The sequence below is a fragment of the Myxococcales bacterium genome (assembly GCA_016720545.1).
Taxonomy (GTDB): Bacteria; Myxococcota_A; Polyangia; order Polyangiales; family Polyangiaceae; genus JAAFHV01.
This window is the reverse complement of the sequence record JADKKK010000011.1, coordinates 1-56782: the sequence shown is the minus strand read 5'-3', so window position 1 is coordinate 56782 and position 56782 is coordinate 1. Positions and strand designations below refer to the sequence as shown.

Below are 56782 nucleotides of genomic sequence, written 5' to 3'. Positions count from 1 at the left end.
TTCTTCGAGCGCATGCACCTGCTCCGCGAGGTCGAGGAGATCGTCGAGCACCTCTACGCCGACTTCCTCGCGCTGCGCCTCGGCCCTGCGTACGCCGCGTTCGTCGCGCCCGCGCTGCGCGCCTGGGCCTTGGGCGAGGCGCCCGACGCCGACGCGTACGAGGCGAAGAAGAAGGTGGCCCTCGGGCGCGGGAAGCGGTCGTCAGGCTAGGGTCTTCGTCGATGGTGCACGATCTCGACCCCGCCGCGGCGCCCGCACACACCCACGCCGAGCGCTGCCGCGCCCTCGTCGCGGCCGCACGCACGGCCACGCTCTCCACCCTGGCCCGCGAGCCGGAGGGCTTCCCCTTCGGCTCCCTCGTGACCGTCGCGTTCGATGCCGCAGGGAGGCCGCTCCTCCTGCTCTCCGAGCTCGCCGCGCACACGCAGAACCTCCTCGCCTGCTCGAGCGCGTCGCTGCTCGTCGTCGCGCCCGGCGCCGAGGGCGCCGATCTCTCGGTCGAGCGACTCACCTTGGTCGGCGTGTGCGAGCGCCTCTCCGGCGCTGCGGCGGAGGCGGCCAGCGGGATCTTCCTAGCGGCGCACCCCGCGGCTGCCGCGTACGTCGCCTTCAAGGACTTCGCGTTCTACGGCCTCCGGCCCGTGGGGCTCCGGTACGTCGGGGGCTTCGGCCGCATGTCGTGGGTCGATCTCACGGAGTACGAGCGGGCGGGGCTCGGCGGCTGAGCTCCGCGCGAGGGGCGGCGCGTGGTGGCCGGTTGCGCTTCCCCCGCTCGCCGTTCGCGGCGAACATGCCGGGCATGACGACGCAACGGCTCCTGCTCGACCCCAAGCACCTCACGCGCCCGTACCCCGACGAGCGCTCGCGCGACATCATGCGCCGCACCGTCGAGTTCTTCGAGGCCAAGGGGAAGGCGCGCCTCCGCAAGGACGACCTCGCCCGCACCTGGTACGACGACTTCCTCGGCTTCGTGAAAGAGCAGGGCATCTTCGCCACGTTGCTCACCCCCGAGTCCGAGGCGAGCCGGGGCGAAGGCGCGCGGTGGGACACCTGGCGCAACTGCGAGTTCAACGAAATCCTGGGCTTCTACGGGCTCTGCTATTGGTACACGTGGCAAGTCTCCATCCTCGGGCTCGGCCCTATCTGGATGAGCCCCAACGCGGCGCTGAAGGCGAAGGCCCGCGACGCGCTCGAGCAGGGCGGCATCTTCGGCTTCGGGCTCTCCGAGCGCACGCACGGCGCCGACATCTACTCCACCGACATGATCCTCACTCCGCAGGACGGCGGGGGCTACCTGGCGAGCGGTGAGAAGTACTACATCGGCAATGGCAACAAGGCCGCCATCCTCTCGACGTTCGGCAAGATCGCGGGCACCGACGAGTACGTGTTCTTCGCCGTCGACACGCAGCACCCGCGCTACCGGCTCGTGAAGAACGTCGTGGCCAGTCAGTCGTACGTGTCCGAGTACGCGCTGGCGGAGTATCCCGTCGCCGAGAGCGACATCCTCTCTCGCGGAAAAGAGGCCTGGAGCGCGGCCCTCAACACCGTGAACATTGGCAAATACAACCTGGGGTGGGCGTCCATCGGCATGTGCACGCACGCCTTCTACGAGGCCATCAACCACGCCGCGAACCGCCGCCTCTACAACATGTACGTGACGGATTTTCCGCACGTAAAGCAGATGTTCACCGACGCGTACGCGCGCCTCGTGGCGATGAAGCTCTTCGCGCTCCGCGCCGCCGACTACCTCCGCGCGGCCTCGGCCGAGGACCGGCGGTATCTCCTCTACAACCCGGTCATGAAGATGAAGGTCACCACCCAGGGCGAGGAGGTCATCAACCTCTTGTGGGACGTGATCGCCGCGAAGGGGTTCGAGAAGGACACCTACTTCGACATGGCGGCGCGCGACATCCGCGCGCTGCCGAAGCTCGAGGGGACCGTGCACGTGAACATCGCGCTCATCGTGAAGTTCATGCCGAACTACTTCTTCGCGCCGGCCGAGTACGCGCCGGTGCCGCGCATGGACGCCCCGAAGAACGACGATTTTCTGTTCGACCAGGGCTCCGCGAGCGGCCTCGGCAAGATCCGCTTCCACGACTACGCGGCCGCCTTCGAGGCCTATCCGCTGCCGAACGTGGCCCGCTTCCAAGAGCAGGTGGCGGTGCTGCGCGAGCTGCTCGCGACGGCCACGCCCGACGAGGCCCAGCGCAAGGACCTCGATTTCCTCATGACCCTGGGCGAGATGTTCACGCTCGTGGTGTATGCCCAGCTCGTGGCCGAGAACGCGAAAATCTACGGGGTCGAGGACGACCTGGTCGACCAGATCTTCGACTGCTTCGTGCGCGACTTCGCGAAGTTCGCCCAGCAGCTCCACGCGAAACCGAGCAGCACCGAAGCGCAGATGGCCTGTTGCCTCAGGCTCATTCGAAAGCCGGTGTTCGACCAGCGGCGCTACGAGCACATCTGGAAGGACCACGTCCACGCCCTGAAGGGCGCCTACGAGATGAGCCCATGAGCTGCGCGGGCGCGAGCGCGCCGCGCGACGCCAAGCAGGCCGGTCCGCGCGCCGGCGTGTAGTGGCTGCGCGGCGCGTCGAGCTCGACGGTTTCGGGCTGCACGGGGGGGCTCGCGCCCGCCTCGTCGTGTCGGCGCGGCCTGGCCCCCTCGTGTTCCTCTCCGGAGGGCGCGTCACGCCGCTCTCCGCGCTCCGCGCCTCCGGCGATCGCCGCTCGACCGAGCTCTCCGGCGACGGGGTCACAGCGCGCACCGTGGAGCACCTCTTCGCCGCGCTCGCGGCGCTCGGCCTCCACGAGGGGGTCGCCCTCGAGCTCACGGGCGACGAGTGCCCGCTCCTCGACGGCGGGGCGCGCACGTACTTTAATGCACTATGCACGCTCTCCCTGCCGCCGGTCGCGCCGCGCCTCGCGATCGTGGCCGACGGCGAGGTGCGGGTGGGCGCGAGCGTCTACAGGTTCTCGAGGCCGCCTCCGGGAGCCTCGCCTCGGCCGCGCGTCTCGGTCGAGGTCGACTTCGACGACGCGCGCCTCGCGCCGCGCGCGGCCTGGGACGGCGACGCGGCGGACTTCGCGCGGCGGATCGCCCCGGCGCGCACGTTCGGCTTCGCGCGCGAGCTCGGGGAGCTCGCCGAGCGGGGCCTCGCCTCGCGCGTCGACCGCGAGAGCGTGGTGCTCGTCACCGACGCCGCGGTGCTCTCCGCGGGCCCGCCCTTCCTGCCGGACGAGCCGGCGCGGCACAAGCTCCTCGACCTGATGGGCGATCTCTTCGTGTGGGGCGGTCCGCCGCTCGGCCACGCCCACGCGGAGCGGCCCGGCCACGCGGCCACCCACGCCGCCGTGGCCGAGGGGCTCGCGCGGGGCCTGCTAGCCCAGCCTCGGGGGGGCGAGCCCACAAGAACCTGAAGGTGAGCCCCGGAGGGCGAACGAAGGTCGATGGTGGCGCCGCGCCGAAGGCTGGGGCGCACATGAACGTTGACCCCCGCCGCTCCCGCTGGTTCCTTGCCACCGTGACCGAACCCGCGCACACCGAGGCCACCGAGGCCACCGAGGCCAAGCGCGCGCCGCCCCGCGCGCTCACCCGCAACGTGGTGCTCACGGTGGTCGTCGCGGCGCTCGGCTACTTTGTCGACATCTACGACCTCATCTTGTTCAGCATCGTGCGCGTGCCGAGCCTGAAGTCGTTCGGTCTCACCGGCGCCGAGCTCACCGACGTGGGCGTGCGCCTCATCAACTGGCAAATGGGCGGCATGCTCCTCGGGGGCATTCTGTGGGGCGTGCTGGGCGACAAGCGCGGTCGCCTCACGGTGCTCTTCGGCTCGATCCTCACCTACTCGCTCGCCAACATCGCGAACGGGCTCGCGCAGTCGATCTTCCAGTACGAGGTGCTCCGGTTCATCGCGGGCGTCGGGCTCGCCGGCGAGCTCGGCGCCGGCATCACCCTCGTGAGCGAGCTCATGCCGAAGGAGTCGCGCGGATATGGCACGACGCTGGTGGCCGGAGTGGGCATTCTGGGCGCCGTCGTCGCCGCGCTCGTGGGCGACGCCTTCTCGTGGCGCACGGCGTACTTCGTAGGCGGCGGCCTCGGCCTCTCCCTGCTCCTCGTGCGCGTGGGCCTCCGCGAGAGCCGCATGTTCGACGGCGCGAAGGCGAGCGGCGCCAAGCACGGCGACTTCTTCGCGCTCTTTCGGAGCGCCTCGCGCCTCCGCCGGTACGCGGCGATCATCCTCGTCGCCGTGCCGGTCTGGTACGCCGTGGGAATCCTCGTGACGTTCTCGCCGGAGATCGCCCGGGCCATGGGCCTCGCGGAGGCGCCCAAGCCGTCCACCGCCGTGATGGTGATGTACGTCGGGCTCGCGATCGGCGACTTCGGGAGCGGCCTCCTGAGCCAGCTCCTGAAGAGCCGCAAGAAGGTCCTCCTCGGCTTCCTCACGCTCGCGGTGGCCGCGACCGTCGCCTACTTCACGGTGGGTCGCAGCTCGCTCACGGTCTTCTATGCGACGGTGTTCGTGCTGGGCATCGCCTCGGGCTATTGGGCCGTGTTCGTGACCGTGGCCTCGGAGCAGTTCGGCACGAACCTCCGCTCCACGGCGACCACCACGGCGCCCAACTTCGTGCGAGGCGCGGTGGTGCTGGTCACCTCGAGCTTCCAGGTGATGAAGGGCGGGCTCGGCGTGGTGGGCAGCGCGGTCGTCGTGGGCGTGGTCGTGTTCGCGCTGGCGTTCGTCTCTCTGCTCGGGCTCGAGGAGACGCACGGGAAAGACCTCGACTTTCTCGAGGAGTAACAAGCCGTTACGCGTTCATCGTCGACTCACCGAGTCGTGCAGCTCGTCCACGAGCTGGCGGGCGCCTCCGGCGCGTTTTCCCAGCGGATCTCCACCTTGTGGCAGGCGAGCCGCGGAGCGGACGACGAGGCGCCGAACGCCGCGCTGTTCACGCACCATAGCGTGAGCAGGCCGCCGCTCACGAGGCCGGTGACCACCACGCTCACGCGGCGCCTCCGCTGCACGGCCTCCGCGGCGAGCGCGGCGAGCTCGAGGACCAGGCGGGGATCTTCCGGGGCGTCTTGGGGGAGCGATCGATACGGCACCCGAGCCTGACACGCGACCGGCGAAGTTCTTTGGAAGAAAGGCTCAGCGCACCTCGATGCGCCTGTGGGCGATCATCTTGTCGCTCCAGCGAAACTCCACCGAGTGGGGGCCGGGCTCGCGCGCGGTGAGCGTGACCCCTTTTCCGCCCGCGCTCTTGCCGGGCACCGTCGCGCGATCGATCTCCGCGCCCCCGCGCAGCAGCACGAACTCGCACAGCTCGTCGGTGTCGTCCATATAGTCGATCGTGGCGGCGAAGGGCTCCCCGGCCGCGGGGGAGACGGTCGACAGCGAGAACTTCACGCGCGAGTGGTAGCTGCGGAGCTCACGGCAAGCCGCGAGGCCCGCGGTCGCGAGCCCCGCCAAGAGCCCCAGCGCGGAGCGACGGGTCATCGCCCCTACTTCGTGGACGGGAAGCTGAACATGGCGCCCTCCCGCACACCGGCCGAGGGCCAGCGCTGCGTGATGGTCTTGCGCTTCGTGTAGAAGCGCACCGAGTCGGGGCCGTAGGCGTGCAGATCCCCGAAGAGCGAGCGCTTCCAGCCGCCGAACGAGTGGTACGCGACCGGCACCGGCAGCGGCACGTTCACGCCCACCATGCCCACGAGGATGTGGTCGCTGAAGTAGCGGGCCGCCTCGCCGTCGCGCGTGAAGATGCAGGTGCCGTTGCCGTATTCGTGCGCGTTGATGAGGTCCATCGCCTCCTGGAGCGACTTCACGCGCACCACGCCGAGCACCGGCCCGAAGATCTCTTCGTTGTAGGTGACCATGCCCGGCTTCACGTTGTCGAAGAGGCACGCGCCGAGGAAGTAGCCCCCCTCGTGTCCGGGCACCTTGGCGTTGCGGCCGTCCACCACCAGCGTGGCGCCCTCCTTCACGCCCTGGTCGACGTAGCCCTTCACCTTCTCGAAGTGGGCCTTCGTGACCAGCGGCCCCATGTCGTTGCTCGCGTCGGTGCCGGGGCCCACCTTCATTTTCGCGATCTCGGTCTTCAGGCCCGCGATGACGGCGTCGGCCGTGGCGTCGCCCACGGCGACCACGATCGGGATCGCCATGCAGCGCTCGCCGCACGAGCCGTACGCCGCGCCCATGAGCGCCGCGACCGCGTTGTCGATGTCGGCGTCGGGCATGACCACCGCGTGGTTCTTCGCGCCGCCGAGCGCCTGCACGCGCTTGCCGTTCGAGCACCCCTTCGAATAGATGTATTCTGCAATAGGGGTCGAGCCCACGAAGCTGAGGGCCTGCACGCGCGGGTCGTCGAGCAGGGTGTCGACGGCCTCTTTGTCGCCGTTGACGACGTTGAGCACGCCGGGGGGGAGGCCCGCCTCCAGGGCGAGCTGCGCCACCAGCAGCGCGCTCGAGGGATCGCGCTCGGAGGGCTTGAGCACGAAGGTGTTGCCGCACACGACGGCCATGGGCCACATCCACAGCGGCACCATCACGGGGAAATTGAAGGGCGTGATGCCCGCGGTGACGCCGAGCGGCTGGAACTCGCTCCACGAGTCGATGCCGGGGCCCACGTTGCGGTTGTGCTCGCCCTTCAGGAGCTCGGTCGCGTACGAGGCGTACTCGACGTTCTCGATGCCGCGCTGCAGCTCGCCCATCGCGTCGCCCGCGACCTTGCCGTGCTCGGCGGTGAGGAGCGCCGTGATCTTCTCGGCGTGCATCTCGAGCAGGTTCTTCAGCTTGCTCATCACGCGCGCGCGCTTCAGCGGCGGCGTCGCGCGCCACGCGGGGTAGGCCTTCTCGGCTGACGCGATCGCCGCGGAGACGGTCTCCTTGTCGGCGAGCAGCAAGCGCTTCTCGGCCGCGCCGGTGGCCGGGTTCCACACCTCCTGGGAGCGGTGGCCGCCGAGGACGTCTCGGCCGTCAATCCAGTGACCAATCGTGGGGAGCGCTTGCGACATGAGGGGTTCTCGCGGGGTGTGGGGGAGTCGGGGCAGGGCGGGGCGGGAGCGGGCGGAAAGCGCGCGGATTGTCCCACATCGCGCCGCGGCTGTCGAAGGGCGCTCGCCGCGTCAGAACGCGAAGGCGATGATCGGCCCGATCGAGACACCCCTGAACGAGGTGCCGGTGATCGTCTGGTAGGTGACCTCGGCTCCCAGCGCGAACGACCGCGTGAAGTGCAGCATGAACCCGCCCCCTACGGAGAGCGCGGCGCCCGTCTTCGCGCCGCTGCCGCCCACGTGCCCTACGCCCGCGCCGCCCTCGACGAACGGCGCGAAGCGGTTCAGCGGCATCACCACGCGGAGCACCGGCATCCCAAGGACCACCGTTGGATCGAGGAAATAGGCGCTCCCGTGCACACCCGGGACCAGGATCACGCTGCCCGTGTCGAAGCCGTAGCCCACGCGGGCGCCGAGCACGAAGCCCGCCTTGCCGCCCGAGAAGGCGACGCCCGGCGAGATGCCCCACTGGAAGCCCGAGTTCCAGTCGGACACGATCCGGCGGCCCTCGCTCATCTCCTCGTGGGGCTCCTCCGGCGCCGGCGGGGGCGGCTCGCCCAGCGGCGGCGCGAAGGTCGGCGTGGCGGCAGGCTCCACCGGCGCGGTCGCGGGCGGAGGCGGCGGAGGCGCGGGGATCGGCGCGGGCGCGCTCGTGGGAGCAGGGATCGGCGCGGGCGCGGGGGCCGGCGCGGCCGTGGGAGGTGTCGTGGGCGCGGGGGCGGGGGCCGTCGCGGGGGCCGTCGCGGGCGGAGGCAGAGGCGCGGGGAGCGGCGCGGGCGGCTCGTCCTGCGCGGCGGCGACGCGCGGCGCCGTGGTGGCGGTGGCGGCGGCGATCGCGAGCAGCGCGAGCGCCTGCGCCCGTCCGCGCGTGCGGTCGCGGCGGGCGCGCGGGTGGAGCGTGTTCATGGCGACACCTCGCCTTCGGCTCGGGCTCGCCATCGACCTTCGTTCGCCCCTCCGGGCCTCACTTCCAGGTTCATGGGCGGCAGCCTACGTGGTTTCTGCGCGTCGCGCAGGGTTCGGGGATCGCGCGGCCTGGCCGATTCACCCCTCTGGCTTGTCCGCGCCGCGACTCTTCACGCGTCGATTGCATTCTCGCCGCTCGGTTGTAAGGGTTCGCGGCCATGCTCGCCCGCCCCGCCCGTGCCTCGCTCGCCCGCTGGTTCTCTCCCGCCGCCGCGCTGCTGCTCGCGTGCGGCGGCGATCCCGCGGGGGGCACGCCCGAGGGGGACGCGGGCGCCTCGCCGGACGCGGCGCCTACGGCGCTCCCCGACGGCGCGCCCCCGCCCGGTGATGGCGGCGACGGCGGCGGCCCACCGCCGATCGTCACCTGCCACGCCACACCGCGACCCGACGGCCCGCGAAAGATGCTCGTCACGCGGCCTCGCTCCAAGGAGGCCGCCGGGGGCTACAGCACGAACGCCAAGCTCCTCGAGGTGCTCGACGTGTCCGCGGCCGGCGCGCTCTCGCGGCCCGGGAAGGTGCTCGACATGGCCGGCCCCACCCAGGGCGCTCCGGTCTTCACGCCCGACGGGGCGATCGCGATCGTGCCGATGGGCGGCAAGGCGGGCCTCGCCTCGATCGTGTTCGACGCGGCCGGCAACCCCACGGTCGTCGAGACCTCGTTCGCCCCCGAGGGGAGGCTCAGCAACACGACCGTGGTGATCGACGCGACCGGCTCGCGCGCCTTCGCCCTCGACTCGAACACCGTCGCGAACGGCGGCGGAGTGTACGAGGTGCGCATCGCCTGCGACGGGCGCCTCACGCTGATCGGCAAGTCGCTGCCGTCGGAGAAGTCTCAGCAGCTCGCGCTCCTCGACGCGAACCGGGGTCTCTACTCGGGCGCGGTGGTCGGCGGGAAGGGCGACCTCCATCTCTTCGATCTCGTTACGAAATTTCCCACCGCGAGCGTCGCGGCGTTTGGCGACGACGACGCGAGCGCGTCGAGCGTGGCGGTCACTCCCGACGGCAAGTTCGCGGTCGTGACCGACACGGGCTTCCTCGCGGGCAACCGCCTGGCCGTCGTCGACCTCGCGACGATGACCACGAAGCAGAAGGTCGCCGTCGACGGACCGGAGGCGTTCCTCGTGTCGCCCTTCGGCAACGCGATGATGCTCGTGCAGAGCGATACGGCCGACGCGTACGTGCCCGTCACCTACTCGCCCACCGCCGCCGCGCCCCTCACGCTCGGCACGAAGATCGCGGCGACGAGGAAAGTGGAGCTGCCCAGCGGCCCCGTGCTGATGAAGAACGGCGCGCTGAAGGGCACGGTGTACGTGGTCGAGGTGTCGGGCATCCGCGCCGTGCGCTGGGACGCGGCCGGGCGGCTCGCCGACGTGGGACTCTTCTCGATGGACGTCGACAAGGACCTCTTCAACGCGCCCTTCGCCCTGGGCGTGCAACCCTGAGGGCGGCGGCGCACCCTCTTCGCGCGCCGCCGCGCGTTCCGCGTGACGTTGCCCCCGTTTTTGGGCGACGAGAGAGGCGTGCTCTCCGGCCTCCGACTCCGTTCGTCCAGCCCGTCGTATCCCTCAGCCTCGAAGCGCGCGAGCCACTTGTAGCCCGTCTCGCGCGTGATCCCGTACTCGCGGCACAGCGCAGCCATGTTGCGATCGGGGGCCTTCGCTCGCTCCACAAACAATTCCCGCCCCGCCACGTGCTGAGGAAAGCGGGAAAGCACGAATCACGCTTGCCGTGGACTTAGGGGGGCGAGCCCAATGTGCCTCCCGCCATCGCGTGGCCCGCGCACCGGTGGGCGCCGACATCCGTCGCCCGGTGGTCGCGCGGCCAGGTCCCAGCTTCGGCCTCGGCGTGCAGCCCAGCGGGCAGCGGCGGGGCGCGGCGCCTCTTCGCGCGCCGCCGCGCGCGTTCCGCGTGACGCAGGCCCGGTTTTGGGCGAGAAGCGGTCCGGATGGAAGCCGCTAGCCCCCCGCAGAACGCCACGCCCGCCGCGCCCGCCGCGCCCGCCCCGCCCGCGCTCGTGTTCGCCGAGTCGAGCCCCCTCGGCCTGCTCGGGCTCGCCGTGGGGTGCTGCGCGCTCCTGCCGATCGCGTTCGGTCAGGCGCTCACCCCGGACGCCTTCCGCACCGCCGCCATGTTCTGCCTGCTCTTCGGCGGCGGCTGCCAGATGCTCGCGGGGCTCATGGCGCTGGCGAACAAGAACCTGCTCGGAGGCACGCTCTTCACCACGTTCGCGTTCAACTGGGGGATGAACGCGTGGACCCTCTTCAACATCGCCGAGGGCAAGCTGCCGAACCCGCACATCGTGTTCGCGGTGGACGCGTGCTTCCTGGTCGTGTTCGTGGTGCTGATGTTCGCGTTCGGCTACTTCAGCAAGCTGCTCTTCGCGTTCCTGCTCGACATCGTCGTGCTCTTCGCGTTCCGCATCGCCAATGAGCTGCTCCACACGCGAGCGTTCGCCCTGCCGATCGCGCTCTGCACCGTGGCGCTGGCCGGCATCGCGCTGTGGCTCGCGCTCGCCGTGCTGCTGAACTCGGCGGCCGGGCGCACGGTGATGGCCATCCCCGGTCCGCTGTTCACGCCAGGCCCCGGGGCGCCGCCGGCCGGGCACTGAGCGGCTCGCGCTTCCTCGCCTCATTCGCGCTCGGCGCGCACCGAGGCGAGCGACAGGTCGCGCGGCCGCGGCTCGCCGGGCAGGCTGAGGCGGGACACGGGGACGAGCAGCGCCTCACTCGCGCCGAGCTCGCGGCAGAGGACACGCACGAGCTCGAGGCGCGAGAGGCGCGCGGGGCCCGGCGCGTGGACGATCCCCGAGAGGGCCGAGCCCGCGAGCGAGACGAGGCGCCGCGCCGCCGCGCCCACCTCGAGCGGCGTGCGAAACTCGTCGTCGAAGAGGCGCACCTCCCGCCCCGCGAGCAGGGCCGCCCGCGTGGCGGTGGTGAACGAGACCCGCTCGGTGAGCCCCTCGCCGTGGAGCGTGGGCACGCGCACGACGAGCGCGCCGGGGCAGGCCGAGAGCACGCGCCGCTCGCCCTCGAGCTTCGAGCGCCCGTAGGCCGTGGTCGGCCGCGCCGCGTCGCGCTCCGTGTAGGGTGCATGTTCTCCGTCGAACACCATGTCGGTCGACACCTGGACGAAGCGCGCGCCCCGCGCGTGGGCGAGGGTCGCGAGGCGCTCGGGCACGGCGGCGTTCAGCGCGCGCGCTCTCTCCGGATCGGCCGCGCAGGGCCCGAGGCTCGCCTCGGCGGCGCAGTGGATCACGCACGAGGGCGCGACGCGGTCGAACGCGGCGCGAGTGGCCTCTTCATCAAGCAGATTTACCGAGTCGAACGCGGTGCCGGATGGCCCCCCGCGGGCGCCCCGCCACCCCGCGTGTGGCACGCCGCGCGTCGAGAGCGCGCGCGCGACCCACGCGCCAAGAAACCCGCTCGCGCCGGTCACGAGGATCATGTCGCCGCATCGCACCCGGTCTCGCGCGTGTCAAGGCGCCGCGGCGCGCGCGCTCCGTGCCCGCGCTCCATGGTACGGTCGAGGGAGGTCGAGGCCGGTCCCCTCGACACGCAGCCGCCGGCGCCTCGCGCGCCCCATCTTCCGAGCAAGCACCGAAATGCACTGGGCAAAAGCCGCGTTCCTCGGGGTCGTCGAGGGCCTCACCGAGTACCTCCCCCGTCTCGTCCACTGGCCACCTCATCCTCGTGCCGCACCTCAGCGAGGTGGCCGCGCGCCACTTCCCGGGCCTCGAGATCTTCGCCAAGTCGAGCCCGGCGGAGGACGCGTTCGACGTGGTCATCCAGTTCGGCGCGATCTTGGCTGTGCTCGTGCACTACCGCACGCTCCTGTGGGAGCGGTTCTCGGGCCTCTTCTCGCGCAAGAGAGAGAGCTTCGCGCTGCTCTACGCGCTGGCCCTAGGCTTCATCCCCACCGCGATCCTGGGGCTCCTCCTGCACAAGAAAATCAAGGCGCTGCTCTTCGGTCCGCTGCCCGTCGCCGCGGCCCTCGTCGTGGGCGGCGTGGTGATGATCGTGGTCGAGCGCGTGCGGAAGGCGAAGAAGGTCGAGGGGCTCGTCGGCCTCGAGCACGTGACGCCGAAGCGCGCGCTGCTCATCGGCCTCGGCCAGTGCGTCTCGATGTGGCCCGGCTCGTCACGCTCGATGTGCACCATCCTCACCGGGCAAGCCGTCGGGCTCTCGACGGCGACGGCGGCGGAGTTCTCGTTTTTGCTCGGCCTGCCCACGCTCGGTGCCGCGTGCGTGTACGAGGGGCTGAAGTCGCGGCACGTGCTCGCCTCGGGCATCGGCCTGCCGAGCTTCGTCGTCGGGCTCGTCGTGAGCTTCCTCGTCGCGTGGGCGGTGATCGCCGTCTTCATCAAGTACCTGCAGAAGAACGGCCTCGAGCCGTTCGGCTACTACCGCATCGTGCTCGGGGGGGTGGTCTTCCTGCTCATGCGCGGGTGACGGCGGAGGCCGCCCGGGGTAGGCTCGACGGTCCGATGCCCCAGCAGCGCCTCCCCCGCGGGCTCCCTCGCGCCGCGACCGTGGCGCTCGCCGTCCACCTGGCCAGGCGGCCCCTGGTGGTGCGGCTGGGGACCGGCTTCGCGGCGCTCGTGACCCTGGCGGCGGTCGCAGCCGCGGCGCTCCTCGGGCGCCGCGGCGACAACGCGGCGCTCCCTGCGGTGGTGCTCGTGGCCTCGAGCGCCCTCGCGTACGGCTCGGGCATCCTGGTCGCGTTCGGCGGCGCCACGCAGGCCCTCCGTCGCGACCGCGAAGAGGGCATCCGCGCGCTGCTCCACGCACGCGGCGTCACGACCGGCGAGTACCTGGTGGCGCGCGCCTTCGGGCTCGCGCTCGTGGTCGGCGCGAGCACGGTCGGGGGCACCCTCGCGACCGCGATCGCCGCGACCGTCGCCGCGGGCCGGCTCTCGGCCGCTGCGGCCACGCTCCGCGCGTCGGGCGTGGCGGTCGCGGCGGCCGCGATCACCTCGCTCCTCCTCGCGCTCGTCGCGCTCGCCGCGCTGGGCGCGCGATCCCGCGCCGGCGGCTACGTGGTGCTCGTAGGCCTCTTCGTCGTCCCCGAGCTGCTCGCGCCGTGGACCTCGCAGCTCGTGCCCACCGCATGGGCACGCCTCGTCTCGCTGCCGGGGGCGCTCGCGGCGTTCCGCGAGGGGCTCTCCGCCGCCACGTTCGAGCCGGGGCTCTCGCTTCGCGCGGCCGCGACGCTGCTCGTGTGCGCGCTCGGGCTCGTCGGCCTCGTACGCGCCGAGCTCGCGCGCCTCGAGCACGAGGGCGCCCGATGATCCGCTTCGCGGGAGTGCGCGCCAAGGCGCTCGCGCGGGGTACCCAAAACGGTGCAATCTACACCGACTTGTCGTTCGCGCTCGCGCCCGGCTGCCACGCGGTCGTCGGCGCCTCCCCCGCGGAGGGTCGGCTGCTGCTCGACCTCGCCGCCGGCCAGGCGCGCGCTCGACGAGGGCGCGTGCAGGCGCTCGACGGGGCGCCGGGCGACCCCAAGGTGGCCGCGCGCACGGCGTTCGTGCCGCTCGACGTGGTCCTCCCCGACGGGCTGACGGTGCTCGAAATCGCGGCCCTCGAGGCCCGCGTGCGAGGCCTCGGCGCGCCCAGTCCCGCGGCCAGGCTCGCGCGGCTCGACGCCGGGTGGCTCGGCGGGCGGCGCGCACACTCGCTCTCGGCCGTGGAGCGGCGCGCCGTCGCGCTCGCGCTCGCGCTGACCTCCGGGGCCGCGCTCGTCCTCCTGGAGGAGCCGCTGAGCCATGTCGACGGACGCGCGGCGCCTCTCGTCGCGCCTGCGCTGCGCGCGCTGGTCGCGCAGGGCGGCGTGTGCGTCGTGCTCACCACCGCGTCCCGACGCGACGCAGACCTCGCGGGTGCGACCACCTGGGCGCTGCGCGGTGAGCGGCTCGTCCCAGAGGACGGCGGCGCGGCAGGCAAGGTCACCCTCCAGATCGTCGTGGACGACCCCATGCGTCTCGCCGCCGCCCTCGCCGCCGCAGGTGCGGCCGTCACCTTGCACGCCGACCGCTCCTCGGTGCTCATCGAGACCGCCGACCTCGACGCCGCCGCCGAGACCGTGGCCCGCGTCTCCGTCGCGGAGGGCTTGTCCATCGTGGCGATGTTTCGACGCGGCGAGGAGTCGTCGCATGTCTCGCAGGTCTCCCGCGTGCTCGCCGAGGCCGCGCAGAGGCTCCCCTCGCTCGCGCCGCCGCCCGCGGCCGCCGAGCCTCCCGGTGACGCGCCGCCGGCCCCTGCGGAGAGCGCGCCGTGAGCCTGACTCTGCTCCGCCATCCGCTCGCGAGACTTCGCTCCGCGAGGCTGCGGCTTCTCCCCTGGCTCGGGTGGGCGCTCCTCGCCGTGGGCGGCGCGGTGGCGACGCGGCTGCAGGGAGGCTCGAGCCACGCCGTCGACCACGCGGTGAGGGGCACCTTCGGGCCGCTCATCCTGCCGCTCCTCGCCCTCGCGTGCGTCGGCCTGCTCTGCCCCGAGGGGACGCTCGACGAGGCCGCGCGGCCGCTCGTGCTCTTGGGCGCGCCGCGCCGCCGCGCCGCGCTGACCCATGGCCTCGCCGTGATCACGCTGGCCGCCGCAAGCGCCGGCGTGCTCGGGGCGCTGATCGTGGCCGTCGCGCACGGACCGACGGACGCCCCGCTGCTCGTCGACCTGCCATCCACCGCGGGCGTGGCCGCCCTCGGCGCGGCGGGTTACGCGAGCTATTTCATGATGGGTTCCGCGTTCTTGGGCCGCGCGGGCGGGGGCGTCCTCTTCGTGATCGACTTCCTCGCGGGGGGCTTCGGGGCGGGCGCGCTGCTCACTCCGCGTGGCCACCTCCGCGCGCTGATGGGTGGCCCCCTCGCGGCGCAGCTCTCGCCCCGGGTGAGCTCGGTGGCGCTCGTCGTCATGGCCGTCGTGTTTCTCGCCCTCGCGAGCTCACGCCGGGCTCGCTGAGGCCCGGGCGCAAGCGGATCGAGGGCGTTCCAGCGTCTCTCGCACGCCGGCTCGCCGGGGCTCAGCGGGCGCAATCGCTCCGGTACAGCGGCGCGCCTTTTCCCTCACCGACGGTGAAGAGCGCGCGGCCGTCCGCGGCGTAGGTGACCGCCTCGCCCTGCGCCTCGCGGCCGGCGGCGATGACCCTCGGCGGGCCTTCGAACAGCGTCTCGAGGCCGCCCGTGAAGCGGTACTCGAGCATCACGGTGTAGGTGCGCAGCACGACCCGCTTCTCGCACGGGTGGAAGGACCCGCCCGTGATGAGGCCGCCCCCTACGGGAGGAACGACGACCTCACCCACCTTGCGGAGCACAGCGCGGCCCGGCACCGCGCGGCCCGGCACGGTGTACACGCCGCTCCGCCCCGTAGGCGTCTTGGTGACGATCACGAGGTCCCCCGACTCGGGTGAGACGAGGAGCGTCTCGGCGTTGTGGGGGCCGTCGGGGTACGTGAGCGTGAGCACCTCCGGCGCGAGCCGCCCGTCCGCCAACTCGGGCTCGGAGACGCGGTAGATCTGCACCGCCGCGCGGACCTCGCCGTTGTCTCCGACGTCGCCGAGGAACACACACGACCCGGCCGGGCACGGGCCCACCGCGACGTCCTCGACGTCGGTCGCGGTCACTCCGTCGAGCTCGTAGGTCGCGCGGAGGGCGGCGCGGGCGTCGAGGGCGAAGAAGCGCGCGCGATCGCCCGAGTCGTTGTGCGTGTATAGTGCACCTTTGTGCCGCGCGCTCGCCGCGAGGCCCGACAGCTCGACGAGGTCCGCGGAGGCGAGCGAGCCGACGGTCTCGGCGTCCGCGTGCTCCGCGCAGGCCCCGCAAGCCCCGGTCGGCGAGGGGGCTTCCTTCGACGTGCAGGCGGCGAGGACGACGAGCGCGACGCGCGGGGCGTGCCTCACGGACCCGCGGCCGCGAGCACGCGATCGATGACCTCGGGCCGGACCGTGCCCGCGCGGAGCCGCGTGCGCGACGCGCGCGCGAGCGTGTCCCACTCGGCGCGCTCCGCCGGCGTGAGATCGACGACCTTCCTCTCGCCACGGAGGGTCGCGAGCGCCCGCGCGTCGGCGGAGCGCACCCGCTGGGCGAGCAGGGCGGTCGTGCCTTCGGCGGTGCGCCGCAGGATGGCCCGGGCTTCGGGAGGGAGCCCCTCGAACCGGGCGGCGCTGAGCACGATGCCGCCGATGCCGTACGCGGTGAGCTCGGGAGTGACGTGATCCAGCAGGTCGGCCCAGCGGAGCTCCGTGACCACCAGCGCCGACGCGAACAGCACGTCGACGCGCCGCGGGACGCCCGCGTCCGGCGAGGCCGAGCCCGGGAGCAGCGCGGCGAAGACCTCCGCCACCGTGAGCGACGGCGGGCGAAGGCCCGCGGCCGCGAAGAGCTCGCGACCGACCACGTCGTCGGAGCGAACGAACGGGTGGAGCGCCGCCAGGTCGCGCGGGGTGCGCACGGGCGCGCCGCGAGAGAACACCCGAACGACGCCCGTCTCGGCCTCGGCGAGCAGGCGCACGCCTGCCTTGGCGAAGCTCTCGGCGAGCAGAGGTCGCACGGCGTTCCGCGCGCGATCGAGCTTGGGCCAACCGTCGAACACGAGCGGCAGCTCCAGCGCGGCGACGTCGGGAGCGAACGCCGCGAGGCCCGCCCCACCGAGGGCGGCGCCGTCGAGGGTGTGGTCCTTGACCTTGGTCGCGAGCTCCCCCTCGTCGCCCTGGGAGCCCCCGTAGTAGAGGCTCACCTTGAGCTGTCCGCCGCTCTCCTGCTGGACAGCCGCGCTCCACGCCCCGAGCGTGCGGCCCCACACCGACGCGCGGGGAGCGAGCGTGCCGACGCGCAGCTCTTCGGCGGCGTCCGCGCGCCGCGAGAGCGAAAAGGAGAGGAGCGCCGCGGCCGTCGCGAGCGTCGCGACGAGCGCGACGCCGCGGGACCGAGGTCGTGCGGGGCGCACCATGCCGCAAGTGTAGCCGCGAACCGTCGCTCCGGTAAGCGCGGCTGGGGACGACGCCTCGCTGAGGCTGCCGCGCCGTCTCGCGAGGCGACGCGGGAGCGCCGCCGTCATGGGGCTGGGCAGCGGCGGTCGGGGGCCCGCGCGAGGGCGCGCCGCGCGCGCCGCTTCGCGAACGCGTTGGCGAGGCGGTCGTCGACGCCGGGATCTGTCGCCGCGAGCACCTCGGTGAGCAGCCGCTCGGTGAGCGGAGCGTCGGGGCGACGGCAGGCAGGTCCGAGCGCGTACTCGACGAGGACGGTCAGCGCGCGACGGCCCGTGCGCTCGAGGACGAGGTCGAGGTTGCGACGCGCCTCGTCGACGCCGCTTGGCGACTCGCCGAGCGCGAGGGACAGCTCGCGCAGCGCGCCGTAGCGGGCGTAGCCGGGGGCGAGCCTGTGCGAGCGCTCGAGGAGGACCTGGCCCGCGAACGGCCCGAGGCGCCTCGCGTCGGGATCGCCGGCGACGAGGCGACCGCGCGCGGCGAACGCGTGGCCCACCCAAAACGCAAGCTCCGCGTCCGAGGGCCGGGTGAGACGCTCGGCCGCCCACGCCGCGAGCGTCTCGCGCGTCCGCCTCGAGCCCTCGAGATCGCCGCCGCGACGGCCGAGCGCGTGGACCCCGAAGCCGATCGCCCGCTCGAGCGCGTGGAGCTCCCGGAACCTGAGGGCGCGCACCGCCGCGAGATCCCCCGCGTCGGCCGCCTCTTCGCGCGCGTCGGCGAGGAAGGTCGCGCCGTAGACCGTCCACCCACGCACCAACGCGAAGAGCGCGTCGTCGCTCCCGGGCGCGACGCGATGAAGCCCCTCGAGCTCGGCGAGCTGCGCCTCGAAGCCCGCCCTCGCCACGTCGATATCTGCAATGGTTTCAAGCGCTTCCGCGCTAGCTTTGGCCTCGGCGACCCGCGCGTCGAGCGCGGCGCCCGACAAGCACCCCACCTCGCACAGGCCGAGGCAGACGATCGCGGCCATCGCGCTCGTCGCGCTCGTCGCGGCCGACGCTCGCGGCCTCATCGGGGCGCCGCGAGGACGAGGCACGCCGCGCGCGCGCGGAGCTCGGCGTCAGGGTCGGTGAGCAGCGGCGCGGCTCTCGCGACCCTCCCGAGCGCGGCGAGGCCCGCCACGGCGCGGAGGCGGAGTCCCGCGTCGCGACCCGCCGCCTGCTCCTCGAGCCACAGCTGCACGGGCAGGTACTTCGCGCCCGCGAGGAGACCGCGCGCGCGGGGCGCGAGCGTGAGATCGTCCTTCTTGCCCGCCGCGCGGACGAGCTCGGTGCGGGCACGGTCGGCCTCGGCCGGCACGCGCAGCAGCCGCCCGAGGGCGCTCAGCGCGACCTCGCGATCGGCGTCGCGGGACGCCGCACGCAGCGCCTCGACGCCCTCGGCGTCGGGCGCCACGAGGGCCACGGCGAACATGCGCTCGAGCGACGAGCCTTCGCGCAGCGCGCCGACCGCGGAGCGCGCGGCCGCCCGCCGAAGGTGCTGGTCTTCGGCCTCGACGCGCGAGGCCGCGCCTCGAAGGATCGCGCTCGCGAGGAGCAGGCGATCGGGGCCACCCTCCGCGAGGCGGTTGCGCAGCGCCTCACGCCCACCGAGCTCGTAGAGCGGAGTGACGGCGAACCCCGACGCGACGTCGTCACGGAGGCCTCTCTCTGCGACGGTCCACGCGTCGCGGAGCCGGTCGAGCGCCTGCTTCGCCGCCTCTGTCGCGGCACGCTCGGTCGCGCTCGCGCCGGCCTCGCGCCCGTCGAGCGCGAGGCGATGGCGGCGAGCGACGGTGTCCATGGCGGCGCGCAGGGCCAAGTGGCGGACCGACGGCACGGGATCGACCCGCGCCGCCTCGAAGAGCGAGTCGAGCTCGGCGAGCACCGCGCCTTCGCCGGCCGCGAGCGCCGCGAGCTCCCGTGTCACCGCTGCGGGCGCGAGGAGCGCCGCTTGGCGCGCGGCCGCGTCGTCTTCGTCGACGAGCGCGCGCGACGCGAGGGCGCGATAGGCGGGCTCAGGAGCGCTGGCGAAGGCGCCGGCGGCGCCGGGGCTCATGAGGCCCGCCTCGAGCAACAAGCGGGCGGCGGCGGCCCCCACGTCATCGCGGCGCGCAGCGCGACGCTCGAGCGGACCTGCGAGCTCGCTCGCGCACATGCGGAGGCTCTCGACCTTCCCGACGCCCGCGGGGGGCGCGAGGCCCTCGACCTCTCGGGCGAGGAGCGCCTTCGCGACGTCGCGGGCCTCGCCGTTCGTGAGGGCGCCTCGCCGGTGCTTGTCCGCAAGCTCGGCCCGCAGCGCGCCTAGGTCTCCCGCCTCGGCGTGGCGCACGGAGACCGGCGCGCAGCCGAGCGAGGCGAGCGCCATGGCGAGCGCCGCGGTCCAAGCGACGACCACGGACGAGAGGGGGCGATGCACGGCCGGGGAGCATAGCCTGCTGACACGGCGCGTAGAAGGGGACGCACTCGGGACTCGCGCGCCTCGCCTCACGCGCGCGCCGGGAGGTTCCGCGAGCGCACCGGTCGTGGTAGCTGGGAGGGCTTGCTTCGTCCGCTCGTCGTCATCGCCAACCGGAACGCCCTCCACCTGCGCGAGAAGGGCCCGCTCCTCGAGACGCTGCGCGGGGCGCGGAGCCGCACGGTCGACCTCCACGAGACCCACTCGCTCGACGAGCTCCGTGATGTGGTCGCGCGCATTCCCTCACTCCGGCCGCGCGGCGTCGTGCTCGCGGGCGGCGACGGCACGCTCACGGCAGGGCTGACAGCGCTCGCGCGCGTGTACGGCACGAGGCCCCTCCCCGACATCGCGGTGGCGCCGGGCGGTACGGTCTGCACGGTCGGGCGGAACTTCGGGGTGCGGGGAACTCGTGCATCCTACACACATCACCTGCTCCAGCGGCTCGCGCACGGCACGGCGCTGCGCCACGTGACGCGGGTCCTCTCGGTCCTCGAGCCAGGCGAGGGTGAGGCACCCCGTGAGCCACGGCTCGGGTTCATCTTCGGCTTCGGCCTCGTGTCGAGCTTCTTCGACCGCTACTACGCGTCAGGCCCCCGCGAGCGGCTTGGGCTTGGCGCGGCCGCCCGCATCGTCGGGCGCGTCTTCGCCGAGTCGTTCTTCGGCGGGCCCCTCGCTCGCCAAGTGCTGTCGCCCCAGGCCGCCGAGGTGACGACCGACGGCGAGACCGCCCCCTACTCCGGCTACAGCCTCTTCGTGGCGAGCGTGCTCCCCGACCTCGGGCTGCACATGCACCTCACTTACCAGGCGCAGACACGGCACGATCGGTTTCACGTGGTGGCGAGCGCCCTCGGCCCGACCGCCCTCGGGCCCCAGCTGCCGCGGGTGCTCGCCGGCCGAGCGCTCGCGGGCGATGGCCTCAACACCCTCGCCGAGCGGGTGGTCGTGCGCTTCCGCGCGCCCTCCACGGCGAGCGGAGGGCGGGCGTACATCCTCGACGGTGAGCTCTTCGACGCCGAGCGGGTCGAGGTGTCCATGGGCCCGGAGATCACGCTGCGGGGGGTCTGACCGGCGGGCGTCTCGGCCAGCGGTGCCTGGCGGCGTTCACTGTCCGGCGGGCGGCCCGAAATCGGCCGCGCCCCTTGCTTTCTCGCGAGCGGACGCCGAGCCCGTGGATACCCTCTCTGGGATGGGCCTGTTCGACGATCTCAAGAAGCGCATCTCCGACAAGGTCGCGGAGCGCGCGGCGGAGATGGCCGCCGAGCGCAGCAAGGCGGCGGCCGCGGCCTTCGCCAAGCAAAGCGTGGCCTCCGCCAAGGGCCTCGGGCGAAGGCTCGAGGAGGAGCTCTTCGGCCCCCGCGATCCGGAGGAGGACGCCGAGGACACCGCGGCGGACGCTCCCGCCTCGAAGAGGGCCAGGGCCGCCAAGGCCGCGCGTGAGCGCGAGACCGGCGAGCAACTGCGGGCGGCGGCGACGAGCAACGCCGAGCGCGAAGAGGCCGCGCGTCGCGAGCGCGCCGAGCGCGAGGACCGCGCGAGGCGAGTCGAGCGTGAGGTCGACGCCGAGCTCGCGGCGCTGAAGGCCCGGATCAAGAAGTAGTCGCAGAGGGAATCGCGCCGCCTGGCCGCCCCCTGCATGCTTCAGCCGAGCTCGATGACCTCGTCGCACACCGCAAGCGCCTCGCGCCGGTGCGTGACGAGCACCACCGTGCGACTCCCTCGGAGCGCAGCGATCGCCTCGAGGACGCGCGCCTGGCTCGCTGCGTCGAGCCCGCTCGTCGGCTCGTCGAGCAGGAGCACCGGGCGACCCGCCTCCAGCGCCCTCGCGAGCGCGACCCACTGCCGCTCTCCGCCCGACAAGGTGCGCCCGCCGGCGCCGAGCGCGTCGCCCTGGAGCGCGTCGTGGAGCTCCTCCGCGCCGAGCGCTCGCAGGGCGCGGCGCGGGTCGATCCCCGCCGCACCGAGCCCCACGTTCTCCTCGAGCGTCCCCGCGATGAGGGGCGCGTCCTGGGGCACCCACGCGAACGGTCGGCGCCCAGGCCCGATGCGGGGCCCGAGCTCGACTCCCCCGTACCGCACCGAGCCGGCCAGCGGCGGTTCGAGGCCGAGCAGCACACGAAGCAGCGTCGTCTTCCCTTTCCCCGTAGGCGCCACCAGCCCGAGCGAGCGCCCCGGCGCGACGGCGAAGCGCAGCGGCGCCACGAGCCCGCCCCGCCGGAGGCGCAGCCCGTCGACCTCGAGGAGCCCCGGGCCCGCGAGGGCGGCGTCGGTCGCGCTCGGTGAGCGGGGGCTCGCCACCTCAGCGTCGGGGGGTGGAGCCTCGGTCGGCAGGGCGAGCCGCTCGAGCGCGGCCTCCCCCTTCGCCCACGCGAGGCGCGCGTCGCCGAGGTCTCGAAGAGGCTTGTACGCGAGGAAGAACGCGACCGCGAAGGGCACCACGGTCGCGCGGTCCGCGAGCGCCCAGCGCGACGCCCCGGCGACGACCAGCACGAGCGCCAGCGCCGCGAGCACCTCGTTGGCGCTCGAGAGAGCCTGCGCGCGGGCCGCCAGGGAGCTCGACAGCGCGGTCAGTCGCGCTCCAAGGCCGACGACCCTCGAGCGCGCGAGGTCCTCCGCGCGGTAGACGCGGAAGAGGTCGGCATGACGGAGGGCGTCGTCGGCCACGGAGAAGAGCGCCTCGGCTTCATGCATGGCCTTCCGCTGCCGCCGCTTCCACGCGCGGCGCAGACGCCCGAGGGCCCACGCGAACGGAGTCAGCACGAGCGACGCCGCGACGGCCAGGCGGGCGTCCACGACGAAGAGCACCACGACGATCGGCGCGAGCTCGGCGAGGGCACGCACCGACTGGAGCAGGCCCGCCGCGAGCGCGTGCTCGATGTCGCGAATGGAGGTGGTGAGAGATGCGACGCCACTCCCCACGTCGGCCTGGCTCGCACCTGTCAGGTCCGTCACGCCGGGAGCGCGTCGTCCGGGTGTCAACTTCGGTGCGGGGGCATGATCGCCATGCCCCGCCTGGCACTCGCCGCCCAAAGGACCTTGGAGGCGGACCGAGAGGGCGCGCATCCGCAGGCGCTCGCCGGCCGCCCCCACGAGCCTCGCCTGCGCACCCGCGGCGGCGACCGCCGCGGCCCCCTTGAACGTGGCAGCGACGGCCCCGGCGAGGGCGAGCGCGGGGGCAGATCCCCCGGCGAAGAGCCCGGTGGATCTTCCGTCCATCAGAGTCAGCCCGCCGGCGAGGCCACGCACGAGCGCCCCCGCAAAGAGCGCGAGCGCCCCATGCGCTACTCCGTGCGCAGCGGTGCAAAAAAGGAAGAGCGCCGCGCTCCGAACGTCGCGACGGGCCGCCTCGCGCACCGGCGCGTAGAGCGAAGGGGAGGTGGTCGAAGGCGACAGTGGCACGGCGTTGGGGGAGCGAGTGCGGCGGCGCGGCGCGCGCGAAGCACCGCTTGGCGGAGGTGGACTCTCTCACGGCCGGCGGGAAGCGGGGACGAGCCTTTCCGCCTTGAACGGAACAGAACGGCGGGAACGCACTTTGCAAGAGAGAAATGACATCGAAGCGGGTGCCCGACCCACGGGTCGCCGCGCGTCGATGGAACGCTTCTTGAGCCTTCGTGGGCCAACATCGGTGGCGGCCCCACGCCACAGCCTGAGGTTCTGCGCGCCCTCACCGCCTCGCCTCGTCCCGCCTCGTCTCGCCTCGTCCCGCCTCGTCCCGCCTCGTTCTCATTTCTCTGACCTCCGACTCGAACCTTGTCAAAGCGAACTTTCGCGTCCCCCGGCGCATCCAAGGTCTGGGCCCCCCGCGTTCATCGCGCGCTCCGATGGGCCTCGCTCTGACGCCCGACCGCTCGCAGCCAAAGAAGGAAACCTCATGAGCAAGCGCAAGAGCACCGCCGCCGCACACGCCCCCGCCAAGGCGCCCGCGCCGCTCGCTGCGCTGGCTGACGACGAGCGCGACGAACGCGACGAACGCGACGAACGCGACGAACGCGAGGAAGAGGAGATCGCTTCGCCCGAGGGCGCCGCCGCGGAAGACGAATACGAGGTCGAGACCGAGGCCGAGCCCGCCGGCATCGAGCTGGACGGCGACGTGGATACGAACCGCTCCCCGCCGCCGAAGGAGAAGGCCGAGGAGGGCGGCGGCGACTCCATGCTCGCGCGCTACTTCCGGGAAATGGCGACGCACAACGTCATGGGCCCCGACGACGAGCTCCAGACCGCCATCGAGGTCGAGCAGGCCGAGGTCGACCACTGGGTGGCCATCTTCGCGCACCTGCCGTCGGCGACGCTCGCCCTCGACTCGCTCGAGGCGGACCTCCCCACGGGCGAGGAGGCGCTCGAGCTCCCGCAGCTCACCGAGCTCCGCAAGCTCCTCAAGCTCTTTCAGAAGTCGGGGAAGCTGTCGAAGGATAGCGAGAAGAAGTGGGCCAGCAAGTCGGCGGCGCTGGCACGCGCCATCCGCCTCGCCGACAGCGATCGCCTCTGGATCCTGAACGCCGAGACCGTCGTTCGAGGCGCGGGGGAGGCCCCCGCCGAGCGCGAAGAGGATCGCGAGGAGGAAGGCGTGGCCGTCGTGCCCGACTCCCAGGTCTCGCTCGCCGCGAGGGTGCCGGCATCTCCCCAGTACAAGAAGGCGCTCGCGCTGATCTCGGCGGCCAGCGCGCACTCGAAGACGGTGAAGAACAAGTTCGTGAAGGCGAACCTGCGCCTCGTCGTCTCGATCGCGCGCCGCTACAACCGCGGACGCCTGCCGCTCATCGACCTCATCCAGGAGGGCAACATTGGCCTCATGAAGGCGGTCGAGCGCTTCGATCACACGCGCGGCTACCGCTTCTCTACCTACGCCTCGTGGTGGATTCGGCACGCGATCAGCCGCGCGCTGGCCGACAAGGGGCGCGCCGTGCGAATCCCCGTCCACATGCTGGACACCCACAACCGGGTGGCGCGCGCCACGCAGGCCATCATCGCCCGGGTGGGGCGAGAGCCCACCCTCGCCGAGCTCGAGCGCGAGACGGGCATTCCGCAGGAGAAGCTCGACAAGGTGAAGGGATCCTGGGCCGAGACCCCGTTCTCACTCGACCGCCCAGTCGGCGACGAAGACGGCCGGAAGTTCATCGATTTCCTGCAGGACGAGAACATGATCTCGCCCTACGAGAACCTCGTGTCCCAGAAGTGGAGCGAGGAGGTGCGGCGCCTGCTCTCCACGCTCACGCCGATCGAGTCGCGCATCATCCGGTGGCGCTTCGGTCTCGACGACGAGGACGAGCTCACGCTGAAGGAGATCGGGGACAAGTACAACCTCTCGAGAGAGCGCATCCGGCAGCTGCAGGAGCAGGCCCTCGGGAAGATCCGCAAGCACATGCGCGACTGACTTGGGTCGCGGCGCCGGCGCGCGACGAGCCGACGGGCAGCCCCAGGGAGGCGCCGCAAGCGACGCTCATTGGGTCGCGTGCTCCTCCGCGGTTCAGTGGCCCCAGAGCCGGTCGTGGAGCTGCTCGACGAGCTCGTCTGCTGCCGACCGCGCCGCCCCGCCGCGCCCGGAGACCTTGTTGAACATGATCGAGAACGCGAGCGGGTTCTTGCCGGGGGGGGCGAGCACGTAGCCGGAGAGCGCGATGACGTCGTCGAGCGTGCCGGTCTTGGCGCGGATCGCGTGGTGCTTCTGGCGCGTGCGGAAGCGCTTGTGGAGGGTGCCGTCGACCCCGCCCACCGAGAGCTGCGCGACGAACTCCGCGCGTCGCGAGGGGTCTTGCCAGGCGTCGCGGAGCACGAGCGCCACGCCGTGCGCGGTGACCCGGTTCGCGTCGAAGAGGCCGGAGCCGTTCTTGATGACCGTGCCGGGCTCGAGCATTTGCCCTTGTTCGAGCCACTTCGTGACCACCGCGGCCGCGTCGGCGCTCTTCGCGGGGCGCCCCTTGCGTTCGCCGCCGAGGGTCTTGAAGACCATCTCGGCGTAGAAATTGTCGCTCTGCTTGCCGAGCGCGTAGAGCAGCGTCGACAGCGGCGCCGACTCGTGGCGCGCGAGCACGGTGGCTTTGGGCGACCCGCTGCCGAGCTTCACCTCGCCCGTGACCTTCACGCCGCGCTCCTCGAGGAGCGCCTTCAGCGCGTAGCCGGCCAGGAGCGTCGGGTCCTCGACGCGGCGCACGTACCGTACGAGGCGCGCGTTCTCGGCGACCGCGCCGGACAGCTTGGCGGAGAGGCGCTTGCCGCTGCCGGCGAGGGCGAGGCCGACGGTGTCCGCCCCTGAGCCGCGGGTCTTGATGGCGCCCTCGGAGTCGACGAACCCCGGGGGGTCGAAGGTGGCGATGGCGTTTTGTCCGTCGGACGTGGGGCGCACCGAGAGCGTGACGGTGTTCTCGTTCACCGCGACCGCGCTCACCGGCGCGCGGAAGTACGCCCACTCGTTCGGCTGTTGCTCGAACGCGGGCGGCGTCGTCTCGCCGTCGAAGAAGCGCTGATCGACCACGATGTCGCCGTCGACGCGGCGCGCGCCATGCGCGACGAGCTGGCGGACGAGGCCGTAGAGGTCCTCGGTGGTGAGCGACGGATCGCCGTTGCCACGGAGAACGAGCGGGCCGTCCACCGCGGCGCCTTTCAGCGCCCCGGTCAGCGTGGTGTGGTAGCGAAACGATCCGTGCAAGAGCGAGAGCGCCGCGGCCGCCGTGAAGACCTTCGCGTTCGACGCGGGGTTCAGCGCGACGTGCTCCCCGTAGGAGGCGAGCACCGCGCCCGTGCCGAGGTCCATCACCTCGACGCCGATCTTCGCGTCGCGGAGGGTGCGGTCCTTCACGAGGGCGTGGACCGCGGCCACCATCTCGGGGGCAGCGCCCTTGACGGCGAGCGACGCCACGGCGGGCTCCGGGGCAGCCGCCGGGGGGTCCGACGAGGCGTCTCTCGCGACGAGGGCCACGATGGCCAAGACTCCAAAGGCGACGCGGCGCATGACGGGTCGTTTACGCCGCCTCGCCCCGCTTGGAAAGCCGCAACGCGCGCCCTCGGCCTGGCTGGCCTGCTCGGAGTCATTGCAGGATGCACGCGTCCGAGTGACGACCCGGGCAGACCCCTCGAGGTCCTGACGACCACCGCCGCCGAGACGCTCGATCCTCGGTACTCGACCGACGCGGTGGGCCTGAGGGCCACCCGCCTCGTGCACGCGGGCCTGTTCGGCATCGATCGAACCACGCTCGCGCCCTACCCGCTCGTGGCCAAGAGCTACCGCTTCGAGGGCCCGAGAGAGCTCCACGTGACGCTCCGCTCGGGCGTGACGTTCCACGGCGGCAAGGCGCTCGACTCGACCGACGTGGTCGCCACGCTCGCCGCCTTCGCGGATCTCAAAGTGGGCTCGCGCCACGCACGCGTGGTGAGCGCGATCGCCCGCGCCGAGCCCGAGGGCCCGCTGGGGGTGAAGATCGTCCTTTCGCGGCCCCACGCCACGCTGCTCACCGACCTGGAACTGCCCATATTGCGCGCCGACCAGGCCGCGGCGCCGCCGGCGCCGGACGGAACACTCGACGGCCTCGGGCCGTTCGAGATCACGAGGGCCGCCGGGGGCGTGATCGATCTCTCCCCTCGCGCGACCGGCGTGTTCCCCGCGCCGAAGCACGCCCTGACGCTGCGCGCCGTGCGCGACGAGAACGCGCGGGCGCTGCGGCTCCACGCCGGGCGCGCGGACCTCGTGCAGAACGGGTTCTCGCCCACGCTGCTGCCTAGCTTCGACCGCGCGGGGCTCCAGGTCGTCGCCCGCCCGAGCGCGAGCCTCACGTACCTCGTGCCGCGCTGCGATCGGGGAATCATGCAAGATGCACGCGTTCGGCGCGCCGTCTCGCTCGCGGTCGATCGGTCGATGCTCGCGCGGACGCTCTTCGCGGGACACGCCACGCCCGCGTCCACGCTCCTCCCGCCGGGTCACTGGGCGCGGCCGCACGTGCCGGAGGCCGGGCCGCGCGACGTGGAGGGGGCGCGCCAGCTCGTGCGCGAGGCGGGGGCCATGGGGGCCCGCGTGTCGCTGCTCGTGTCGACCGACCGCGCGCGCAAGCTCATGGCGCGGATCCTCGCGGCGGCGCTGGAGGAGGTGGGCCTCCTCGTCGAGACGACCTCGCTCGAGCTCGGCACGATGCTCGGGCGGCTCGGGAGCGGAGACTTCGAGCTGGCGATGCTCCAGCTGCCCGAGGTGATCGAGCCGAACGTGCTGCGCGTGTTCCTGCACGGCGACTTCGTGCCGCCGGCGGGCTCGAACCGCGGCCGCGTGCGGAGCGCGCGGCTCGACGCGCTCCTCGACGCGGGCGACGCGCAGCGCGACGACGACGCCCGCCGAGCGCTCTACGCCGAGGTGGAGACGCTCGTGCGGGAAGAGGCGCTGTGGATCCCGCTCGTGCACGAGGATCACGTCGCCGTGGTCTCGCCGCGCGCGAGCGCCTACGCGCCCGACCGCGACGGCCGCTGGGGCGGGCTGTTCGACCTGCCGTGACGGTGGCCCAACCTCAAGGCATCCAAATTCCAGGAGGATCGGGATCCCAGAGCGTGGCTCCTGGGCCCGCGTACACGACCAGGTCGAAGCCGGCGCGCCGGGCGTCCTCGCGGGCGGCGAGCGCTTCGGCCCGGCCGGGCAAGACGAGGCCGATCCGCGTCAGGGTGAGAGCGCCTGGCAGACGACGTGAGGCGGCCGCCTCGCGCGGTCGCTCCCACCCAGCCTGCTCTGGACGGTGCGGCCCATTTCATCGGCCTCGGGGCACCCGGACTAGGGCGCCCAACCGCTTGATGACCGAGGAGTCTCGCCGCGTCGCGGGCCGTGCGAGGCGCGACGACGAGTCCTACGGCTACTAGGCGAGGCGGAGCCACGACGCACGGCGACGTAAATCGGCGAAAAACCGACCGAATCGAGCGGTTCGGCGCTCTAGCTCGACGCGAGCTTCTGCTCGCGCTCGATGCTCTCGAAGAGCGCGCGGAAGTTGCCGTAGCCGAAGCCCTCGTCGCCAGCGCGCTGGATGATCTCGTAGAAGAACGGGCCCGCGCGGTTCTCGTCGTACATGGCCGCGGCCTCACGCATGAAGATCTGCAGCATGTACTTGTCGTGCGCGCCGTCGACGAGGATCTGAAGGCGCTCGAGCTCGGCGAGCTCCGCCGCGACGTTCGTGATGCCAAGCTTGGCGAGACGCTCGGGCAAATGCGTGTAGTATGCAGGGTGGGTCGGCATGAACTCGACCTCGCGGCGCTTGAGCTCCTCGACCGACCAGAGAATGTTGGTGACGGCGAACGCGATGTGCTGCACCCCGTTTCCGCCGTTGTCCTCGACGAACTTCGCGATCTGCGAGGCGCGAAAGAACGGGCGCAGAGGCTCGTTGGTGGCGAACTTCACGCCGCTCCCGGGGTCCCACATGACGATCGACTTCAGGCCCGAGCCCGACGCGCGCTCGGACGCCACGTCCTTGGTGTGGAAGCTCACGTCCCAGAACGGCTCGAAGCCGAGCACCTCGCGGTACCAGGCGATGATGGGCTGCATCGTGAGCCCGTTGGAGGTCACGTGGTCGATGCCGCGGATGCCGTACATGTTGGCGGGCTCGCTCGCGTTGCCGGCGCCCACGTCCACGAACCCGGGCGCGAACCCGGCGTACCCGTCCCGCTGAACGAAGCGGAAGGCGACGTCCCCCAGAGGCGTCGCGATCTCCACCGAGCGGTACCGACCGCCCGACGCGTCGGTCGCCTCCACGGGATCGGCCAGGAAGGTGCCGCCGACCTCGTCGAGCGTGGCCATGGTGCGATCGAGGTCCTTCACGCGGAAGCTGAGGCTCATGACCCCGGCCGGGTGTCGCTTCAAGAAGCGCGCGGCCTTCGAGCTCTGCGAGAGCGGGGTCGAGACACACACACGCGCGCCGCCGGCGCCGAACACCACCGACTGCTGCCCGCTGCGCGAGACGAGCTCGTCGCCCGCCCGCGCGACCTCCTTGAAGTCGAGGCGATCGGCGTAAAATTGGCGCGAGCGCTCCATGTTCTCCACGACGAAGTGGAAGGAGTCGTACCCGATGATCCCAAGGCGGCTGGGCCGCGGCTCCGCGCTCGTTTCCATGGCGGCGACCATGCCACAACGGCCGCGCGAGCGCAGCAGCGCTCGCAGCTCGCGCCACGGGAGTGACCCTGGATGGCGCGGGGCTCGCGCGGGGGTTCCGCCGCTCCACGAGCCTCGCGACATGGGCGCCCAGACCTTGGCTGCGGGACTAGCACTACTGCGAGAGGTTCCCTCTCGCTACGCAGTTCGCTGCGCGAACGGCAGTCGTGCTAGCCCTGTCCCGTAGGGGGCGCGGCGCCCCCTCTCGGCCACAAAGCTGGCCGCTTCACCCCTCCGGCTTGTCCGCTCCCGCGGCCAACTACCACCCCTGCGAGAATGAAGTCTCGCAGGTGTGCTAGAGCGCCGAACCGCTTGATGACCGAGGATTTCGCCGAGTTGCGAGCCGTGCGAGGCGCGACGACGAGTCCTACTGCTGCCAGGCGAGGAGGAGCAACGAAGTACGGCGACGTAAATCGGCGAAAAGCCGACCGAATCATGCGGTTCGGCGCTCTAGTTGCGGACCTGGCAGCGCTCGATGCAGCTCGCGAGCGAGGAGCACCCGGCGTTGCCCGCGCAGGCCTGGGCCTGGGCGCAGCACGAGCGGGACAGGCAGCGATCGCGCTCGACCAGCCCGTAGGTGATCTGCCCCGCTCCCGAGCCGACGGCGCCGCAGCTCTTCGTCGTCGTGTCGTCGTCGGCCTCGTCGCCGTAGCACTGCTCGACGTTGCAGTCGTCGAGGTCTTGAAGGAGCTGCGCGGCCGGCCCGGTCGAACCGAAGTCGACCGCGCACTGCGAGGCGCACACCTCGTCGGCGTTGTAAGGCGCCTGCTCCTCGGGGGAGATCGGTGTCACCGACTCGCCCTCGTTCAGGACCGTCGAGGTGGGCGCGGTGGTCGGCGCTGGGCCGCCGCCCACGACTCCGCCGCCACCGGAGGGGTCGGAGGAGCACGCGAACGCCGCGGCGGCGAGCGCGGCGGCGAGCGCGACGGCGATCAAGGTGCGCTTGCTCTTCATGAGGCTCGAGGCTCGCTGGTTCATCGGCATTGCGGCACCGCCCCCTGCAGGGTCGCCTGGCGGCTCTGCCCGGAGAACACACACTTCTTCCCGGTCGCACATTGGTAGCCGCCCGAGATGTTCTGGTCGCGGCAGCTGAAGGCGCTAAAGTCTTTGATTTCGCTGCAGTACCAGCCGTCGGCGCGGCCCGCGCAGCTGTCCTTGGAGCAGCCCGACCCCGGCTCGGAGCCGGCCCGCACGGGGATGAACACGTCGGGGATGCCGCACTTCCGCGAGGTCTTCACGCGGCCGCAGAAGTCGCTGCACGCGCGGCCGCCGTCGTCGATCACCACCTCGATGTGGCCGTGCGACTTGCTGTAGCCGCACTCGCCGCGACCCCACACGATGATGGAGCCCTTGGGCGGGGCCTCGCCCGCCTTGAGCTTCACCTCGGCGAAGCCGAGCCGGCGCAGCGCGGCGGGGTTCTTCCGGGCCCAGGTGGTGAACATGTAGGCGCTGCCCGCGTAGCGCCCGCCGGAGGCGACCTCGCCGGGCACGTCGTAGCCCGCGCTCGTGAGGTGCTTCTTCACGTACGAGTAGCACCGCTTCTGCGAGCGCTGCCCGTCGCGCTTGGCGCCGGCCGCGGCCATGCGCCCGGCCGCCGTGGGGTCGTAGCCCTCGCAGGCGAGCTCGGCGGGCGAGAGGTCGGACGAGACCTCACCGACGCCGGAGATGTCGGGCGCGTCGGGCGCGGCGGCGCAAGCGACGAGCGTGGCGGCCACCATCAGCGGCGCGAAGACGCCGGCGGGGCGGAGAGGAACGTCTCGCATATCGACATAGAAACGCTTGGCTTTCGGGCGCGCAAGCGCCATCGCTCGCGCGCCGGCGGATCGGTGCGCGGATGTGCGTTGCCGCGAGCACACGCTCGCTCGCGCCGCGCGGTCCTCGTTCTACGCAACGATTGCGCGCGGAGCGAGGCGCTGTTTTGGCTACTTGAAGCTAGGAACGCTGCGGTAACCTGCTCGCCATGGATCAGCTCCTTCGTCGTTGGTCGGTCTGCTCGCTCTTGGCTGGTGCGGTCGCGCTCGGCGCGTCGACCGCCCACGCACAGAACTCGGACCGGGGGCCAGGCTTCGTGCAAGGCAACGTCTTGGGCTTCGCGACGTCGCTCTCTGGTGGCGTCGGAACCGCCTACCCGATGGAGTTCTCCGGGGGCTACCACCTCGGCACGAACGCCCACGAGGGCGGGGTCATCGGCGGCGCGCAGAAGCTCTTCTTCGCGGGCGGCGGCGTGCTCGCGGCGACCGTGTTCCGCGGCGGGTACGACATCGCCGTCCCGATTCAGGAGATGGAGCTCACGATCGCGCCCTACGGGTATGCCGGCGTCGCCTATGGCGGCGGCTTCACCGGCGCGCACTTCGGGTTCGGCGGCGAGGGGCGGTTCTTCCCGCTGAAGCAGGGTCCCGGGAAGGGGTTCTTCGCCGTCGGGCGCCCGTTCGAGATCGGCTTCATCGCCGCAGGTAGCGGGGTCGCTGTAATCTACACGTTCTCGCTCGGCGCCGGCTTCGCGTTCTGACGCGGGCGCGAGGTTCCTCGCAACACCGGCCCGGGTATGGTATCCGGCCCTTCCGAAGGACGTCGGCCGCGCGCGCGCGCTTTCGGCCTGGGCCCCGGCGAGGACCCCTGGCCCGCGCCCCGCGCGGCCGCCCACGAAGTACGTGTTCGTCACCGGGGGGGTCGTGTCCTCGATCGGGAAGGGCCTCGCGTCGGCCTCCGTGGGCGCGCTGCTCGAGGCCCGCGGCCTTCGGGTGACCCACGTGAAGCTCGACCCGTACATCAACGTCGACCCGGGCACGATGAGCCCCACGCAGCACGGCGAGGTGTTCGTCACCGACGACGGCGCCGAGACCGATCTCGACCTCGGTCACTACGAGCGGTTCACCACCGCGCGCATGACCCGGAAGAACAACTTCACCACCGGGCGCATTTACGAGGCGGTCATCCAGAAGGAGCGCCGCGGCGAGTACCTCGGCGGGACGGTGCAGGTCATCCCGCACATCACCGACGAGATCAAGGCCCGGGTCCGGGAGGCCACCGAAGGCGTCGACATCGCCATCGTCGAGATCGGCGGCACCGTGGGCGACATCGAGTCGCTCCCGTTCCTCGAGGCCGTCCGGCAGCTCAAGCTCGAGGCCGGCCCACAGAACGCGCTGAGCCTCCACGTCACGCTGCTGCCGTACATCGAGACCGCCGGCGAAATCAAGACGAAGCCCACGCAGCACTCCGTGAAGGAGATGCGAGAGATCGGCATCCAGCCCGACATCCTCCTGTGCCGCACCAAGACGCCCATCTCCCGCTCCACGCGCGAGAAGATCGCGCTCTTCACGAACGTGCCGGTGCAGGCGGTCATCACCGGAATCGATGTAAGCTGCATCTATGAGCTCCCCCTCGCGCTGCACGCCGAGGGCCTCGACGAGCTCGTGGTCGAGCGGCTCAACATCTGGACACGCCAGCCGGACGTGAGCCCGTGGCGCCGCATCGTCGAGCGCTTCATCCGCCCGACCCGCGGCCTCGTCCGCGTGGGTGTGGTGGGCAAGTACGTGAACCTCCGCGACGCCTACAAGTCGCTCCACGAGGCGCTGGTGCACGCCGGCCTCGAGAACGACTGCAAGCTCGACCTCGAGTACATCGACTCCGAGGAGATCGAGCGCGAGGGCACGACGGGGCGGCTCGACCACCTCGACGCGGTGCTCGTCCCCGGCGGCTTCGGCGATCGCGGGATCGAGGGAAAAATCCAGGCGATCCGCTACGCGCGCGAGACCAAGATCCCCTTCTTCGGCATCTGCCTCGGCATGCAGCTCGCCGTGGTGGAGTACGCGCGCAACGTCGCCGATCTCCAAGGCGCGAACTCGAGCGAGTTCGACCAAGGCTGCGCGCACGCGGTGGTCGACCTCATGCCCGACCAGCGCGACAAACGCGACAAGGGCGCCACCATGCGGCTGGGCGCGTTCCCCTGCAAGCTCACCGCGGGGTCGGTCGCCGCGCAGGCCTACGGCGCGACCGAGATCTCCGAGCGCCACCGGCACCGCTACGAGTTCGCGAACGAGTACCGCGACCACCTCGTCGCCGCCGGGCTCATTCTCTCGGGCACCTCGCCCGACGGGAAGCTCGTCGAGGTCGTCGAGCTGAAGGACCACCCACACTTCCTCGGCTGCCAGTTCCACCCCGAGTTCAAGAGCCGCCCGACCGCGGCTCACCCGCTCTTCGCGCGGTTCGTGCGCGCGGCGCTCCAGCGCAAAGAGGCGCGGGCCCGGGGCGAGCTCCGGCCGAGCGAAGTGCGCCTGCCCACGGTCAACTGACTGCGAGACTTCGTTCTCGCAGTGGTAGTTCTCGCGGACGGGTAACCCGCCGGTGGGTGTCCTCACCGACCTGCAGTGCACCCAGTAGTTCGTGGGCCAACGGCTCTGGCCGACCAAGCTCGTCCACCTGGGTCAGCCGAATAGAGCGCGCGGTGCTCACGTTCAACTTGCCCAGGCATGTCGTCCACGAGGACGGCGACCTGCCGCTCAACGGCGACCCCGCGGCGTGTCTCCCCTCACAGCGGGGATCCCCTCGTCGCGGTCGTAGGCTCGGCCGACAGGTCGATGCCTGCGACCTCGGCGAGCGGCCGGCCGACGCGCTGCGACCGCTGCAGCTGAGCGTAACGCCAGTACGTGTACACTACAGGGATGAGCTCGAGCGTGAGGAACGCGCTCGAGAGGAGGCCCCCGACCATGGGCGCCGCGATGCGCTTCATCACGTCGGCCCCGCTTCCAGTGGCCCAGAGGAGCGGCACGAGGCCGATGAGCATGGTCGCGACGGTCATCACCTTCGGGCGCACCCTCAGCACGGTGCCCTCGGTGTGGGCGTGGATGATGTCCTCGAGGTCGCGGATCTTGCCTGCGCGGAGGCGCCGTACGAACGCGTGATCGATGTACACGATCATCACCACGCCGGTCTGCGCGGCGAGGCCGACGAGCGCGATGACCCCCACGAGCACCGCGGTCGAGACGCGGTAGTCGAGCAGGTAGAGTAGCCACACGCTGCCGACGAGCGCGAAGGGGATCGAGAGAAAGACGATGAACACCTCCGTGAGGTTCTTGAACTGGAGATACAGCAGCACGGCCACGGCGAGCAGCGACAGCGGGATGAGAAAGGTCATCCGCTCGCGCATCTGCTCCATGAGCTCGTATTCGCCCGTCCAGCGAAGGTAGGTGCCCGGCGCGAGTCGCACGGCGCCCTTGGCCTGCGCGGCGGCGACGGCGGCCTTCGCGTCGGCCACGTAGCCGCCGAGATCCCGCGACGGCTCCACGTCGACGTACACATACCCCACGAGCAGGCCGGCCTCGTCACGGAGCATGGGAGGGCCCTCGGTGACCACGACGTCGGCGACCTCGCCGAGCGCCACCGAGCGACCGGCCTCGCCCGCCGCCTGCGCCAGCGGAACCAGCGGCACCAGCACCTGCCGGAGCTTGTCGGGAGTGCTGCGAAAGTCCTCCTGATACCGCACGTTCACCGAGAACCGACGCCGCCCCTCGACCGTGGTGCTCACCGCCTCGCCGCCTATCGCGCTCGAGACGATGTCGTTCAGGTCGGCGACTCGAAGCCCGTAGCGCGCGAGCGCCTCGCGCTTTGGCACCACGTCGACGTAGACCCCCCCGAGCGAGCGCTCGTAGAGCACGCTCCGGCTCCCGCGCACCCCACGCAGCACCGCCTCGAGGTCGGCCCCTGCGCGCTCGATCGACGCGAGATCGTGGCCAAATACCTTCACGCCCACGGGCGTGCGCACGCCGGTCGTCAGCATGTCGACGCGGGTCTTGATGGGCATGGTGAACGCGTTCGTGAACCCGGGCATTCGGAGGGCGGCGTTCATCTTGGCGATGAGCTCGTCCCAGGTCTCGGGGCGCTCCTCGGGCCAGATCGCGCGCAGCGGGCCCCCCAAGGCGGCGGGCGCGCGCCCCGTGTGCCACCGCCGCTCGCGCACCCTCGGCCACTCTCCCTGGGGGCGGAGCTGCACGACGGTCTCCACCATGGAGAGCGGCGCGGGGTCGGTGGGAGACTCGGCCCGCCCGGCCTTGCCGAACACCGACTTGACCTCGGGGAACGCCGCGAGCACGCGGTCTTGCCGCTGGAGCTGCCGCTTGGCCTCCTCGATCGAGAGGCCCGGCAGGGTGGTGGGCATGTACAGCACGTCCCCCTCGTTCAGCGCCGGCATGAACTCGGTGCCGAGGCGGAGGAGCGGCGGCACGGCGGAGACCACGGCGAAGAGGCCTATCGCGAGGGTGGTCTTCGGGCGGCGCAGCGCGACGTACACGAACGGCCGATACACGGCCATGATCGCGCGCGACACGGGGTGGCGCTCCTCGCGCGGGATCTCGCCGCGCACCAGGAGATCGCGGAGCGCCGGGGCCAGCGTGATGCTCACGAGGGCGGCGGCGAGCATGACGAACGTCTTTGTGTACGCGAGCGGCTTGAAGAGGCGACCGGCCTGGCCGTTCAGGCCGAAGACGGGGATGAACGAGAGCGCGATGATGACGAGGGAGAAGAAGATGGCGGGCGTCACCTCCTTCGCGGCCTGGTTGAGCAGGGCCCTGCGGCCCGCCTCGTCGAGGCCGGGCGGCGCCCCCTCGAGCTTCTTGTGGCACGCCTCGATCATCACGATCTCGGCGTCCACCGTGGCGCCGATCGCGATGGCGATCCCGCCGAGGCTCATGATGGTGGCCGGTATGCCCAGCGCGCGCATGGGGATGAACGCCAGCAGCACGGCGATAGGCAAGCTGATGATCGGGAGGAGCGCGCTGCGGAAGTGGAGGAGGAAGAGCACGATCACGAGGCTCACGGTGACCGCCTCCTCGAGCAGCGCGGTCTTCAGGGTCTTGATGGCCCGCTCGATGAGCGACGAGCGATCGTAGACCGGCACCACCTCGACGCCGGCCGGCAGGGCCGACCCGAGCTCGACTGTGCGGGTCTTCACACGCTCGATGACCTGGAGGGCGTTCTCGCCGTGCCGCGCCATCACGATCGCGCCCACGGTCTCGCCCTTCCCGTCGAGGTCGGCCACGCCGCGCCGGAGATCGGCGCCGAAGCGCACCTCCCCGACGTCGCCCACGCGCACGGGCGCGCCGCCCGGCCCGCTGCGAATCGCGATCTCCGAGAGCTGGGCGAGGTTCTCCAGATAGCCACGTCCGCGCACGAAGTACTCGCGGCCGCTCATCTCGAGGAGCCTGCCCCCCACCTCGCCGTTCGATCGGCGCACCGCGTCGGCGACGTCGCCCACGCCGAGGCCGTAGGCGCGCAGCTTCTCCGGGTCGAGGGTGACCTGGTATTGCCGCTCGTACCCGCCGACGGTCGCCACCTGCGCGACGCCGGGCACGCTCTCGAGGGCGTAACGGAGCGTGTAGTCCTGCAACGTGCGCAGCTCGGCGAGGTCGTGCTTGCCCGTTTTGTCGACCAGCGCGTACTCGTACACCCAGCCGATGCCGGTGGCGTCCGGGCCGAGCACGGGCGCCACCTCGGCGGGGAGCTTCGCCTGAATGCCGCTCATGGTTTCGAGCACCCGCGAGCGCGCCCAGTACACGTCAGTGCCCTCCTCGAAGAGCACATGGACAAACGACATGCCGAACATCGAGTAGCCGCGCACCGCCGTCACGCGGGGCGCCGCGAGCAGCGAGCTCGAGATGGGGTAGGTGATCTGGTCCTCGACGAGGGTGGGCGAGCGCCCCTTCCACTCGGTGAAGACGATGACCTGCGGATCGGAGAGATCCGGGATGGCGTCGAGCTCCACGCCCTTCGCGGAGGCGTACGCGAGGGTCACGACCGCGACGTAGAGCGTGAGCACGAACCAGCGATACTTCGCGGAGAGCTCGATGATTCGGCCGATCATCGGGTATCCCCACGTGCGGGCCCCGCGTCGCCGGCGGCCGCGGCGGCGCGAGGAGGCCCGGTTAGCGCGGCGCGGAGGCGGCTCTCCGAGTCGATGAGGAACGTCGCGCCCGACACGACCCGCTCACCCGCGACCACCCCCGACGCGAGGATGACGCGGTCGCCCTCGGAGCCCGCCACGACGACCGCGCGCGGCGTGAAGCGCCCTTCGGGCTCGGTCACGAAGACGTACGTGGCGCCCCCCGTGTCGACGATCGCGTCGCGCGGCGCCGTGAGCGCGCGGCGCGGCGGCGCGCTGATCTCGAGCGTGCCGTATTCGCCCGGTACGTAGACCCGGCCGCCCTTGTTGGGTATCTGCATGCGCACTCGGCGCGTGCGGGCGTCGGCGTTGACCAGAGGATAGAGCAGATCAATCTTCCCGGCGACGGCGTCGGCCCGGTGGCCCGTGGGTACGAAGCGCGCCGCGGCGCCGACGGGGACGCGCTGGAGATCGTGCGAGAGCACCTCGCCGAGCACGTACACACGAGAGAGGTCCTGGATCTCGAAGAGGGCTGCGCTCGGCGTCACGTACGAGCCGAGGACGACCCCCTTCTTGGCCACGAAGCCGGCGCGAGGCGCGACCACGACGACCGCGCGCATGGCCTCGCCCTTCTGGAGCACGCGCTCGATGTCGGCGCGGGTCATCCCCAAGAGCTCGAGCTTCACGCGGGCCGCGCTCGGGGTCGACGCGTCGGGGCCAGCGCCAGCCCACGCGCGGGCGGCGAGGAGCTCCTGCTGTGCCTGGAGCAGCTCGGGGCTGTAGACCGAGGCGAGGGGCTGCCCCGCGGCGACCATGACACCGGTCTCGGAGACGTGCAGGGCCTCCACGAAGCCGGCCGTGCGCACGTGCACCTCCGAGGCTCCCTGGTCGGGCGCCTCGACGGTCGCGGTCACGCGCAGCGCCCCGGTGAGCTCGCGCTCCTCCACGAGCGAAGTTCGGACTCCGATGGATTGGATACGATCGAGCGAGAGCTTCAGGGCGGCCGTGCCCGGCGGCGGGAGGGCCGACTCGGCGCCAGCGGCGGGCGACGGGGCGACCGCCTCAGGAGGAATGGGCTCGAGCTTCATCTTGCAGAGCGGGCAGCGACCCTGCGTCGCCGAGCGCACCTCGTGGTCCATCGGGCACCAGTAGGCGAGGGGCCCGCCGTCATCGAGGACCACGAGGGCCTTGCCTGGCGCGGCCGCGTGCACGTGGAAGGTGGCGGCGTCGCTCACTGTGCGCTCCTCGGAGATGCGCTCGAGGTCCATATGGCAAATGGGGCACTCGCCCGGCTCGGCGGAGACGATCTCGGGGTGCATCGGGCACTGGTACTTCGGCGCCTCGGCGACGGCCGCGCGCGGCGAGAGCCGGTCGGCCCCGAAGGACGCCCACGTCGTGACGGCGAGCGCGGCGCTGAAGAGCACGAGCGCCCACCGAAGAATGCCTATCGCGCGGGCAAACCTGGGAGGAGGCTCGGGCCCCTCGGGCAGCTCGCCGTCGGACTCGCGCAGGGCGGGCTCAGCGGACATGGCTGGCTCCTCCGTCGCCGGAGTCGGCTGGAGCGCCAACGAGGCGCCGGCGCGGCACCGCGGCGCCTACCGCGGCGTCGAGCTCGGCGAGCGCGTGGTCGAGCGTCGCGCGCGCCTCCACGAGCGAGGTCTCGACATCCACCACGACGCGCTCCGCGTAAAGCATCGCGAGGGCGTCGGCTCGCCCGGCCTCGTAGCCGGCCCGAGCGACGTCGAGCGCCCGACGGCTGGCCGGGACGGCGCGTTCCCGCAGCGCCACGAGCCGCAGCGCGGCCGCGCGTACGGTCGCCTCGGCGGTGGCGACTTCAGCCTCGACGGGGCGAATCGCACCCGCGACCTCGCGCTCGCCGGCCCGCGCGGCCTCGCGCGCGGCGTCGCGCCGAGCGCTCGCCTCACCCCACAGCCACGGGAGCGACATGCCCGCGTTGAACCCGTAGCCGTGGCGCCCCTCGCCCACCGGCGCGAAGTAGAGCGCCGCCACCTTGAACGACGGCACGGTCGCCTCGATCTTCGCGGCGCGCGCGTCCTCCGCGAGGGCGGCGCGCTGGGCGGCGGTGGCGCGGAGCACCGGGCGGTACGCTTTGGCCTTCTCGAGCGCGGTCTTCGCGTCCCACGCGGACGTCTCGGCCTCCACGATGAGCGGCGGGCCGAGCGGGCCGAGCGTAGGCCGGCCGAGCAGGGCGTTGATCCGACCGCGCCCCGCGGCGACTCGGGTGCCGTCCGTCACGACGTCTGCCAGCATCCGCGCGAGCTCGACCTCGGCCTGCGCGACGTCCACGAGCGAGCCTCCGCCGGCGTGGCGCGCGCGGGCGAGCGCCAACGTCCGCTCCGCGAGCGCTCGGTGCTCCCCGTGGACGCGGTGCCGCGAGGTCGACTCCACGTAGTCGGCGAAGGCGTGGTCGAGCTCGCGCCGGCGCTGCCGCGCGACCTCCGCGCCGTTCGCGCGCTCTCCCGTCGAGCGCAAGGTCGCGGCCCGCTCCTTGGCGCCGAGCGAGCCGGGCGCCGGGAACCCCTGCTCGACGCCGAGCATGAGCATGTTCGCGTCGCCGAGCGCGTAGGGCCTCGCGAGCGGGACCGACCACAGCTGCGCCATCACGGCGGGGGCCGGGAGGCTCCCTTGAGCCTGGGCGCCGCGCTCGAGTGCGACGGCGCGCTGCTCCGCGGCCTGCACCTCGGGGTGGGAGCGGGCGAGCTCTGCGAGGAGCCCTTCGCGCGTGACTGGCGCGAGGCCGCCCTCCGCCCATGCGGGCGGCGCGGTGAACGTGAGCACGAACGTGGCGACCAGCGCCGCGCAGACGCGGCGGGGGGACGTGGGATCCATAGGCTCCTTCGAGGCGGCGAGATCAAGCGACGCGCCGGCGGCGCGTGACGTGCTTCGTCGTGAGGGCGCGGGCTCGCGACCTCTCGAGGAGGGGCTCAGAGAACGTAGACGTTTAGGAGCGCGCGACGCCTACTCGCCGAGGGCGGGCCATCGCGTGCAGACTGCACGGACCGTGGCGCGAGGGCGAGCGGCTCGGCGGGCGCCTCGACGTGGCGCGTGGCAGGGGGCTCGGCGGCGAGCGGAGCCACGGCCGCGTGGGCGTCGGCGCCTGGAGCGCTCGCGGGCAGGTGGGAGAGCCGCGCGCCGCTGCAGCACGGCTCTTCACGCAGCGCCGCGCCTTGCTCGGGCTCGGACTCCACGCCTTCGCCTTCGTGCCCATGCCCCGCGTCGCAGCACGGCGCCGCGAGGTACGCGTTCATCATGCCGCAGTGGAAATACGCGGCGCCGCCACGTACGACGCCCACGAGTAGCACGCACAGCGCCGCCACGTACGCGGCGCGCGCGAACGCGTGGCGGGCGAGACGGGCAACGCGGGCGGTCATGCGGTGAACGTACGCCCCTCGCGCGGGGCTCGCAAGGCTGGTCCGGCCGGGCCTCCCGCGAGCCCGACATGTACACTGACGCGCACGCTGGGCGGTGCGCGCCCGCACAACCGCGAACGGGGACTCATGGGTGTCTTGACGACGACGTATTCGGTGCCACCCGAACGAATGAGGAAGCTTCGGGCTCACCGGGGGCATCTCGAGAAGATCTTTCGCGCAGAGAACGAGTGGGCCTTCGCGCGCTACGACTTCGAGAAGACTTGGGAAGGAAAGATACGGATCATCGGCAAGTGTTACCCCAGCACACGAGACCGACTCAATCACCAGACCTGTTGGGAGCACCCCGGCTACGACGTGTGGGTAGTGCCGCCCAAGGACGTCCAGTTCGCGGCCAAAGACATCGCGGGGGCGACCTTCGAGGGTCTCCTCAAGTGGTGCAACCTCCTACGCCGGGATGGCCAGCGCGAATACGTGGCCGACGCGAATGGCAACGCCATCCCGGAGGAGCTCTTCTCGTACTACGTGGGCGACCTCGAGGACTTCAAGGCCTTCTTGCGGCAGGCCGCGGGCTCGGGACACTCCCTGCTCTTTGCGACCGGCTAGCACACCTGCGAGACTTCATTCTCGCAGTGGTGGTAGTTGGCCCCGGGAGCGGACAAGCCGGAGGGGTGAATCGGCCAGCTTTGTGGCCGAGAGGGGGCGCCGCGCCCCTAGCCCAGGGTGACCCCAGGGTGACCCGGCGCCGCTGGGCGCACGACCCCTCGCTTCGCCGCGCGATCTGGCCAAAGATAGGCCATGGCCATCCCCACCGTGACGGCGCTCTACGGCGCGCTCAACGCCCTCCTCAACATCGCCCTCGCCAACCAGGTCTCGAGCGGGCGCAGACGCGAGCGCATCGGCGTCGGCACGGGCGAGTCGCGCGACCTGCTGCTCGCGGTGCGCATCCACGCCAACAACGCCGAGTTCGTCCCGCTCGCGCTGGTCATGCTGCTGCTCGCCGAGCTCTGCGGCGGCGGCAGCCTGGGCCTCCACGTGGCGGGCGGCGCCCTCCTCGTGTCGCGCGTGGCCCACGCCCTCGGCATGCCCCGCCCCGCCCCGAACGCCCTCCGCTTCTTCGGCACCGCGGGGACGTGGGGAATGATTGTCGGCATGTCGTGCTGGGTCCTCTGGCTGCGCACGCGCGGGTGACGTGGAGCCGGCGGCTGACGTCCGAGCCCCGGCGCGCCGCTCGGTTGGGGCTTGCGCGTCGCGCGATCCAGTGAAAGATGACGGCCCATGAGAGTGCTGTCGCGTCGCAGGGTGTTGCTCGGGGTCGGGGGTCTCATGGCGGCCGCTTGTGGCTCCTCGGCGGACGAGCCGGGTGGCGCGCCCTCGGCCGAACCGAGCGCCACGTCGACGCCTACCGCCACGGGCCCCTCGCCTGAGGCCGGGCCCCCGCCAGGCACCCCCGACGCCTCCACGAAGCCCGACGCGAGCCCACCCCCGCCCGCGCCCACACCCGAAGAGCTCTTCTCCACTATCGACGCGATCGTCGTCCTCATGATGGAGAACCGCAGCTTCGACCACTACCTCGGCACGCTCTCGTCCGACGCGGGGTACCCGAACCGCGCCACGGTCACCGGGCTCAAGGGCACCGAGACCAACCCCGCGCCCGACGGCACCCCCGTCGCGGCCTACAAGTCCACGAACTTCACGCCCGCCGATCCGCCGCACGGCTTCACCGCGGCGCACGCGCAGTGGAACGGGGGCCTGAACGACGGCTTCGTGAAGGCCCACGCCGGGCCCGATCAGCGCGACGTCATGGGGTATCACGACAGGTCGCAGATACCGTTCTACTATTGGCTCGCCGACAACTTCACCGTCTGTGATCATTGGTTTTCGTCGGTGCTCGGGCCCACCTGGCCGAACCGCTATTATCTCCACGCCGCCTCGTCGGGCGGCAAGACCGACAACACTCCCTACTTCACGGGGGGCCCCGCGACGGTGTGGGAGAAGCTCAAGGCGGCAGGGAAGACCGCGAAGAACTACGCGGCGAGCGGCGTCGGTTGGTACACCGGCGCGTTCATCGGCCGCCTCCTGCAGACGAACCCCGTGCGACCGATCTCGGAGTTCTTCGCCGACGCGCGCGCGGGCAAGCTGCCCCACTTCAGCATCATCGACCCGGACTTCCTCTCCAACGACGACCACCCGAGCCACGACATCCGCGCGGGCCAGGCGTTCGCCGCGAGCATCTACAAGGCCCTCGCCGAGAGTCCGCAGTGGGGTCAGGTGCTGTTCGTCATTACCTACGACGAGAACGGCGGCTTCTTCGACCACGTGCCCCCTCCCGCCGCCACCGACGAGCGCGCCGAGTTTCAGCGCCTCGGGTTCCGCGTGCCGGCGTTCGTCATCGGCCCCACCGTGCGCCGCGGCCACCTCGAGACCGGGGTCCTCGAGCACGTGTCGGTGCTGTCGACCGTGAAGACCCGATTCGGGATCGCGCCCCTGAACCAGCGCATGGCGGTCACCCGCGATCTCTCATCGTGCATCGATCCGGCGTTCTACAAAGCGCCGCAGGCGCCGCCCCCGGGAATGCCCACGATCGTCATGGCCCGCCCGGCGGCGCCGGGCCTCGGCGCCGGGGTCGGCGTGTCGAGCCAGCCAGAGCTCGAGGCGATGGTCACGCGGGGCGAGATCCCGGCGTCGATGCTCGTCGACCGGCGCCCCCCGCGCGAGCGCTACGCGACCTGGCTCGCCGAGGCGGAGGCGCTCGGCGTCGTGCGCTTGGAGTGAGCGGGAGACGCCGCTGTCACCCCGCGCGCCACGGGCCAATGTGGCGGGAAAATAGATAGATCAACACGCCGGTCACCGAAATGTAGCCCCACACGGGCAGCGCGTACCGTGCGAGCCGCTTGTGGTCGGCCGTGCGGTTCTTCAGCCCGAGGTAGACCATGCGCAGCACGAGCGGCACCACGAAGGGCGCCATCAGCTCGTGGCTTATCAAGATGGCAAAGTACACGACGCGGGTCCAGTCGTGCGCGGGGTAGCGCGTGTGCGTACCCCACACGAACGACACGATGTACCCCGCGAGGAAGAGCGCCGAGACCGCCACGGCGGCCAACATGAGGCGGCGGTGGCGGGCGATGTCGCGGCCACGGACGGCGCGCACGGCGAGGAAGAGGAGTACGGCGGCGGTGCCGTTCAGGCTCGCGTTCACCGCAGGGAGCACTTGGTCGAGCAGGTTCACCCGGGCACCCAACCACGGAACCGGGCGCGCAACTAGCAGATTGCACGGCTGAGCCGGCGCTCGGTGCTGGGAGGGGCTATGCTCCCGCCATGCGCACGCGCTCGCTTCGCCTCGCCGCTCTCAGCTCGCTCCTCCTCGGCTCGGGCCTCCTCGTGGGCCTCGGCGCCTGCGGCTCCGACGCTCCCTCGACGCCCCCGGCAGACGCCGCCGTCCCGGTGCCCACGGGGACCGCGCCTCCCCCCAAGCGACGCGGAGCCGCCCCCGCCGGTCGACGCTTCGCCGGGCGTGGACGCGGGGTGTGGGAGCGACGTGCCCCGCGCGCCCGGCGTGCTCCACACGGAGTACGGCGCGGTGCGCGGCGCGCTCGACGGCCCCATCTACGCCTACAAGAACATTCCCTACGCGGCGCCGCCGGTCGGCAAGCTGCGCTGGGCCGCGCCCCAGGCGCCCGCGTGCTGGACGGGCGCGCGCGACGGCGTGGCGTGGGGGCCCCAGTGCCTCCAAGGCAACGTAGAGGGCGACGGCACCTCGACCGGCGTGGAGGACTGCCTGCAGCTCAACGTGTGGACCCCCAACGGCGCGAAAGACCGCCCGATCCTCTTCTGGATCCACGGCGGAGGCAACCAGGTCGGCTCTGCAGTGCAGGAGAACGACGGGGCCCGGGTGTACGACGGCAGGCGCCTCGCCGAGACCACCAACAGCGTAGTCGTCACCGTCAACTACCGGCTCGGGATGCTCGGATTCCTGGGGCACTCGGCCCTCGCGGCCGAGGGTGGCGGGACTGGCGGGACTGGCAATTACGGGCTGCAAGATCTGGCCGCGGCGGTCGCGTGGGCGAAGCGGCACGCCGCGGCGCTTGGCGGCGATCCGGCGCGCCTCATGGTCTTCGGCGAGTCCGCGGGCGGCCTCAACGTGTGCTCGCTGCTCGCCGCGAAGAGCCCTGTCGGCTTCAGCGCGGCGGCCATCCAGAGCGGCGGCTGCGCGGCGCGCACCCTCGCCGACGCGCAGGAGCAAGGGGTCGCGGTCGTCGCCGCCGCCAAGTGCGACGCCGCCCCCGACGTGCTCGCGTGTTTGCGCGGGCTCGCCGGGGCCGATCTGCTGAAGGCCTATCCGACCTCGGTCAACGTCGCCGGAGCGGGCAACGGCTGGGGCGCCACGGTCGACAACGCGTTCCTCGACCAGAAGCCGCTCGACGTCATCGCCTCGGGACGACACGCGAAGGTGCCAGTCGTGATCGGCGCCAACGCCAACGAGACTTCTCGATCGGTTCCGCTACGGTTCGCGGCCACCGACGCCGAGTACCGCGCGGCCGTGCAGACGCTGTTCGGCGCCACCTTCGGCCCCACGGTGCTCGCGCGGTATCCTTCGGCGAGCTACCCGTCGCCGTGGGCGGCGTTCGTGGCCCTTACGAGCCAGGCGAAGTTCATCTGCCCGAGCCGTCGGATCGCGAAGGCCCTCACCACCGCGGGGAGCCCCGCGTACCGCTACTACTTCGACCACCCGCTCGACAACTCGCCCATCCTGAAGGCGTTCGGCACGTTCCACGGCGTCGACGTGGCCTATATGTTCGGCAAGCTCGACGTAGGCGGATACACCCCCTCCGAAGTCGAGAAGGACCTCTCACGGGCCTTCATGCTCTATTGGAGCACGCACGCGGCGACCGGCGCTCCGGGCGGGGCGGGCCTCACCGCGTGGCCCAAGTACGACCCCGCAAAGGACAACTCGCTCGGCATCGGCACGACCACCGCCGTGCGGGAGGGGCTCCACCAGCCCAACTGCGACTTCTGGGACGCGCTGCAGTAGCGCCGAGCCTGCGAGCGCGAGCGCCCGGGGCGGGCCCGCGACGGCGGCGCGGGGGGACACGGGTCGCGCGCTGCTGCTAGCTTGCTCCCATGGGTGTACTCGTCGCCGTAGCGTGGGATGCGCCGACCACGAGGGCGTGATGGCCCTCGCGATTCGAAGCGCGGCTCAGCGCGCCGGCCCGATGAGGCGAAGATGGGGCACGACGGCGGTTCGTATTTCCTTGAACTCCGGGGAACGGACCGGCATCTATATGAATGATGTCCATTCGCCTGCGCCGTGGGTTTGCGCTCTGCCTCGGATTGTTGCTGCCCGCCGCAGCCTGCACCGTCGACCCTCCCGGGGGCGGGATGTCGGACGCGGCGCCGCCAGACGCCACGGTCGCCGATGTGGCCACCGATACGGCCGTGGCGACCGACACCAGTGTCCCCGATACCTTCGCCCCCGACACCTTCGCCCCCGACTCGACGCCCGTAGACTCCAGCCCGGGAGACGCGTCCGCAGACGGCGTGGCGGACTCGATGGCCGACGCGGCGGAGGACGCGCCGATGGACGCGCCGACGGACGCGGCCTGCGCCGACGCTGGCTCGCTCGACAGCGGCCTCGGAATGTCGCGCCTGCTGAACGCGTGCGAGAACGACGCCCTCTACGACGTCGTGGCGACCTGCACCATGCTCCCGATAAACCAGCTCGGGCCGGCGGGGGGCTGCTGTCGCGAGGCGGCCTACACGACGACGACCACCTGCACGACGCGGCTCCACGAAGAGCCCGACGGGGCGGGGAGCCTCCGGCTTCGCGTCGATCCGATGGCCGGCTGCGCGACCACCTCGACCCCCACGGCGTGTAGCCAGGTGGGGAACGGCGCGGCGTGCGACGGCGCGGCGCTCACGTGCCCGCTCGCGGCCTACCCGCAGCCCGGCGCGCCCACCCTCCTCGAAGGCAACTACGTTCGCCTCGTCCGCACCGATCGCCTCATGACCCGGCGCACGGTGATGCCCGAGTACCGCGCCTCCTGCGCGGAGCCGTTCCTCGTCCCTCAGACCACGGTGCCCTCGTGCGCCACCGTGCCGCCAACCCGGACGCTGGTCTCGACCGCAACGAAGTTCACGAAGGTGTCGGAGGGGAGGTTCCGCGTGCGGCGAGGGTGGGCGTCGCGCTCCTCGTCGCTCAACCTCTGCGCCATGCCGATCCAAGAGGTGATCGACAACGCCGCCGTCACCAACGACCGCTTCACCGAGGGCAACCCCCCCGCCGCGGGTGCGTTCGCCACCACGAGCTACAGCTGCACCTACACGTTCACGTTGAGGTGAGGCTGGGCGCCGCGGCGCGGGAGCACCTCGACAGCGTCGGTTCGACGAAGCTGAGCTTACGGCCCGAGGCCTCCCACGCGCGCGAACCCGGCGACCAAGATCGGCTTCTTCGCGCGGTCGTTCGTCGCGCGGACCACGACGAAGGCCGTCGGGTCGAAGCGGACGGAGACGGTCTCCTTGCCGTCCTCCGAGATCGCGCGCTCGGCGCGGTCGACGTACTCGACCTCGCGCCCAGGCCCGCGCTCGAGGATCGCGTGCCGCAGCTCGAGCGCCTTCGCGGGCGGGAGCGCCGCGGCGCCCATCGAGCGCAGTCCTTCGAGCGACACGCCCTCGAGCCCCACGCCTAGCCCTCGGACCGTCCCCACGTCGACGCCGAGGGGCGACCAGAGCAGCCAGCACGCCTCCTCGACCGCGTGATTGGGCGTGGGCCAAGGCCTTGGGACGCAGGTGCCCACGAAGGTTTCGGGCTTTCTCCCGGGCCCGCGATCCCCGCGAGCGCTCTCGTACCGCTCCAAGTCCGCGCACACGCGCGCCGTCGCGGCGAGCTTGTCGCCGCACCCAAAGTCGTACTCGCGCGCCTGGCGCACCGCCGTGAACGCGCCCGGTTTGGAGACGAACGGCAGCGCGCTGCCCGCACCGCCGCGACCTCCCCGAGGGTAGCCGGGCACGCCGTCTCCGAAGCCTCGCCGCTCGCGGAGAGCGAGGCTTATCGGGTTCCCTTCTCCCGCGACGATCGCGACTACCGAACCACGGCGTAGGATGTGCCCCGCTGGCATGGCGTTCGGCGCGCTCGGATCCGCCGGCACGAGGAAGGCGTGCGCGTAGTGGAGGAGCGCGCGCTTCGCGAGCGCCTCGTCGCCATAGTCGACAGCCAAGATGACCACCGGCTTTTTCCAACACTCGAAGCCAAAGCGCTTGCGCGACCGTTCCGGAATCGGCGTGGGCAGCGCACTGAGCAGCGCCTCGATCTCGGCGCTCGCCTTCGCCGAGTCGCGAAGTGTGCAGTTCGCATCCGTCACCGCGGAGGGCAAATCGTCGAGCGCGATGGGAGGGAGCGAGGGTACCGCCGCCGCCGACCCCGATGGCCCCGCGCTCACGGAGGGAGCGGGCCCCGGAGAGGGGCCGTCGCTCCTCTGGCGACACCCTACGAGTGCCATCAACGCCAACGCTAACGTCAGCCCTAGCTTCGTCGCCTCCCAGCTCATCGGCATAGGCTACCCGAATCCAACAAGGGTGGCCGGCGAGTGAGCGGCGGTGGTAGAGCGGCATCATGGCGGACCCGACGAAGCCCCCTTCCCCCCCCGGCCTCTTCGGCGGCATCTCCACCTCGCGGTTTCTGCGGGACTACTGGCAAAAGAAGCCGCTGCTCGTGCGCGGCGCCTTCCCAGAGCATCGCGATCCGATCGATCCCGACGAGCTCGCGGGCCTCTCGTGCGAAGACGGCGTCGAGTCTCGCATCGTGCGAGAGAAGGGCGGCGATCGCCCTTGGCAGGTCACCTGGGGCCCGCAGCTCGAGGCCGACTTCGCGAAGCTCCCGAAGCGGGGGTGGACGCTCCTGGTTCAGGAGGTCAACCGCTGGGTGCCCGAGATCGCGCTCATGCTCGAGCCGTTCGCGTTCCTCCCCAGCGTCCGCGTCGACGACGTGATGCTGAGCTTCGCCGCGCCGGGTGGGAGCGTGGGGCCCCACGTCGACAGCTACGACGTCTTCCTCATCCAGGGCCGCGGAAAACGCCGGTGGAAGTACCACACACGCCCAACGAAGGATCGGCGCATCAAGCCCGATCTCGAGCTCCGCATTCTGGAGGAGCTCGAGCCTCAGGCCGACGAGGTGCTCGGCCCCGGCGACATGCTGTATCTTCCACCCAACTTCGCGCACCACGGCGTCGCGGTCACTCCGTGCCTCACCTACTCGGTCGGCTTTCGTTCGCCGTGTATGGGCGAGGTGTGGTCGTCGTTCGCGGCCGCCGCGGCCAGGCAGAGCCCCGCCTCGGCGACCCTCCTGGTAGACCCCAAGCTCACGCCCGCGTCGAACCCGGGCGCCATTCCCGACGCGCTGCTCTCGCGTATACGCACCATGGTGCGCACGCTCGACACCTCCGACGACGCCATCGATCGGTGGTTCGCGTCGTTCGCGACGCGCCTCAAGCCCGGACACGAGCTCGAGCCGCCGGCGCGCGCGCCGACCCCGAAGGCCCTCTTCGGCAAGCTCGCGCGAGGCGCGGTGCTCGCGCGCTCCGAAGAGGCTCGCTGGGCGTTCTTGCCCCACGCGGACCACGCGGACCACGCGGAGGGCGGGCTCCTGCTCTACGTGGGCGGGACCGAGCTCGTGGTGCCGGCCGAGGCGACCGCCCTCGCGCGAGCCCTCTGCGCGAGGCGGCGACACGAGGGGCGCGAGCTCGTCGCGGCGACGACGGCGCCGGCCGCGCGCGAGCTGCTCGTGCGCCTCGTCGCGATGGGCGCCCTGCATTTTCTCGACGACTGAGCGGACAGCGGGGAGCGTGGGGAGCCTCGCGCGGAGGGCGCGTTCGCCGACGACGCGTCCCCCGTCAGGTCGAGCCCGACCCGCGGGCGGACCGAGTCACCTCGCCCACAGATCGCCCAGGGCAAGCACCAAGCCCTCGAAGGGCGGAAGCACGTAGGCTCCACCACCACGAACGGTCTGAGTGAGTCGATACGCCGATCCGTGCAGCACGTGGATCTCGACGGTCTGCTGCTCCACGTCCACGAGCCACAGGTGCTCGACCATGAACGCCTCGTAGATGCGCTTCTTGTCCCCGCGATCGAGCGCCTCGGTCCCCTTGGAGAGCACCTCGCAGCACCAGTCCGGCGGGACCTCGAAGTAAGCCTTATCGATGGGAATCTCGGGCATGCGCTCGCGGCGCCACCCCGAGAGATCCGGTACGACGACGTGCGGACCAAGGTGAAGCTCGGGCTCGTCCAACAGCACCCACCCGCCGGGCCCATCGTGATCGAACGGACCGCCGATGCGGACGCCCAACCTGGAAGCGACCCGCGCGTGCATGGGCCGAGGCCGAGGATGCGAGTGCAGCATCCCGAACACGATCTCGCCCACCACATGCTGAGGAAGGGCGAGGAGGTCCGCGTACGTGGCATGGGCGGGGAGGCGCTGGGCCATGACGCAGACTAGCACGCGGCTAGTAGCGTCCGAGCGGAAGTGTGGGCGTCGCCACGACGCACTGGCCCGTTTTCTCCTGCGCCGCGGGCGCGCAGTGTCGGCACAGAGCAGACGCGCGCCGCTCGCCGCCTGGCTCGCGCCGAAGAGTGTGCACATCGGTGCACGCGCGGTCGCGCGCCGAGCAGAACACTGCGCGCTCCGCGTGCGCGGGGTCTCGTGTGGCAGGGCCTTCGCGGCCACTGGCATTGGATGGATAGGCTGGGTCGCTAGTGGCGCGCGTAGACGCCGCGCGCTCCGTCCGATGGCATCGGAGTTGCTCTTAGGCACGAGAGGCGTCCAGCCCCGCCGACCCGCCTCACGGAGCGCTCCAACCATGAAACGTGCAATCCTGCTCTGGTCCGCAGTGGTCTCCCTCAGCGCGTGCAGCGGTGGCGATCCGCCGGCCGACGACTCCGCGCCCCGCGCGAAGCCGGGGAGCGGGGCGCCCGTGGTGCTCGGCGTCCACCCCGACGCCTGCGCCTTCAGCGGAGACGTGCTGCCGAGCGCGGCCGCCGCGGACGGGATGGTCGACCTCCCGCCGAATCATCCTCTGATTCGCTACGTGGGGCGGGTCGACTGTCGCCCGAGCGCGCCGCGGTTCTCGTATCCGGCGGTGTCCGTGAAGGCGCGCTTCACCGGGAGCGCCATCGACGTCAAGCTGAGGGACTCCGTGGAAGGAGGCGAAGAGCAGGGCAGCTGGTACGAGGCCCTCGTGGACGGCGTGCCACAGCAGCTCCTCGTCAATGCCCAGCAGGAGGTCTACTCGATCGGTCGCGACTTGGGCCCAGGCGAACACTCGCTCGAGGTATGGCGGCGGATCGAGAGTCGTGGGGCCGGGCAGGGCGAATTTCTCGGTCTTCGCGTCCGTAGCGGCGAGACCCTGAAGCCCGTCCTGGTCTCCGGCCGGAGGATCGAGGTCATCGGCGACTCAGTGACGTGTGGGTATGGCAACTTGAAGCGCACCTCGACGCCAGACGAATTCCACTACACGACGAAGAACACCAACGCGCGACTCACCTACGGAGCGGTCGCAGCTCAGCTCTTGTCGGCCGAATACATCGCTGTCGCGTACTCCGGGAAGGGCTTGTGGAGAAACTACCAGGCGGCGCCTGGCCCGACGCTTCCGCAGCTCTATCTGCGGGTCCTGCCCGACGAGGCCTCGCCGCTGTGGGACGTGCGCCGGTCACCCCCTGACGTGGTCGTCGTGAACCTTGGCACCAACGACTTCTCGCCATCGGCGGGTGGAGCGGACCCAGGCCCGAGCGGCGAGCGATTCCGGGCGGCCTACGTCGAGTTCCTCAAGACCTTGCGAGGTCACTACCCTGGTGTCCCGTTGGTCGCGGCGCTCGGACCGGTGATGTCGGACAACTACCCTGTCGGTGTTCGTGCGCTGACGACCGCCACCGGCGCGGTCCAGGCCGCGATCGAGGTAAGGAAGAGCGCGGGCGACGCCGACGTGCACTTCATTTCGTTCCCGCTCCAGAGCGCGCCGTACGGTGAGGACTGGCACCCGACCGTGGAGACCCACGAGAAGATGGGGCGTCAGCTCGCGGAGCTCGTCCAGCGGCTCAAGGGCTGGTGAGTGATCGCCGAGGCGTGTGGACGCCTCACGCGGAGGGCGGGCTCCTGCTCTACGTGGGCGGGACCGAGCTCGTGGTGCCGGCCGAGGCGACCGCCCTCGCGCGAGCCCTCTGCGAGAGGCGGCGACACGAGGGGCGCGAGCCGCGGCGACGTCGGATCCGGCCGCGCGCGAGCTCCTCGTGCGCCTCGTCGCGATGGGCGCCCTCCATTTCCTCGCCACGTGAGAGGACGCCGGTCAGGCGCGCGCACGAGCTCGGGAGCGCGCGCTAGAAGACCCCTCCCAGCTGGACCTGCCCCGCGCCCAGCGACAGGCTGACCGCGCGCGCCGGAGAGGACGGCTCCGTCACGCGCATCGAGCGGCTCGCGCTGCCGACGACGCCCGCGATCACGAAGACCGGGGACGCCGAGGGCCGCCACAACCAGGGGCGGCACCACGGGCCACCGGCCGCGCACGTCCCGCGGCCACTCGGCCCCCACCGCGCCGCCGACCATCATGAGAGTGCCCGCGACGACGCCCACCGATCGCGCCCGTGCTGCCGGTCTGCACGTCCTCGCGATACCACTGCTCCACCACCTTCACATCGGCGCTCAGTCGGACCGCGCGCGTCGCGGGGGCGGTCGCGAGGGCAGCGCGCATGCGCTCGAGGGTCTCGTCGTATCCCTCGACGCTGTTGGGGCGAGGAGGGAGCTTGTCAACGGCGGCCGCCGGCGGGCGGGATGGCGCGCGGGGGGTCGGCGCGGGGGTCTCTTCCGCCCGCGCTCGCTGGCAGAAGGTGGAGAACACGGCGAAGAGCACAATCGAGGTGGCGAGGCGCATGCGGGGCTCCTTGTGGGACGGCGGGCGTGGTGCCTGAGGTCACGTCATCCACGTCATGAGCAATTCCCATGCCCCCTGCGCTCGCCTCAGGCCGCCGCTGACCGGCGGGGGTGCTTGTCACCAGCGCCACCGCAGGTCGCGCCGCCCGTGTGCAGCTCGGTGCACGCACGGCCGCGCGCCGTGCAGCACACTGCGCTCCATGCGCGCGCGGCGCGCGGGGCGTCTGGCTGCCCCGCGGACCGCGCGGGCCCACCTTCGCGCTCCGCCCGATGCACCGGAGTTGCTCTTGCGCAGGCGAGGCGTCGACGCCCCTGGCCCGCCTCAAGGAGAGCTCCGAACATGAGACGCGCAATCCTGCTCTGGTCCGCGGTTGTCTCTCTCACCGCGTGCAGCGGCGGCGACCCGCCGTCCGAAGACCCCACGCCCGCGCGAAGCCCGCGAGCGGGGCGCCCGTGGTGCTCGGCGTCCACCCCGACGCCTGGGCCTTCAGCGGAGACGTGCTGCCGAGCGCGGCCGCCGCGGACGGGATGGTCGACCTCCCGCCGAATCATCCGCTGATTCGCTACGTGGGGCGGCTCGACTGTCCGCCATCGGGCGGCAGCTGCGCATCGCGGCGCCTCATGGCGTCACCGAGTGTCCGCGGTCGTAGGTCGTGCGTTCCTGGGTTCCGTCGCTCAGCCCACTTCGCTCGCGCATCGTGCCTTCCACGGCGATCGGGCTCCCGGCAGGGAAGCCCCAGGCGGCGCTCCACCCGGGGACGCCGGAGAGATCGGGCATCGTGACCTGGTAGGGCTCGCCGGGCGGAAAGTAGCTGCGCGCGACGCTGACGTTCCACTGCGTCTTCTTGGACGCCGAGTAGGCGTAGAGCGCGTAGGCGTACGCGTTCGGGAAGTCGGGAAACTCGAGCTGCGCCCGGCCATAGGGCGCCGAGCCTGCGACCGACGCGACGGGGTCAGGAAACGTCATGTCGAGCGTGAGGTCGACGGGCTTGGTGAACCGTCCCGTCAAGTAAGAGGCCCCTTGATCGCTCCTCCCGTTCCTGGCCGCGGACACGCTGAGGACGTACGCGTCGGCCCCGCGGAACTGCGACGAATCGATCTCCGCGTAGGTGTCGGTCATCGTGCGGCCCTGCTCCGAAGTCTGGACGCGGAACGGGCTCCTCCCCTCCACCGACCACGTGACGTCGTGCCCGACGAGGTCGTTGTCCGAGAGTCCGGTCACCGCGAGCGAGCGAAGCGTGACCGGCCTCCCTTCGACGGCGAAGTCCAGGTTCACCGGTGGGTTCGACCCGAGGGTCTCCGTGAGCGGCAGGCCCCGCTTCACCACGACGCGGGTGAGCGGCTCGTGCTGGGAGGCCCTCAGGCCGAAGACCAGGTCTTTGTAGTCGGTCCACAGCTCGAACGACTGTAACCGGTGCACATGGCGCGCGCGGCGTCGGAGGAGCGCGACCCACTGGGCAGGGCAAGACGGCAAGCGGGGGGGCTCGCGGCGAGCTGATCACGAAAGCGGAGCGGAGGTCGTCCCCGCGATCACGCCGGGATGAGGGCGAGCGGCGGCGGGACGGTGACGTCGCCGAGGGGGCCCCCAGAGCTCGTCCGGGTCGAGGCGCGCGCGGGTGCCCCCAGTTCTTCGGGGCGAGCTCGAGGTACCGGTCCTTCGGCCAGGTCGGGAGGAGTCTGAGCACCTCCTCGAGGTAGAGCTGCGGATCGAGGTCGTGGAGTCGGCAAGAGGCTACGAGGCTGAAGAGCGCGGCGGCGGCGTGGGCGTGAGATCGCTGCCATAGAAGAGCCAGTTCTTGCGGCCGACCACGATGGTGCGAAGGGGCCCGCTCGCTGCGTGTGTTGTCGAGGGGAGGCGGCCGTCGAGGAAGACGCGGCGGAGCTCCTGCTCCTGGTTCTCGGCGTAGCCGAGCGCCTTCGTGGCGAGCGTCCTGCCGAGGGTCGCGCGCGGTCGTTCGCACCCAGGCAAAGAACTCGTCGACGAGCGGGAGGACGCGCGAGACGCTCTCTCGTCCGATCGATGGGCGGCATGTGGGCGAGCGCGTTGTCGGCGACGTAGATCGCGCGGATCCGCGTGAGGCCTGCGACTCCGATGGGGTACTTGCAGATCGCAGCTTCGAAGAAGTAGCGGCGGGTATGGGCCCAGCAGCCGACGAGGAGCACCGGCGGATCTGCGCCTCCGTGTCCGCGGTCGAGGATGTCGTAGACGCTGCTGGCGTCGGACTGGAGATAGCCACGGAAGCCCTTGAAGAGCGAGGCGACGGCGTCCTGCGTGTGGCGCTCGACGACATAGGAGAAGAGCACGTGATCGCGATCGGCCACGATGGTGAAGAAGTGGCCCTTCTTGCAGGCGCGTTTGGGGCCGCCGTCGCGGGCGCCCGCTGGATGGCGGCGCCCGTGGCGTCGGTCGAGAGGACCGAGCACGTCTCGATGGCGTCGCGCAGCATGCCGTGCACGATGGTCGCGCCGAGCGTGCTGCCAAGGCCCTCGAGGTTGCGGCACATGGTCGAGCGATCGAGGGACTCGCCCATCGCCGAGACGTGTCGCTCGAGGCGGTAGTTCGGGACCCCCGAGCGCGAACTTCTGCACGGCGAGCCAGGCGAGCACCGAGGTGTGGAGCATGGCGCGCGGGAAGAGCGGCTTCGGCGAGGGCGCGACCATCACCCTCGCCGCGCCGTGAACGGAGACTTTCGTACTTCGCCACCTTCTTCACGAGGACCTTGAAGCAGGCGCGCTGGAACATCAGCTGATAAGCCTCGTCTCCCAGTCAATGAGCCTTCCGCCGCTCGCCTCGGCGCCGCCATCGCGGATCTCGACCACCACCCGCGGGAGCTTGGACGCGGAGATCGCGCGCCCCTTCGGGCGCGGCTTCTCGCTCTCGGCCTCCTCGGGCGGAGGCGGGGCGAAGCCGGCTCGGTGCCGGCTCCGGCGCGCCGTTCTCTCCCGTGGTCCCCGTAGGTTGCTTCGTGAGCGCGTCGAGCTCCGCTTGAGCTTCGCCTGATCCGCGAGCAAGTTGCCGAGCGTGAGCTGAAGCTCGCTGGTGCCGCTTCGTTCGGACTTCGTGCCGTACAGCCGCCGCTTGAGTAGCTCGTTCTCGCTCGCGTGGTTCGTGAGCGCGCTCTCGAAGCGCGGCGATCGTCCCTGCAGCGACGCGATGAGCGCCTGAAGCGACGCGATGGCCGCGTCGCGCTCGGCGAGCGCGCTCACCAGCTTCGCGGTCTCCGGGGATGCGCATCGCTCTTCACGGTGCCGTTAGACGTAGCCGATCTTCTGAAATTCAGCCTCATGGCGAATATTTTCCCATCTTAGTCGACTGTCTTCGTGAGCCCCGCGAACAGGGCCTCGAACGACCTCGCTCACGATCACGCTCGTCTCTCCCTCCCTCTCGGGTCTGGGGATCTCGAACACCCCGCGGTCCAGGCGCTTGTACCAGAGCACCGCTCCCGTGCCGTCCCACGTCAGTATTTTTACAGTCTGCCGACGCTTGCCGAAGAACACGAACAGCGCCTTGGACCGAGGCTCACGCCCCATCCGCTCGCGCACCAGCCCGCCCAGGCGCTCGAACCCGAAGCGCATGTCCACGGGCTCGACGGCCACGAAGATCTCCACTCCCTGCGGGATCACGACGCGCCCCCGGCCAGCGCCCTCACGACCTCGCGCAGGAGCCCCGCGTCGAACCCCGGCTCGACGCGCACCTTCGCGGGCCCCACCTCCACGACGAGGCCTCCCACCGCGCGGGGCGCGACCTCGAGGCGCACGAACGCTGTCCGTGGCTCGGGAGCCGGCCGGACTCGAGACCCCCGCCCGTCCACCTCCGCGGCCCAGCGACAGAGGCTCCCCTTCGACAGCCCGTGCTCTTCGCTATACTTCGCAGCGCTCACCCCGCTCGCCCGCCACGCCCGCACTTCCGCCCCGCGCTCGCCCCTGCTTCGCTGTCGTCCCATGGGTTGCAGTTTGCACTCCCCGATCACTCGCGCGACGTGGGGTCCGCAGCGGCTTACGAACGCGACTTCACTCCGGTGCCGCCAGGGAAGCACCTGGCCGGTGCTGCGTGACCCCGTATAGGAGAGCCAACCCGCACCGTCCGC

Annotated in this window: 50 protein-coding genes and 2 pseudogenes (1 of these 52 cut by a window edge); 23 read left to right on the top strand and 29 right to left on the bottom strand. The window is 71.7% G+C overall.

Features of this window, described 5'->3' with window-relative positions:
- The 5 genes from IPQ09_19790 to IPQ09_19770 form a co-directional block, all read left to right on the top strand.
- A protein-coding gene (locus IPQ09_19790; GenBank protein MBL0196423.1) for a hypothetical protein crosses the window boundary here: on the top strand, positions 1-210 show its final stretch. The gene continues 462 nt to the left of window position 1, outside the view; 210 of the gene's 672 nt are visible here — the last part of the coding sequence; its start codon lies off the left edge, out of view; it ends in the stop codon at positions 208-210.
- 11 nt (positions 211-221) lie between these two features.
- Positions 222-725, top strand: a complete 504-nt coding sequence (locus IPQ09_19785; GenBank protein MBL0196422.1) for a pyridoxamine 5'-phosphate oxidase family protein — start codon at positions 222-224, stop codon at positions 723-725.
- Positions 726-799: 74 nt separating this feature from the next.
- Positions 800-2515 (top strand): acyl-CoA dehydrogenase, encoded by a 1716-nt coding sequence (locus tag IPQ09_19780; GenBank protein MBL0196421.1) that lies wholly within the window; start codon positions 800-802, stop codon positions 2513-2515.
- 61 nt (positions 2516-2576) lie between these two features.
- On the top strand, positions 2577-3419 hold the full coding sequence (locus IPQ09_19775) for a UDP-3-O-acyl-N-acetylglucosamine deacetylase (GenBank protein ID MBL0196420.1): 843 nt from the start codon (positions 2577-2579) through the stop codon (positions 3417-3419).
- Between the two features lie 62 nt (positions 3420-3481).
- Entirely contained in the window at positions 3482-4798 is a 1317-nt protein-coding gene (locus tag IPQ09_19770) for an MFS transporter (protein MBL0196419.1), read from the top strand.
- Positions 4799-4824: 26 nt separating this feature from the next.
- On the opposite strand, the gene IPQ09_19765 is transcribed toward IPQ09_19770, so the two are convergent.
- The 5 genes from IPQ09_19765 to IPQ09_19745 form a co-directional block, all read right to left on the bottom strand.
- Positions 4825-5103, bottom strand: coding sequence for a hypothetical protein (locus IPQ09_19765; GenBank protein ID MBL0196418.1), 279 nt, complete (start codon positions 5101-5103; stop codon positions 4825-4827).
- Positions 5104-5146: 43 nt separating this feature from the next.
- Positions 5147-5494 carry a hypothetical protein gene (locus IPQ09_19760; GenBank protein ID MBL0196417.1) on the bottom strand — a complete coding sequence of 116 codons (348 nt, stop codon included), beginning with the start codon at positions 5492-5494 and terminating at the stop codon, positions 5147-5149.
- Between the two features lie 5 nt (positions 5495-5499).
- A complete protein-coding gene (locus IPQ09_19755) occupies positions 5500-7008 on the bottom strand; it encodes a CoA-acylating methylmalonate-semialdehyde dehydrogenase (GenBank protein MBL0196416.1) in 1509 nt (502 codons plus the stop codon).
- Between the two features lie 111 nt (positions 7009-7119).
- Positions 7120-7953 carry a hypothetical protein gene (locus IPQ09_19750; GenBank protein MBL0196415.1) on the bottom strand — a complete coding sequence of 278 codons (834 nt, stop codon included), beginning with the start codon at positions 7951-7953 and terminating at the stop codon, positions 7120-7122.
- Positions 7954-9202: 1249 nt separating this feature from the next.
- Entirely contained in the window at positions 9203-9688 is a 486-nt protein-coding gene (locus IPQ09_19745) for a helix-turn-helix domain-containing protein (GenBank protein ID MBL0196414.1), read from the bottom strand.
- 270 nt (positions 9689-9958) lie between these two features.
- Between IPQ09_19745 and IPQ09_19740 the strand changes: the two genes are divergently transcribed.
- Positions 9959-10621: a hypothetical protein gene (locus IPQ09_19740; protein MBL0196413.1), complete on the top strand. Its 663-nt coding sequence runs from the start codon at positions 9959-9961 to the stop codon at positions 10619-10621.
- Between the two features lie 20 nt (positions 10622-10641).
- On the opposite strand, the gene IPQ09_19735 is transcribed toward IPQ09_19740, so the two are convergent.
- Entirely contained in the window at positions 10642-11457 is an 816-nt protein-coding gene (locus IPQ09_19735) for an SDR family oxidoreductase (GenBank protein MBL0196412.1), read from the bottom strand.
- Positions 11458-11702: 245 nt separating this feature from the next.
- On the opposite strand from IPQ09_19735, the gene IPQ09_19730 reads away from it, so the two are divergent.
- Genes IPQ09_19730 through IPQ09_19715 form a run of 4 tightly spaced genes read left to right on the top strand, consistent with a single transcriptional unit; the run spans position 11703 to position 14963 of the window.
- Complete coding sequence (locus tag IPQ09_19730; GenBank protein MBL0196411.1) at positions 11703-12461, top strand: undecaprenyl-diphosphate phosphatase; 759 nt, start codon at positions 11703-11705, stop codon at positions 12459-12461.
- Between the two features lie 35 nt (positions 12462-12496).
- Positions 12497-13300, top strand: a complete 804-nt coding sequence (locus IPQ09_19725) for a hypothetical protein (protein ID MBL0196410.1) — start codon at positions 12497-12499, stop codon at positions 13298-13300.
- Entirely contained in the window at positions 13297-14286 is a 990-nt protein-coding gene (locus IPQ09_19720; protein ID MBL0196409.1) for a hypothetical protein, read from the top strand. Before IPQ09_19725 ends, IPQ09_19720 begins: the two co-directional genes overlap by 4 nt.
- Positions 14283-14963 (top strand): hypothetical protein, encoded by a 681-nt coding sequence (locus IPQ09_19715; protein ID MBL0196408.1) that lies wholly within the window; start codon positions 14283-14285, stop codon positions 14961-14963. Before IPQ09_19720 ends, IPQ09_19715 begins: the two co-directional genes overlap by 4 nt.
- A 61-nt stretch (positions 14964-15024) precedes the next feature.
- On the opposite strand, the gene IPQ09_19710 is transcribed toward IPQ09_19715, so the two are convergent.
- From IPQ09_19710 to IPQ09_19695, 4 genes are all read right to left on the bottom strand, one after another.
- The gene (locus IPQ09_19710) at positions 15025-15900 is read right to left on the bottom strand and encodes a hypothetical protein (protein MBL0196407.1); all 876 of its coding nucleotides are present in this window, start codon (positions 15898-15900) and stop codon (positions 15025-15027) included.
- Positions 15897-16949 carry a TRAP transporter substrate-binding protein DctP gene (gene dctP / locus IPQ09_19705; GenBank protein ID MBL0196406.1) on the bottom strand — a complete coding sequence of 351 codons (1053 nt, stop codon included), beginning with the start codon at positions 16947-16949 and terminating at the stop codon, positions 15897-15899. The genes IPQ09_19710 and dctP overlap by 4 nt, the downstream gene beginning before the upstream one ends.
- Before the next feature lie 104 nt (positions 16950-17053).
- Positions 17054-17953 (bottom strand): hypothetical protein, encoded by a 900-nt coding sequence (locus IPQ09_19700; protein MBL0196405.1) that lies wholly within the window; start codon positions 17951-17953, stop codon positions 17054-17056.
- Positions 17954-17991: 38 nt separating this feature from the next.
- On the bottom strand, positions 17992-19380 hold the full coding sequence (locus IPQ09_19695; GenBank protein ID MBL0196404.1) for a hypothetical protein: 1389 nt from the start codon (positions 19378-19380) through the stop codon (positions 17992-17994).
- 144 nt (positions 19381-19524) lie between these two features.
- Between IPQ09_19695 and IPQ09_19690 the strand changes: the two are divergent.
- Positions 19525-19773 (top strand): annotated as a pseudogene (locus tag IPQ09_19690) (hypothetical protein).
- An 832-nt stretch (positions 19774-20605) separates the two neighbouring features.
- Entirely contained in the window at positions 20606-21016 is a 411-nt protein-coding gene (locus IPQ09_19685) for a hypothetical protein (GenBank protein ID MBL0196403.1), read from the top strand.
- Between the two features lie 41 nt (positions 21017-21057).
- On the opposite strand, the gene IPQ09_19680 is transcribed toward IPQ09_19685, so the two are convergent.
- Positions 21058-22815 (bottom strand): ABC transporter ATP-binding protein, encoded by a 1758-nt coding sequence (locus IPQ09_19680; GenBank protein MBL0196402.1) that lies wholly within the window; start codon positions 22813-22815, stop codon positions 21058-21060.
- A gap of 472 nt (positions 22816-23287) precedes the next feature.
- Between IPQ09_19680 and IPQ09_19675 the strand changes: the two genes are divergently transcribed.
- Positions 23288-24787, top strand: a complete 1500-nt coding sequence (locus IPQ09_19675) for a sigma-70 family RNA polymerase sigma factor (protein ID MBL0196401.1) — start codon at positions 23288-23290, stop codon at positions 24785-24787.
- A gap of 93 nt (positions 24788-24880) precedes the next feature.
- Here IPQ09_19675 and dacB read toward each other — a convergent pair whose 3' ends face one another.
- Entirely contained in the window at positions 24881-26362 is a 1482-nt protein-coding gene (gene dacB / locus IPQ09_19670; GenBank protein MBL0196400.1) for a D-alanyl-D-alanine carboxypeptidase/D-alanyl-D-alanine-endopeptidase, read from the bottom strand.
- Positions 26363-26542: 180 nt separating this feature from the next.
- Between dacB and IPQ09_19665 the strand changes: the two genes are divergently transcribed.
- Complete coding sequence (locus tag IPQ09_19665; protein ID MBL0196399.1) at positions 26543-27886, top strand: ABC transporter substrate-binding protein; 1344 nt, start codon at positions 26543-26545, stop codon at positions 27884-27886.
- A 426-nt stretch (positions 27887-28312) separates the two neighbouring features.
- Here the strand turns inward: IPQ09_19665 and IPQ09_19660 are convergent, their stop codons facing one another.
- The 3 genes from IPQ09_19660 to IPQ09_19650 form a co-directional block, all read right to left on the bottom strand.
- Positions 28313-29494: a VOC family protein gene (locus IPQ09_19660; GenBank protein ID MBL0196398.1), complete on the bottom strand. Its 1182-nt coding sequence runs from the start codon at positions 29492-29494 to the stop codon at positions 28313-28315.
- A gap of 477 nt (positions 29495-29971) precedes the next feature.
- Positions 29972-30475 (bottom strand): hypothetical protein, encoded by a 504-nt coding sequence (locus IPQ09_19655; GenBank protein MBL0196397.1) that lies wholly within the window; start codon positions 30473-30475, stop codon positions 29972-29974.
- A 20-nt stretch (positions 30476-30495) separates the two neighbouring features.
- Positions 30496-31284: a hypothetical protein gene (locus tag IPQ09_19650; protein ID MBL0196396.1), complete on the bottom strand. Its 789-nt coding sequence runs from the start codon at positions 31282-31284 to the stop codon at positions 30496-30498.
- Positions 31285-31481: 197 nt separating this feature from the next.
- Between IPQ09_19650 and IPQ09_19645 the strand changes: the two genes are divergently transcribed.
- The gene (locus IPQ09_19645; GenBank protein MBL0196395.1) at positions 31482-32030 is read left to right on the top strand and encodes a hypothetical protein; all 549 of its coding nucleotides are present in this window, start codon (positions 31482-31484) and stop codon (positions 32028-32030) included.
- A 142-nt stretch (positions 32031-32172) separates the two neighbouring features.
- Positions 32173-33813 (top strand): CTP synthase, encoded by a 1641-nt coding sequence (locus tag IPQ09_19640; protein MBL0196394.1) that lies wholly within the window; start codon positions 32173-32175, stop codon positions 33811-33813.
- A 236-nt stretch (positions 33814-34049) separates the two neighbouring features.
- Here IPQ09_19640 and IPQ09_19635 read toward each other — a convergent pair whose 3' ends face one another.
- From IPQ09_19635 to IPQ09_19620, 4 genes are all read right to left on the bottom strand, one after another.
- On the bottom strand, positions 34050-37376 hold the full coding sequence (locus IPQ09_19635) for an efflux RND transporter permease subunit (GenBank protein MBL0196393.1): 3327 nt from the start codon (positions 37374-37376) through the stop codon (positions 34050-34052).
- Complete coding sequence (locus IPQ09_19630) at positions 37373-38923, bottom strand: efflux RND transporter periplasmic adaptor subunit (protein ID MBL0196392.1); 1551 nt, start codon at positions 38921-38923, stop codon at positions 37373-37375. Before IPQ09_19630 ends, IPQ09_19635 begins: the two co-directional genes overlap by 4 nt.
- On the bottom strand, positions 38913-40244 hold the full coding sequence (locus tag IPQ09_19625) for a TolC family protein (protein ID MBL0196391.1): 1332 nt from the start codon (positions 40242-40244) through the stop codon (positions 38913-38915). Before IPQ09_19625 ends, IPQ09_19630 begins: the two co-directional genes overlap by 11 nt.
- Positions 40245-40339: 95 nt before the next feature.
- Positions 40340-40786: a hypothetical protein gene (locus tag IPQ09_19620; protein ID MBL0196390.1), complete on the bottom strand. Its 447-nt coding sequence runs from the start codon at positions 40784-40786 to the stop codon at positions 40340-40342.
- A gap of 168 nt (positions 40787-40954) precedes the next feature.
- On the opposite strand from IPQ09_19620, the gene IPQ09_19615 reads away from it, so the two are divergent.
- From IPQ09_19615 to IPQ09_19605, 3 genes are all read left to right on the top strand, one after another.
- Positions 40955-41389: a hypothetical protein gene (locus tag IPQ09_19615; GenBank protein MBL0196389.1), complete on the top strand. Its 435-nt coding sequence runs from the start codon at positions 40955-40957 to the stop codon at positions 41387-41389.
- Between the two features lie 192 nt (positions 41390-41581).
- On the top strand, positions 41582-41974 hold the full coding sequence (locus tag IPQ09_19610) for an MAPEG family protein (protein MBL0196388.1): 393 nt from the start codon (positions 41582-41584) through the stop codon (positions 41972-41974).
- Between the two features lie 87 nt (positions 41975-42061).
- On the top strand, positions 42062-43558 hold the full coding sequence (locus IPQ09_19605; GenBank protein ID MBL0196387.1) for an alkaline phosphatase family protein: 1497 nt from the start codon (positions 42062-42064) through the stop codon (positions 43556-43558).
- Positions 43559-43574: 16 nt separating this feature from the next.
- On the opposite strand, the gene IPQ09_19600 is transcribed toward IPQ09_19605, so the two are convergent.
- Positions 43575-44006, bottom strand: coding sequence for a DUF420 domain-containing protein (locus IPQ09_19600; GenBank protein ID MBL0196386.1), 432 nt, complete (start codon positions 44004-44006; stop codon positions 43575-43577).
- A 315-nt stretch (positions 44007-44321) separates the two neighbouring features.
- Between IPQ09_19600 and IPQ09_19595 the strand changes: the two genes are divergently transcribed.
- Positions 44322-45815 carry a carboxylesterase family protein gene (locus IPQ09_19595; GenBank protein ID MBL0196385.1) on the top strand — a complete coding sequence of 498 codons (1494 nt, stop codon included), beginning with the start codon at positions 44322-44324 and terminating at the stop codon, positions 45813-45815.
- 254 nt (positions 45816-46069) lie between these two features.
- Positions 46070-47122: a hypothetical protein gene (locus IPQ09_19590; protein MBL0196384.1), complete on the top strand. Its 1053-nt coding sequence runs from the start codon at positions 46070-46072 to the stop codon at positions 47120-47122.
- A 56-nt stretch (positions 47123-47178) separates the two neighbouring features.
- On the opposite strand, the gene IPQ09_19585 is transcribed toward IPQ09_19590, so the two are convergent.
- Complete coding sequence (locus IPQ09_19585) at positions 47179-48141, bottom strand: hypothetical protein (protein ID MBL0196383.1); 963 nt, start codon at positions 48139-48141, stop codon at positions 47179-47181.
- 251 nt (positions 48142-48392) lie between these two features.
- Between IPQ09_19585 and IPQ09_19580 the strand changes: the two genes are divergently transcribed.
- Positions 48393-49604 carry a cupin domain-containing protein gene (locus tag IPQ09_19580; protein MBL0196382.1) on the top strand — a complete coding sequence of 404 codons (1212 nt, stop codon included), beginning with the start codon at positions 48393-48395 and terminating at the stop codon, positions 49602-49604.
- Positions 49605-49700: 96 nt separating this feature from the next.
- Here the strand turns inward: IPQ09_19580 and IPQ09_19575 are convergent, their stop codons facing one another.
- Complete coding sequence (locus tag IPQ09_19575; GenBank protein ID MBL0196381.1) at positions 49701-50258, bottom strand: Uma2 family endonuclease; 558 nt, start codon at positions 50256-50258, stop codon at positions 49701-49703.
- 373 nt (positions 50259-50631) lie between these two features.
- Between IPQ09_19575 and IPQ09_19570 the strand changes: the two genes are divergently transcribed.
- On the top strand, positions 50632-51879 hold the full coding sequence (locus IPQ09_19570; GenBank protein ID MBL0196380.1) for a hypothetical protein: 1248 nt from the start codon (positions 50632-50634) through the stop codon (positions 51877-51879).
- Positions 51880-52263: 384 nt separating this feature from the next.
- Here IPQ09_19570 and IPQ09_19565 read toward each other — a convergent pair whose 3' ends face one another.
- From IPQ09_19565 to IPQ09_19535, 7 genes and pseudogenes are all read right to left on the bottom strand, one after another.
- On the bottom strand, positions 52264-52695 hold the full coding sequence (locus tag IPQ09_19565; protein MBL0196379.1) for a hypothetical protein: 432 nt from the start codon (positions 52693-52695) through the stop codon (positions 52264-52266).
- Positions 52696-53647: 952 nt separating this feature from the next.
- Positions 53648-54487, bottom strand: coding sequence for a transposase domain-containing protein (locus tag IPQ09_19560; GenBank protein ID MBL0196378.1), 840 nt, complete (start codon positions 54485-54487; stop codon positions 53648-53650).
- On the bottom strand, positions 54427-54663 hold the full coding sequence (locus IPQ09_19555; GenBank protein ID MBL0196377.1) for a transposase: 237 nt from the start codon (positions 54661-54663) through the stop codon (positions 54427-54429). Before IPQ09_19555 ends, IPQ09_19560 begins: the two co-directional genes overlap by 61 nt.
- Before the next feature lie 5 nt (positions 54664-54668).
- Positions 54669-55355 (bottom strand): annotated as a pseudogene (locus IPQ09_19550) (transposase).
- 81 nt (positions 55356-55436) lie between these two features.
- On the bottom strand, positions 55437-55901 hold the full coding sequence (locus tag IPQ09_19545) for a hypothetical protein (GenBank protein ID MBL0196376.1): 465 nt from the start codon (positions 55899-55901) through the stop codon (positions 55437-55439).
- 45 nt (positions 55902-55946) lie between these two features.
- Positions 55947-56270 (bottom strand): IS66 family insertion sequence element accessory protein TnpB, encoded by a 324-nt coding sequence (tnpB, locus tag IPQ09_19540; GenBank protein MBL0196375.1) that lies wholly within the window; start codon positions 56268-56270, stop codon positions 55947-55949.
- 44 nt (positions 56271-56314) lie between these two features.
- Entirely contained in the window at positions 56315-56452 is a 138-nt protein-coding gene (locus IPQ09_19535) for a hypothetical protein (GenBank protein MBL0196374.1), read from the bottom strand.
- Positions 56453-56782 lie beyond the last annotated feature (330 nt).

Coding starts and splice junctions, on each gene's coding strand:
- IPQ09_19785 (MBL0196422.1), top strand. CDS start 222: ATGGTGCACGATCTCGACCCCGCCGCGGCGCCCGCACACACCCACGCC.
- IPQ09_19780 (MBL0196421.1), top strand. CDS start 800: ATGACGACGCAACGGCTCCTGCTCGACCCCAAGCACCTCACGCGCCCG.
- IPQ09_19770 (MBL0196419.1), top strand. CDS start 3,482: ATGAACGTTGACCCCCGCCGCTCCCGCTGGTTCCTTGCCACCGTGACC.
- IPQ09_19760 (MBL0196417.1), bottom strand. CDS start 5,494: ATGACCCGTCGCTCCGCGCTGGGGCTCTTGGCGGGGCTCGCGACCGCG.
- IPQ09_19755 (MBL0196416.1), bottom strand. CDS start 7,008: ATGTCGCAAGCGCTCCCCACGATTGGTCACTGGATTGACGGCCGAGAC.
- IPQ09_19750 (MBL0196415.1), bottom strand. CDS start 7,953: ATGAACACGCTCCACCCGCGCGCCCGCCGCGACCGCACGCGCGGACGG.
- IPQ09_19740 (MBL0196413.1), top strand. CDS start 9,959: ATGGAAGCCGCTAGCCCCCCGCAGAACGCCACGCCCGCCGCGCCCGCC.
- IPQ09_19735 (MBL0196412.1), bottom strand. CDS start 11,457: ATGATCCTCGTGACCGGCGCGAGCGGGTTTCTTGGCGCGTGGGTCGCG.
- IPQ09_19725 (MBL0196410.1), top strand. CDS start 12,497: ATGCCCCAGCAGCGCCTCCCCCGCGGGCTCCCTCGCGCCGCGACCGTG.
- IPQ09_19720 (MBL0196409.1), top strand. CDS start 13,297: ATGATCCGCTTCGCGGGAGTGCGCGCCAAGGCGCTCGCGCGGGGTACC.
- dctP (MBL0196406.1), bottom strand. CDS start 16,949: ATGGTGCGCCCCGCACGACCTCGGTCCCGCGGCGTCGCGCTCGTCGCG.
- IPQ09_19700 (MBL0196405.1), bottom strand. CDS start 17,953: ATGGCCGCGATCGTCTGCCTCGGCCTGTGCGAGGTGGGGTGCTTGTCG.
- IPQ09_19685 (MBL0196403.1), top strand. CDS start 20,606: ATGGGCCTGTTCGACGATCTCAAGAAGCGCATCTCCGACAAGGTCGCG.
- IPQ09_19675 (MBL0196401.1), top strand. CDS start 23,288: ATGAGCAAGCGCAAGAGCACCGCCGCCGCACACGCCCCCGCCAAGGCG.
- dacB (MBL0196400.1), bottom strand. CDS start 26,362: ATGCGCCGCGTCGCCTTTGGAGTCTTGGCCATCGTGGCCCTCGTCGCG.
- IPQ09_19660 (MBL0196398.1), bottom strand. CDS start 29,494: ATGGTCGCCGCCATGGAAACGAGCGCGGAGCCGCGGCCCAGCCGCCTT.
- IPQ09_19655 (MBL0196397.1), bottom strand. CDS start 30,475: ATGAAGAGCAAGCGCACCTTGATCGCCGTCGCGCTCGCCGCCGCGCTC.
- IPQ09_19650 (MBL0196396.1), bottom strand. CDS start 31,284: ATGCGAGACGTTCCTCTCCGCCCCGCCGGCGTCTTCGCGCCGCTGATG.
- IPQ09_19645 (MBL0196395.1), top strand. CDS start 31,482: ATGGATCAGCTCCTTCGTCGTTGGTCGGTCTGCTCGCTCTTGGCTGGT.
- IPQ09_19635 (MBL0196393.1), bottom strand. CDS start 37,376: ATGATCGGCCGAATCATCGAGCTCTCCGCGAAGTATCGCTGGTTCGTG.
- IPQ09_19630 (MBL0196392.1), bottom strand. CDS start 38,923: ATGTCCGCTGAGCCCGCCCTGCGCGAGTCCGACGGCGAGCTGCCCGAG.
- IPQ09_19625 (MBL0196391.1), bottom strand. CDS start 40,244: ATGGATCCCACGTCCCCCCGCCGCGTCTGCGCGGCGCTGGTCGCCACG.
- IPQ09_19620 (MBL0196390.1), bottom strand. CDS start 40,786: ATGACCGCCCGCGTTGCCCGTCTCGCCCGCCACGCGTTCGCGCGCGCC.
- IPQ09_19615 (MBL0196389.1), top strand. CDS start 40,955: ATGAGGAAGCTTCGGGCTCACCGGGGGCATCTCGAGAAGATCTTTCGC.
- IPQ09_19610 (MBL0196388.1), top strand. CDS start 41,582: ATGGCCATCCCCACCGTGACGGCGCTCTACGGCGCGCTCAACGCCCTC.
- IPQ09_19605 (MBL0196387.1), top strand. CDS start 42,062: ATGAGAGTGCTGTCGCGTCGCAGGGTGTTGCTCGGGGTCGGGGGTCTC.
- IPQ09_19590 (MBL0196384.1), top strand. CDS start 46,070: ATGATGTCCATTCGCCTGCGCCGTGGGTTTGCGCTCTGCCTCGGATTG.
- IPQ09_19580 (MBL0196382.1), top strand. CDS start 48,393: ATGGCGGACCCGACGAAGCCCCCTTCCCCCCCCGGCCTCTTCGGCGGC.
- IPQ09_19575 (MBL0196381.1), bottom strand. CDS start 50,258: ATGGCCCAGCGCCTCCCCGCCCATGCCACGTACGCGGACCTCCTCGCC.
- IPQ09_19570 (MBL0196380.1), top strand. CDS start 50,632: ATGAAACGTGCAATCCTGCTCTGGTCCGCAGTGGTCTCCCTCAGCGCG.
- IPQ09_19565 (MBL0196379.1), bottom strand. CDS start 52,695: ATGCGCCTCGCCACCTCGATTGTGCTCTTCGCCGTGTTCTCCACCTTC.
- tnpB (MBL0196375.1), bottom strand. CDS start 56,270: ATGCGCTTCGGGTTCGAGCGCCTGGGCGGGCTGGTGCGCGAGCGGATG.